The organism is Xanthomonas hortorum (genome assembly GCF_024339125.1).
In the GTDB taxonomy this organism is placed as follows: Bacteria; Pseudomonadota; Gammaproteobacteria; order Xanthomonadales; family Xanthomonadaceae; genus Xanthomonas; species Xanthomonas hortorum.
Genome location: NZ_CP101417.1, coordinates 1,839,172 through 1,896,842, shown reverse-complemented (window position 1 = coordinate 1,896,842; position 57,671 = coordinate 1,839,172). Strand labels below are relative to the sequence as shown.

The following is a 57,671-nucleotide window of genomic DNA, read 5'->3' as shown; positions in this document are numbered from 1 at the left end:
CCTGTTCGCCAGCAATACGACCACCCTGCACGCCGCCACCCAGCACCCAATACGTGGTGCCGTGCCCGTGATCGGTACCCTTGCTGCCGTTCTCGCGAAAGGTGCGGCCAAACTCGGAGAGCACCACCACCACGGTGTCCTTCCATGCCGGCCCCAAGGCATCGGCGTATGCCGCCAGCCCTTCGCCGAGATTACGCAGATTGTTCGCCAACCCACCTTCGACACTGCCCTGGTTGGCATGTGTATCCCAGCCGCCGACATCGACGAATCCCAGCCGGTACTGGTCGCGCATCAGGCTCGCCATGCGCCGGGTTTCGTCGGCGAAGGTGCGCGCACTGGCAGCGCCGCGGCCGGCCTGCTCCATCTCTTCGCGCAGCTGCGCGGTCACCTGCTGACGCAATGCCAGGCCCTCGCGCGCGGCTGCCGCAAGCGGCGTTGCGTCGTACATCTGCGACAGGATCTGCGCCTGCCGCGCATCCAGACCGCCTTTGCCGATCCCACGCAACGACACATTGGGCAAATCGCCGCCGCCTTGAAACGTCAGCGGTAACGAATCGGTAAACGCAATCGCCGGCACCCCGCTGAGCACGCCCGACAAGCGCGCCATGAAACCGGACCGATAATCGCGGCGCTGCCTGCCGGCCTGGCCGGATTCGATATCGTCCTGGGTTTCGAAGTGGCTGCGCGACAGATCGTCCGTGCCGGCAAACGGCACGAAGGCCAGCTGCTTGCGTTGCCACAGCGGCAACATCGCATCGCGCATCACCGGGTTGAGACCCCATTGCGCATCCAACGCAACGGCGCTCTTTGGATTGGCAGCATCCGGACGCGCAATAGCCAGGGTCGGCCGCGCCTGATAATAAAAATCGCTGGCGTGCGGTACCAGCAGATTATTGCTGTCGTAGCCGCCACGCAGAAACACCACCAGCATGCGCGCACTGTCGCGTGGCGCGGCAAACAGACGACCGGACCACGGCAGACTCGCGGCCGCTGCGGAGGCAAGCAGAAATTGACGTCGTTGCATGGTGCACTCCTGCGGCGATAACCGTTCGGCGATTGTTGAATCAGCAGTCGTTGAATCAGCGGCCGCTAGATCAGCGATAGTTGAAGTCCGGCGATGACAGCAAAAACCCATTCCACTCCGCCGGCGAACGCGCCTGGCCCAACGCCTCATGCGTGCCGCTGGAAAGCGACGGTGCAACCCAGCGATACGATGGACGCGTATCGATCTGCGTCAGCACAGGAATTGGCGTGTCGTTATCGCCATCGAAGCGAAACAGTTGCTTGGGTCCGCTGCCCAGGGAACGCGCTACCTCGAAGCGTCGCGCCAGTTGCCCGGAGCTGGTCCACGCCCGCGATTGCAGCGACCATCCATCGGGTGTGATGCGCCCGAACACCGGCTCGCCGAGTTGCTGCACCCAGCTCACCATCGGCGCGGCATTGACCACTCGTTGATCTTCGTACGCCAGCCGCATGGCCGAGACCACAAACCGATTCGGATCCTTGAACTTGCGCGGTTGCGCCTGCGCAAATTCCGGCGCGTCCAGCATGGCCTGCATCACCTTGGCGATATCGCCATCGCTGCGTTGAAAGGTCTTTGCCATGCGCGCGACCAGTGCAGCCGGTGGCTTGTCGCTGACGAAATACTCGGCCAGGCGCTGCGACACAAACTGCGCGCACGCCGGTTGCCGTACCAACAGCTGCACTGCACGTTCGATCTCATCCAGACCACCAGCGGCGATGCGCTGGCCCAGCAAGGTCTTGTCGCCGGGTTGATGGCGCGCAGGATTGAATTCGAACAGGCCCTTGCGCACGACCTGTGCCTGCCCCGTTGTTGCAGCGGTTGGTACTGGCGGCGCGCCTTCGGCCTTGATCGGCACCAGACCGGCGCCGGTCAGTATCAGCGCCAGTTGCTGCACATCCTGCTGGCTGTAGCCGCCATGCACGCCCAGCGTGTGCAACTCCATCAATTCGCGCGCGTAGTTTTCGTTGACCTTGCCTTTGGCATTCTTGGCGTTATCCAGATATTCCAGCATCGCCGGGCTTTCCAGCGTCGCCATCACCAGGTCGGCGAACTTGCCGGTGGCGTGCGGACGAATCGCGTTTTCCATGTAATCGGCCGCCATCCATTTCACGCGCCCCTTGTCGGCGTACACGCTGAAGTGATTGAGCCAGAACCACACCAACTGCTCACGCAGCTGCGCCGGCGCATACACCGCACGCAGCAATTGCGCCTGACGCGCCTGGGTCAGCATCTGACCGCCACGCGCCTGCCAGGTCTTGCGCAAGGCAGCCTTCTCATCGCCATCGGGCAGCGTTTGCAGACGGATCTTGTCGGCCTCGTATTGCGTCAGCAAGGTCACCAATGGCGTGTGCAGCGCATCGAACTGCTGCAGTTGTGCACGGATCGGCGCTGGCAATGCGGCATCGTCGCTGGCTTGCAATAGCAGTGCGCCGTAGCGCTTGGGGCCGAGCCGCTGCAGCTGCGCCGCGCTATCGGCATCCACGCCGTAGGTGGCACGCTGCAACCAGCGTGTCTGTGCTGGCGTCAATGGCGCTTCGGCGGCACTGCACGACAGCACGACGACGCAGCCCGCCAACAGCAACGGCACGCGCCATCTGCGCTGTCGAGGTGTCCGGACGGAAAGTGCAGTGACCCACCGTGCCTGTGCAACGCGCTCGAACATGCAGTTCTCCATCGCAACGGCCTGCAACCGGCCCAGTATGGTCAAGCCAACGCGTGAGGCGTTAAACGGTTGTCGGAGCGTGGCGCGACATTGGCCACGGGTTCATCCCGCAACGCATGCCGGTCACAGTCCCGGCGGCAAGGTCACATCGAAGCGGGCGCCGCCCAGTTCCTGCGAGCGCACCACCTGCAATTCGCCGCGGTAGGCCTTGATCAGGTCCTGCACGATCGACATGCCGATGCCGTGACCCTGCACGCGCTCATCGCCACGCACGCCACGTTGCAGAATCTTGGCCACATCCTCCGGCGCGATGCCGGGACCATCGTCTTCCACCGACAGGATCAATCCGGCGCGGCGGCTCCCGGTGGTGGGACCTGGCTGCGCAGTCAACAGCACGCGGCTGCGCGCCCACTTGAAGCCGTTTTCCAGCAGATTGCCAAGCAGCTCCTGCAGATCGCCCGGCTCACCATGGAAACGCGCTTCAGGCGAAATATCGAATTCGCACAGCACGCCTTTGACCGAATACACCTTCTCCAGACCGCGCACGATTTCTTCGGCGGTCGACTCGATCGGCAACGGCGCGGCAAACAGCTTGTGCCCGCTGGAAGCCGCACGTGCGAGTTGGTAAGACACCAGGTCGTTCATGCGCCGCAGCTGCACGTCCATTTCCTTGTGCAGATCGCGCTCGGACTGACCGCTGTCCAGTTGGGTGCGCAACACGGCAATCGGCGTCTTGAGGCTGTGTGCCAGATCGGCAAGCGTATTGCGCTGACGATCCAGGTTGTCGCGCTCGCTTTCGATAAAGGCGTTGATGCTTTCGGTCAGCGGCTCCAGTTCGCGCGGATGCTGCTCGCTCATGCGCTGGATTTCGCCGCGCTGCACCTTGGTCAACTCGTTGATGACCCGCCGCAGCGGTCGCAGGCTCCACTGCAGAATGAAGGCCTGCAGCACCAACAGCACCACGCCGGCACTACCGAGATAGAACCACACCGCACCACGGAACACGCGCAATTGCGCGCCCATCGAGCGCGCGTCTTCCATCACGTAGATGGTGTACGGAATCTCGCCGCCGTGTTCGCGTTCGACATAGCTCACGCCCAGGCCATACCGGTACAGCTCGCCCAGACTGCCGTCGATCTGAGTCATCTCCAGCGGGCCGATGAACTCTTCCTGGCGCGGCTCGAGCATGCGCCCGTGCGGAATGTTGGGGCCCTCGGCCGACATCGACGTCCAGCTCTCATCCGGGCGCACGACTTCGACATACAGCCCGCCGCCGGGCACGTCGAAACGCGGATCCGGCGGCTGGCCGCCGATATACAGCGAACCATCGCGGACGAAATCGATATTGGCGGCATACGCCGAGGCGTAGTTCTTCAGCCGCTCGCGCAGATTCTTTTCGGCAGTGTCGGCGAACGCCACATCCAGCGCATAGCCTGCCAGCGCCAGGAAGGCCACCAGACTGAGGCTGGCAGCCAACAGCTGGCGGGCCTGCAAGGAGCGCGGCCGCCAGCGTTTGTACCACTTGGAGCGCACCGACACCCTATCTTCCTGTTTGCCGACGCGCGGACTCAGCCTTCGGTACGCGGGATGGCGAAGCGGTAGCCACGACCACGCACGGTCTCGATCGGCTTGAGCTCACCGTCGGGATCGAGCTTCTTGCGCAGGCGACCGATAAACACTTCCAGCACGTTCGAATCGCGATCGAAATCCTGCTGATAGATGTGTTCGGTCAGATCGGCCTTGGAGACCAGTTCGCCGGCATGCATCATCAGGTACTCGAGCACCTTGTACTCGTAGCTGGTCAGGTCGACATTGGCGCCATTGACGCTCACCGTCTGCGCTGCCAGATCCAAAGCGACCGGGCCGCACTCCAGGGTCGGCTTGCTCCAGCCTGCCGCGCGCCGCAGCAACGCGTTGACGCGCGCCAGCAGCTCTTCGACATGGAACGGCTTCACCAGGTAATCGTCGGCGCCCTGCTTGAGGCCTTCGACCTTGTCCTGCCAGCTCGAACGCGCGGTCAGGATCAGCACCGGGAATTTCTTGCCCTCATCGCGCAACGCCTTGATCAGCTCCATGCCCGACATCTTGGGCAGGCCGAGGTCGATGATGCCGACGTCGAACGGCACTTCGCGGCCCATGTACAGACCTTCTTCGCCATCTTGTGCAGCGTCGACAGCAAAGCCTTCACGCTTCAGGCGCGCGGCAAGTGTCTCGCGCAGCGGAGCTTCGTCTTCGACCAAAAGGATACGCATGCACTCTCCCTAGTTACGTTGTCGGCGGGTGCCGGGGAATTTATAAGACTGAACGCAGAACTATCTACGTTTACTGGTTATCGTCGCGTGGTGGCGCATCTGGCGGCGCCGGGCGACGCGGCGGCGGGGGCTGCATCTGTTCCGATTCGTAAACGGTGTGCACGCGCCCGTCCAACATGTACTTGACCCGGTTGAGATTGCCACCGTCGAACGGCACACGTTCGGCGCTGAGGATCTGTCCACCGGTGGACCGCTGCACCTGCCGAATGGTGTCCGACAGCGTGCGCCCGTTGCCGCGGGCTGAGGGCGGTAACGCCTCACGGCCCGAATGCCCCATCGGATATCCCTGACACCATGCCGACGGCGCTGCCGTGGCGACCCAAAGGGCAACCAGAACAACATGGCTAGCGCGGCAGAACGGCTGGGTCACAAACGAATCCTAGCGGGTTGTTCAGGAACATTCAAAATTCGTGAAACCGGCCATGCGTCACAGCGTGGTCGAGCCCGAGAATAGACCCAAATTCTTGATTTTGGGGGGTGAATCCGATCTGAACTTTTTAGCTTCGTGTTAACGCGGTTCAGTGAAATGAACGCCGTTTGAGGCCAAAAGCCTTGCCTGCGCTCGCTCTCGCGGTTGTGGCTGCCGCGTTGTGAGCTAACAATTGTGGCCGTTCAAGAGCTGGTTCAGGCCATGCAAGTGCCGGACCACTCTCAGGCGACAACGCGCCAGGCGTGCGTGTCGGTGCGCTGCAATGCCTGCTCGACCAGGTCCCATCCGGCGCCGGGGCGGTGTGCGCCCTCGCTCAGCACCTGGCGGAATGCGCGTCCGCCGGGCTGCCCATGGAAGAGTCCCAGAACATGTCGGGTGATGTGCTTCAGCGCCAGCCCTTGCTCCAGCTGGGACTCTACATAGGGCTGCAGCGCGCGTAGCAATGCCTCGCGCGATTGTTCCGGGCGCTGATTCAGTGCCGCGTCCAGGCAATGCAGCACATAAGGGTCGTGGTAGGCCGCACGGCCGAGCATGACGCCGTCGGTGTGTTGCAGGTGTTCCAGCGCGGCGTCCACCGCAGCGATGCCACCGTTGATAACCACCGGCAGTTGGGGGCGCTCCTGCTTGAGGCGATAGGCCCAGTCGTAGCGCAGCGGCGGCACCTCGCGGTTTTCCTTGGGCGACAAGCCCTTGAGCCAGGCGTTGCGCGCATGCACCACCACCATGGCAGCGCCGGCCGCGACGACTTGATCGACAAAACTGGCGAACACCAGATAGTCGTCATCGTCGTCCACGCCCAGGCGGCACTTGATCGTGACCGGCAGCGTGGTTGCCGCGCACATGGCGCCAACGCACTCGACCACCAGCGCCGGCTCGCGCATCAGGCAGGCGCCAAAACGCCCGGCCTGCACGCGATCGGACGGGCAGCCGCAATTGAGATTGATTTCGTCATAGCCCCACTCCTGCGCAATCGCAGCCGCCTGCGCCAGCAGGGCCGGCTCGCTGCCGCCCAATTGCAGGGCGAGCGGATGTTCGACCGGATCGAAGCCGATCAGCCGCGTGCGATCTCCATGGATCACCGCGTTGGCGTGCACCATCTCGGTGTACAGCCGTGCGGAGGGCGCCAGCAGGCGATGGAAGACCCGGCAATGGCGGTCGGTCCAGTCCATCATCGGGGCGACGGACAGACGCAAGGAGGCGGCGTAACGATCGGCGGAAGCGGTCATCAACAAGTTGGCCGCCGTGAGCGGCCATCGGAATGCGGAGCAGGATCAACAGCTTACACGGGCACCGATGAATCTGCCGCAGCGCATGAGCCATGCCGAAGCTCTTGGCTGTCAGATCTTGCTGGAGGATCAGCTGTTCGCAGCGTCATGCGATCGACAGCGTATCGACAGGCAGAATTCGAGACGATGTGAGCGTTATGGATTGCGTTGGATGCGCGCTTCGGCACCCAGCATCACGGCCACATCTGCCGTCGGAGCGGAGAACGACATCGCGCTAGCGCTGTTTTTGTTCCAGCTCGCCAAATCCTAGCGCTGTCGAGCGGCATCGCTATTTGCTGGCATCGCGCCGTCTCAGCGGTGGCGTGGGCCAGTTTGGCCGGCTGAGTCTGGCAGTGGGTGTAGCGTTCGCCGAGCAGGATGCTGCCGTCCCTGGCGGCGTCCGCCCCTGTCGAGCGAACGCGCTACATCATTGCTTACAAGCGGGATTTCTTGCGTCCACTGCTGGCGTCAGCGCGATTGCGCGCGTCGCCTGGACGCGAGCAATGCTTACGGGTTGCGGAAACCGACGCGCTCTTCGGCAGTCAGCGGCTTGCCGAGTGCGTGGTAGGAGGCGACTAGCGTGATCAGGGCAGTGCCCAGCACGGTGTAGAAGCTCCACGAGGTGGCGAGGACATGCACCTGGCCAAACACCAGCGCCACGACGGCGGTGGCGGTGCACAGCACCATGGCGAGCAGGGACATCAGGAAAGGGATGGAAGGATCGAGCTTCATGGTCCGGGGGTTCCAAGGTGCGATAGCTTCAGCATCGGCGTTGCCAGCGCTTTCTTGAACTGTTTTCTGCGGTTTTTTCCAATGAATTTCAAGCAAGTCAGCGCGCGCTCAGATTTATGTCAAAGCCTTGGCGCACAAAGGTTTCAGCGTCAGAAAACTCCTGACGTACTGGCAGAAAAATCACCACCTCCGCCAGAGTTCCAACGCACGCGCGGCAGAAAACCGGCGGGGCGACACGGGGCGGATGGTGCCGCCAAAGGGCGGCTTCGGCAGCTGCGATTGATGCGCGGATCTTTAGCCGAACATCCGGCCCATGGCCGGGTGCAGGCAACCGACGTGACAGATGTGGGACGACCGCGCGGGGCTAGCTAGCAGGTTGCCGCTCACCGCGCTTGTCACGGCTCGTCGAGGTGCTGACTGGGGTAGGACCCGACCGGCAAGCAGGAAAGGCGCGCTCAGCGCGCCGGCGCGGTGGCGAACTCGCCGCGTTGCAGCTTGGTCACATCGTTGCCCTGCCCGTCCTTGAGGCTGAGGTCTGCGCCTTTGGCAGCCAGATCCTTGAGGACATCGGTGCGTTGAAACAGTGCCGCGTACATGGCCGCGGTCTGGCCGGCATTGTTGCGCTGGTCCGGGGCGCAATCGGCCTGCATTAACCGTTTGGCGATGCCCAGCTCGCCCTTGAAGATGGCGCCCATCAGCGCAGTGTTGCCGCGTTTGTCCTGCGCACATGGGTCGGCGCCGGCATTGAGCAACTGCTCCACCGCCGGGCGCTGGCCGTGATAGGCGGCCAGGATCAAGGCTGTGTAGCCCTTCTCGTCGCGAGTGTTGAGGTCGTAATGCGAGCGGATGAACTCGGCGAGCATGTCCTGCCGACCTTCGCGTGCCGCATCGAAAAAATACTCGCGCAACTGCAGCTTGATCTGCACCGGGTTGGTGGTCGCATTCGTGGTATTGGCAGGGACAGAAGCGGGTGAAGCAGCGTTGGCAACCGCAGACAAGGTGCCGAGCATCAGAAATAGCAGGGTGCGCATGTGGCTCTCCCGAAAACGAGGACGGCACCGCGGCACAGGCCGCGATGCCGTCGGGTGGATCAGTCCTGCAGGCTGGAGGCCAACTGCTTGACGCGGGCCAGGTCACCCTTGGCAACACGAGTCACGCCGGTGCCGTATTCGGGGTCGGCCTTGTACAGGAACGACAGCATCAGATGCTTGCTCTCGGTGTCGGTGGTGGCCAGCGACTCGCCAAAACTCTGCACCAGGTCGGCACGATCCTTCTTGCTGTAGGACCGATACAACTCGCCAGCCTGCTTGAAGTTCTGCTCGCGGGTGATCTTGGCCTGCTGGGTGGTGCCCGACAGCGGCAGCTCGCTGTAACGCGCAGCGGTGTCCTGCGGACGCGGCTCCAGGCGGCTCGGCTCGTAATTCACGCCGCTGGTGGTGTGCCCGGTGTTGGCTTCGCCATCCTGGTTGCCGTTATTGACGGCCACACGCGGGCGGTTGACCGGCAGGCTCAGGCCGTTGGTACCGATGCGATACAGCTGCGTGTCGGCGTAGGAGAAGATACGGCCCTGCAGCAGACGGTCTTCAGACGGCTCGATACCCGGCACAAGGTTGGCCGGCGCCATCGCCACCTGCTCGGTTTCCTGGAAGAAGTTGTCCACGTTCTTGTTCAACACCATCTGGCCGACCTTCTGCTCTGGCACATCCGGCCAGATCTTGGTGGCATCCAGCGGATCGAAATCGAACTTGGCCAGGTCTTCTGGCTTGAGCACCTGCACGTACAGGTCCCACTTCGGGAAGTCGCCCTTCTTGATCGCACCGACCAGATCGTTGGTCAGGTGGCTGTAGTCCTTGGACTGGACCGCGGCAACCTGCTTGGGATCGAGGTTCTTGATGCCTTGCAGCGTCTTCCAATGGAACTTGACGTAGTGCACTTCACCCTGCGCATTGACCAGCTTGTAGGCATGCACGCCGTTGCCGTCCATGAAGCGATAGCCAGCGGGCGTGCCTTCGTTGGAATACAGCAGCGTCAGCGTGCGCGTGCTTTCGGGCACGTGCGAGAAGAAATCGAAACGGCGCGAATCGTCATCCAGGTTGGTGCGCGGGTCCGGCTTGAACGCGTGGACCATGTCGGGGAACTTGATCGCATCGCGAATGAAGAAGGTGGGGAAGTTGTTGCCGACCAGATCCCAGTTGCCTTCGCTGGTATAGAACTTGGTGGCGAAGCCGTGCGGGTCGCGCAACGTTTCCGGCGAGTGGTTGCCGTGCACAACCGAGGAAAAGCGCACGAATACCGGGGTCTTTTCGCCGGCGCTGAACACCTTGGCCTTGGTCAGGCTGGACAGATCGGCAGTGGCGGTGAACTCGCCTTTGACGCCGGTGCCGCGGGCATGCACCACACGCTCGGGGATGCGCTCGCGATCGAAGCGCTGCAGCTTCTGGATCAGCTGCACGTCCTGCAGCAAGGCCGGGCCGGTCGGGCCGGCAGTCTGAGAATTCTGGTTGTCACCGACCTTGGCGCCATTGTCGCGGGTCAGAACGGATTGGGCGAAGACCGGCGGGGCGATCAGCGTCGGGGCTAGCAGGGCTAGCACCATGAGGGATCCAGGGCGCATGGCGTCAGCTCGTTTGAAGGAACTGAATCATGGCCAGCAGGCCGAAGTGTGAGAAGTCGTTAGTTATGATCGCAGCGATAGGCGAACATGATGATGACTGTGTAGCGTGATATGCATCGCATTACAAAGTGGCAGCACGTTGAAGATCATGCCGCTTGTGTCATGCATGCGCTGACGAAGCCTGATTTACAGCGGAGCACACGCTGGATTGGCGCCTGCAAAAAATACTGTGGTGCAAAAGCTTGGCAGACTTAGGAACCAGCGACAGCATGCGGTGCAAAGTACACACAGGATCCCATTTCATCGCCTAGTGGAAACCTAAGAACCAAGGCCTCGCAAGGCATTCGATCCAACCATGCACGCGCGACCCATTACGTTGATCAGAAGCCATCCCATTGCTACTTGGATATCGCTCATGGTTCAAGACCACCCGAACCGCTCTGTTCGTCCGGCAAGCCGATTTCTGCCCTTCTCTGCGCTAGTCGCGCAGGATCCTCCAGCTCGAACAGGCTGCCGTCCGCCTTGCGCTGGGTGCCATAGCGTTGCGGTTTGCCCGACATGATCAGATTGCGATCCACGAACAATGCCATGTCCGCAGTGCTGTAAGAACCGCCCGCCGCTGCAACCTCGATATTCTTCAGGAACTCATCGCGGAACTTGCGGTCAGTGGAGTGTTGCGCGACCAGAAAACCGGCATGCGCACCGTCTTCGCCGACCAAAGCGACATCGGGAAAGCCGAATTTCTCAATCAATGCAGATAGCGCAGCTTGGTTTTCCCGTTGCGACGCAACCAGACGCGTTGCCATTTCTTTCGCTGCGCCTTGATTGGCCTGCAGCTGTTGCACCGTGAAGGCACCGCGAATCTGCTGACGAATCTTCTGATCGGCATCGGCCAGTGCTAGCAATTGTTCGCGGTAGGCGGCATTCATAGATTGGTGGTCCGGCTGCGAACTATGGCCCGTTCCGGCAACGGCATGTCCCATTGTTGCCAGCTGCCACAGCAGCATTCCTAGCATCACAACTTTCATGAGCACGCAACCCCCGATTCTGGAAAGCTCTCGATCCCAACCTTGCCCTGAACAGCTTTTGACTGTTTTTCTAAGCGTAAAAATTCCTGATACCTGCTTGTTTTCCCGTAAACCAGGAACGAACAAAACTTGCCCGCGATGTCCATCCCAGGCGACTTGTCGTCCAGATAGAGAAACTGTCCACCCGGGTTGAGCTCAAGAAATACCGGCTCACCTCCAGCAATAGGGACGACAAAATCCGCGCAGAAGAAGTCGACACCCAACGCCGATCGAAGCACATCCAGCTTTTCCTGCAAGCCGGGATACAAAGACACCCACTCGTAGTGCATGGTCGTCTTATGCCTGACAGCGCGATAGTCGATCTCACCCACCAGGGAATGACGCATCTGCATGCAGAAGTACTCGCCCCCCATGCAGACCACCCGCAGGTCCCCTTGATGACTGACAACCTGCTGATATGTCGTCGGACACGCGCGCAGATCCGCATCCGCCAGCTGCTCTTGGGGAGAAATACGTGTCGCATAGGAGACGCTGTAGTTCTCACCATCTGCCCATGCACCGACATTGAACGGCTTGACGACGACACCGTCGGCATGTTTTTGACGAAAGGCATGAATATCGTCGGGACGGTGACTAATCAAGGTCTCCGGCACCAACAGACCACTGGCCAGTGCCGCGGCGAGTTGCAGCGGCTTCTGATCGGCGGCGAGTGCAACCAGAGGCGCATTGACCCAGCGCTTCACACCATGCCGGGCGGCAAGCAGGGCCACTGCTCCCAGATCGAACAGCAACCCTTCGGTCCTGATAAATTTTATGTCCTGATCGTGGACATGCGCAGGCGCCGATTTATTGAACAACAACCGGCGGCTCCACGCCGCATCGTAGACAATAGGAGCACCATCTCGAACAACACTCACTCCTTGCGGACCATACAGCAAGGACCTGTCGAGACCACACGGCCATTGTCCCGTATCCAACAGACTGACAGCATGTCCCGATGCGGCGATCATCGCGGAAATTGTGGACGCATGCGTGTCGCTGCGCGGAGCGACGATCAACACATTTCTGATATTTTCATCCATAGACGCAACACATTCCAAAGCGCGACAGGAGCATGGCGACATCTGCATGTCGCCATGCCGGGGGACGCTTAGCTGACGATAATGATCGTTTCGGTGTCGATGGCCTCGACAATGATGATGACTAACGTATCGCCAGCACCACCGCAGGACACAGCACTGACTTCTTCCTGAGTCATCTCACGTGCGAAGCGCTGAGCGACGGGACGCGAGTTTTCCATGAGTTCAAAGTTTTCCATTACTTACTCCTTGGCTGCTTCAGGGTAGTTCGCCGGCGAGATTGCCGACGTGCTTCTCGACACCATCACTGGCATCAAGTCTTTCGGCGCCATGACTGGCAGCCTGCTTGTCTCGCGAATCGGCGACAAGCGATATCCTGCGGTCGGCAGAGGCGATCGTTTCCTGCCGGTGCGCGATGATGATCCTGGTCATTTTCATCGCCTTGATATGCGCGTTGACCACCTGATCTCTGATGGAATCCAGATGGCTGGTGGCCTCGTCCAGCACAAGGATCTTCGGCTGCCGGTACAAAGCACGCGCCAGGATGACGCGCTGGCGTTGACCACCCGACAGGATCGAACCCATGTCGCCGACAAGAGATTCGTATCCCATTGGCATCCTGGCGATATCGTCATGGATTGCCGCCAGCTGCGCAGCGCTGGCGATCCGCTCGATATTCGAATCCGGATCGAAGAATGCGATGTTGTCAGCCAACGATCCGGCAAACAGCTGATCATCCTGCATGACTGCCGACACCATGGCCCTGTAGTTTTCCAGTCCGAATTTGCGGATATCGACTCCACCGACCTCGATGGTTCCTTCGGTCGGCTCGATCAGGCCCAGCAGCAACTTGGCGAAGGTGGACTTGCCACAGCCGCTGGGGCCCACGATGGCAACCGACTCACCCGCCTCGATGCGCAGATCGAGATTGCGTATGACCCATGGATCGTCGTCCGAATAGCGGAAACTCAGTCCCTTGACCCAAATCTCGGGAGCGGGCTCCGGGCCGCTGTAGCTGGAGATTTCATCCAGCTCCGGCGCAGTCGTGGCGATATCGGCGATCCGCTCGGCATGCAGACGCAGCATCTTGAGTTCGATGAACTTGTCGACCAAGCCCGCAGCCCTGCTGGTGAAAAGATCCGCGTATGCCAGGAAGGCAACGAGCATGCCGGCCGACAATGTTCCATTCAACGCCAAGTAACCGCCGATGGCGATGAGAAACACTCTCTGCGTCCCGAACAGCCCCTGATTGAGCGCATTGAATGCAAGACCAAAACGTTGTGTCTGCATTTCCAGACGCACGCTCTGTGCTGTGGCACTGAACAATCTGCCCTGGCGAAGCCCTTGCTTGTTGGCAAGCTTGATCGCCTGGATGCCCCGAACCGACTCCATCAGTTCGCTCTGCTGACGTGCCGCATATGCCAACTGATCACGGCTGATCACGAACTGCAGCCGGTAGCACGCCAGACGCAAGCCCAGATACAGGGCAAAAGCAACCAGCACCAGGCCTGTGAGTGGCGGGCTATAGGCCATCAGGATCACCACGGCCAGGCACCCCGTCAGCCCATTGAGCATCGCCTCCACAAAACTGCCGGTCAATGTGGTCTGAATGGATTTCAATGAAGAAAAGCGCGACAACACATCGCCCATATGCCGCTTCTCGAAGTACTCGAGCGGAAGCCGCATCAGATGGCCGAACAAGTTGGTGATCCATTGCGTATTCAATGACGCGCCAAGCCAACTGACGATCCAGCTCCGCGCGACTGTCAAGATGGTCTGGAAAACGACAGTAAGCAAGAAGGCAATGGTCAGTATCTTGAGCAGCTGCATATCCGCTGAGACCAACACGTGGTCGATAACCCACTGCATCTGGAAAGGCAAAAGCAGCGCAAGCACCTCGATCGCCAATGCCAAGCCGAAGATCTGCAGCAATCCGCGCCTAAGGCCAAAAATGCGCCCTGTCAGGGACCGCAAGGACACCCGCGGCGCCTCAACGGAAGGCCGGAAGTCTGCGCCGGGCTGCAATTCCAGCAAGACGCCAGTGAAATGTTTGCCGACCTCGGATATCGGTAACCGCAGCGTCCCTCGCGCAGGGTCGTGGAGTAGCGCAATACCTCGCGCGACGCGCTCCAGGACGACGAAGTGCGACATGTCCCAATGCAGGATGCATGGTTGTTTTAGGTCTTGCAGATAGTCAGGCTCGGCTCGCATTGCCCGGACATCCAGGCCCATGGCGCGACCGATCTGTACCAGCCGCTCGAGCCGCACGCCTCTTAGCGAGATATTGAACCGCCGCCGGACCTGAGCGAGATCGATTCTGTCGCCGTGGTATCCGGCGACCATGACCAGACAGGCAAGACCGCATTCGGCCGCCTCTGTCTGCATCACCGGGACGATCTGCGCGCGGCTCGACAATAACTGGTGGACGGATGCGGTGTCGATCATGCGCGTTTCCCGGCCGGATCATCCAAGAAACGCGCCGTCATTTCGTAGACGGGTTCAAACATCCATTCGATCAGTTTGCGCTTCTCCAGAAGTATGTCGGCATCCAGCACCATGCCCGGACGCAGCAGCTCCTTCCTTCCGTTGGCTACAATATGCTGCGTTTCCAGTTCAACGACGACACGATAGCGAGCCTCCTCTATCTGTTGCCCCAGCAGCGATGACAACTCTTTCGAAGTGACCGCGCTACGCGAGACCTCAACCACACGGCCTGCGTGGCGGCCGAACTTCTGATACGGAAACGCCTGATAGCGAAGAAGGACGCGATCACCACGCGTCACGAATCCAACTGCTTTGGACGGCACCCAGAGCTCGGCACGCAAGGTGATGTTCTTGGGCAACAAGGTGACGAGGGGCTGTTGCGCGCTGACCGGCTGTCCGGCGTGGACGAACAGGTTTCCAATGACTCCGTCGGCGGGAGCGCGCAAGACGACGGAACGGCGTGCCTCGCTTTCTGAAAGAGATTGAGCGACGTCGGCAATCTGCCTGGCAATTTCGTTGCGCTTTCCTTCCAAGGTCGCAGGATTTTGTTCCAGCTCCGATTGCAGTTGAGAGTGCTCCACGCGCAGGTCCAGTGCATGCTTTTGCAGCTCTTTGAGTTGACCTTGGTTCTGGATTGCGATGTCCTGCTGCTGCAGTAATTGCACCTTGGTCAATATTCCCTTTTCTGCGGCGCTTACCCACTGCTCATAGAGCCGCTGCGCACTGTCTGCGCGCTGGCGCTGCAACCGGATTTGTTCTGCGGTGTTGTCGACCTGCGCCTGCAGCAAGGTGATCCTTCGACGCAGGTCGCGCTGCTGGGCAGCGTACAGTTGATTCTGCGCCTGCATATCTGCATTCAGACGGGTGCGCTTTATCTCAAGCTGCGAGATGACCGATGCCTGTGTGTCCCCGAGCGATGTGCTGTCTTGTTCTCCCGAAATTTCCAGCACAGGGTCACCAGCCCGTACCGTGGCTCCCTCGACCACGAATGCCTTGGCGACCATACCAGCGCTGAGCGGCGTCAATGTCAACACGCCACGGTCCGGTACCAATGCGCCATTGACGGCTTCATGCCGTGTGAAACTCCCGAAGCACAGCAACGCAAGCACGGTAATAACAAGAAGCACCGCAATGACAAAACACGGCCAGCCGAACCTCGGCGCCTCAAGGCGCACCGGCGTCAGCCAGGCTTCTCGGCGTGCGCGCAACACTTCTTCCCTGAAGAAACTGCCCGGCATATGCACTTCCTGTTTCGCTAAGGGCTGCACCCACTTCCTTCAGGTCCAGTTAATCCAGAGAAACAGCCCCTGTCAAGCCCATTACATCTCAAAACGCTATGTCGCCTTCAGGGATCTCACGAAAGCAGAAAAAAGTAACTGCCTTGAACTAACCGATCACCCGCTTGAACGGCGGCAGCGCGTCGATAATGCGTTTGCCGTAGCGACGCGTCAGCAGGCGTGAATCAAGAATGATCACGCGGCCGTGGTCGTTGGAACTGCGGATCAAGCGGCCGGCAAATTGCGTGAGTGTGCGCAGCGCGTGCGGGATAGCGATCAGGTTGAAGGCGTTATGACCGCGGCTTTCCAGCCATTCGCTCAAGGTCGAGGTCTGCGGGTCGGTCGGCACCGCGAACGGCACCTGGGTGATGACCACGGTGGTGCAGGCGTCGCCTGGTAGATCCAACCCTTCGCCGAACGAGTTCAAGCCAAACAGCACCGAGCCCTCGCCGGCGGCAATGCGGCGCAGGTGTTCGGTGATCAGTTGCGACTTGTTGCCCTCGCCCTGCACCAGCACGCGGTTGCGCTGCGCCAGCGGCATCAGGTCGGCGACCTTTTCCATCTTCCAGCGCGAGGTGAACAGCACGATGCTGCCTTTGGAGGTCCAATCGAGTTCGCGCACCAGATAACGTGCCACTTCCTTCGGGTGGCCTTCGCGATCGTCTGGGGTGACCGGAAAATTGGGCACGATCAATTCGGCCTGGTTGGGCAGATCGAACGGCGAGGCCAGCGACGCCATTTCGGCGTGATCGGGCAGACCGTTGTCGATGGCGAAGGATTGAAAATCTCCGCCGCCGGTGAGCGTGGCCGAAGTCATCACCACCGAATCCACCTCGTTCCAGATCATCGTGCGCAGCATCTGCGCGGCCGACACCGGCGAGCAATGGCAGATCAGATCGCCATCGCGCGATAAGGTGATCCAACGCGCCATCGGCGGCTGGCCTTCCTTGTCTTCGCGTCGCCAACCGCTCCAGAGATTGTGTTGCTGCTCGGCCATTTCCAGCGCCATGCCGAGACTGCGCTGCAGGCGTTCGCGCGCCGAATCGTCCTGCTTGCCCTTGGCGATCGCACTGTGTGCGGCATGCACCCAGTTGAATAGCGCGCGGGTTTCTTCGCCGAGTTCTTCGATCGCTGGGCCCCACTGCGGCGGCAACTTGCCGTTGGCCGCGCGCCACAGCGGATCGCGCTCGCCGGGCTCGGGCTTCCACACGTGTTCGACTTCGGTGTGGAAGGCCTTGAGCAATTTGGAAACGCGCGCGGCGACCTCGACCGCTTCGTTGGGCAGCAGGTTGCCGAGCTTGTCCTTGTCCACGGCGCGGTACGCGGCGGCGATGAGGATCTGCAACCGGCCGGTACGCCTGGCCATTTCGTCCAATGGCAGATTGGCCGCACCCTGGTCGATCGCCACGCCGGCGATGTGATGGCCTTCGTCGAGTACCAGCAGCATGTCGGCGGGCGGGGCGATCAACGGCTGGCCGTTTTCGGCATCGCCCAGCGACAGCGACGACAGCAACAAGGCGTGGTTGGTGACCACGATCTGCGCCTCGCGCACATCGGTGCGCGCCTTGAGCACCGGGCACTGCGCGGCGTAGCTGCAGCGGCGGCCTGCACAACCGGAGGCAGGCGTGGTGATGCGCATGCGCAGCGGTACCGAGACCTGTTCGGGCGCGTCATCCAGGTCGCCGTTCCAGGTACGCGCGGCGTAGGCCTTGGCCAGACGTTTGGCCAGGTCGGCATCGACGGGACTGAGCGGGCGGTCGTAGAGCGCCTGCTCGTCTTCGAACATGGCGTTCTGGCTGGTGTCGCCTTCGAATTCAGCCGCATTCCGGGTGCACAGATAGCGCGTGCGGCCCTTGGCCAGTGCCACGGTCGCTTCCAGCCCGGTGGCCTTGAGGAAGGCCGGGATGTCGCGCTCCACCAGCTGCGATTGCAAGGCCACGGTGCCGGTGCTGATCACCAGCTTTTTCTTGGTGGCCAGGGCGATCGGCACGCCCGCAGTGAGGTAGCCCAGGCTCTTGCCGACGCCGGTGGGCGCCTCGGCAATGCCGATGCCACCGGAGGTGGCAAGTGCGCGCGAGACCAGGCCGATCATCTGGCTCTGCGCCCGCCGCGTGGCGAAGCCGGGCGTGTTGGCCTGCAGCTTGGCGTAAGCCTCGCGGATGCTGGCCTTGACCGGATCGGTCAGGCTGCGCTGGGGAGGGACGGGCGCCGACGGCGCGGCCGGTGGGGCGACTTCACTCATCGCGCTATTTTCGCACGGACCGGCGCAGCGGCTGCGACCGGCGTGCGGAACAACTGAACGCGGTTGTCTTTACCTAAGAGTGTCCATCAAAACTACTACGCAGTTTGTTAGCCACTCTAGGTACGTCGCGGCCAGGCGTAGCGCGCCCACACCACGCCGATCACCACCATCGCCAGGCCCATGACCAGCATGCCGGCGCCCACACCGGTCGGCCCGAAGCGTTCGTACAAGCTGCCGCCCCGGTTGACCGCCGCCAGGTTGTCTGGATACAGCAGCGTCCACATGCCTTGGCCACTGCTGACCAGGCCGACCACGGTCAGCCCCAGGGCCTTGATCGGAATCATGGCCGCTCGCTGGCTGCGGGCGGTGAGCGTTGCAGGCTGAGCGCCAGCGTCCACACCAGCACGCCGATGCCCACGGCCTGCACGGCCATCAGGACGAAGTGTGCGACACCGACCACCATGCTGATCTGGCGCACATTGCCTTGTTGCAGCAACAGCATCGGAATGGCCTGAAAGGCGACTTCGGCCAGCAAACAGCCCAGCAGCACCCACAGCGCGGCCAGCCCGGCGCGCCGCAGCGACCCGCGTTGGGCACGCCACAGCAGCACCAGCCCCAACAGCAAAGCGATCAACAGCGGCACGCGCGACAGCAGACTGGTGACCAGGGTCAGCAGGATGTCGGTGGTGGTCACGCTGCCCACCTCAGTCGGCGCTGATCAGGACGGCCTCGCGCGCGCGTAGCGCGGCGTAGACCGGGTTGGTGTCCGGGCGCACGCCGTGCCACAGCGCAAAACTCTCGGCAGCCTGTTCCACCAGCATGCCCAGGCCGTCGATGGCATAGCGGCATTGCGCCGCACGTGCCCAGGCCAGGAACGCGATGGCCGTTTCGCCATAGTTGAGATCGACCGCTGCGGTGAGGCTATTGACCAGACCCAGCGGCAGCGAGAACGCACCGGCATCGCGATCGCGCCCGGCGGCCGTGGCATTGACGATCAGCTCGAAATCGCCCAGATCGCGCAGATCTTCGATGTAGCGCGACATCACCCGCGCCGGTTCGCCCAATGCATCGCACAGCGCATCGGCGCGCTCGGGGGAGCGATTGACCACCACCATTTCGGTGATGCCAGCTTCCAGCAATGCCGGCGCCACGCCGCGTGCAGCGCCACCGGCGCCCAGCAGCAGCACGCGGCGACCACGCAGATCCAGCCCGTGGCGGTCGGTGAGATCGCGCACCAGGCCGGCGCCGTCGGTGTTGTCGCCCTGCCACTGGCTGTCGTTGCGCACCAGCGTGTTGACCGCGCCAGCCAGCCGCGCGCGGTCGCTCAGGCTGGCCGACAACGCACAGGCGGCCTCTTTCAGCGGCAGCGTGACGTTGGCGCCCTTGCCGCCTGCCTCGGCGAAGCGCTCCAGCGCGGCGGTGAACTCCTCCGGCGGCGCGTCGATGGCGGTGTAGTCCAGCGCGATGCCGGTCTGCTTCCCGAAGTCGGCATGGATGGCCGGCGACAGCGAATGGGCGACGGGGTGACCGAACACGGCATAACGGGATACGGGCATGAAACGTTCTCTGGTTGACTAGACTGTGCGCGACTTTAGGCAGGAACACCGCATGCAATACCGATGGACGCTGCTCGCGCTGGCGGCAAGTTTACTCTTCGTCCCGGCTGCGTCGGGGCTTGCCGAGTTCGGCATCGAAGGCATGGGCGTGGTCTCCACGCCGGCCAACGAAGCACACGCCACGTTGAGCCCGGACGGCCAGCGCATCGTCTGGGCCAGCGACCGCGCCGGGGGTGCCGGCGGCTGGGATCTGTGGCAGGCCCAACTGAGCGGCGGGCGTTGGCAGAACGCGCAGCCGCTGCCGATCAACAGCACGCATGACGAGACCTCGCCATTGTTCAGTGCCGATGGCCGCTGGCTGCTGTTCGCCTCCACCCGGCCCGGCGGTGCTGGCGGCGCCGACCTGTATCGCGCGCCGGTGGATGCGCAGGGCGGGATCGGTGCGGTGCAATCGCTGGGCGCAGCGATCAACAGCCGCGGCAACGAGCGCTCCCCGACCCTGTCGCTGGACGGCACGCGATTGCTGTTCGCCAGCGATGGGCACGGCGGTGCCGGCGGCATGGACGTGTTCGTGGCACGTTGGGACGGGCAGGCCTTCGTTGCACCGGTGCCGTTGAGCGACATCAACAGCGCTGCCGATGAGCTGGATGCGGCCTGGCTCGGCGATGGGCGCGGGCTGGTGTGGGCGCGCGGGCAGACAGATGGGCCCAGCCAGTTATTGCTGGCGACGTGCGAGAACGGGCATTACGGCGCGGGCCAGGCGTTGCCGCTGTCGTTCAACGGGCCGCAGGAACGCACTTTCGGGGCGGTGGTGGATGCGGCCAAGCCGGGCGAGTTGCTGGTGACGGGCAGCGCGCGTGCACCGCGCGCGGGGCAACTGGATATCTACCGGATGAAGGCGCCGGCGGTGGATGGGGATGCCAGTTGCCGTTGAGGGTGAGTGGATGCGCGAAATCAGACTGAGAGCGGCTGACAAAACTTACGTCACGCCGGTCCGTTGCAGGGTAGCTGAGCTGCGGCTTTGCCACGGATTTGCGGCAGTGTCCTTGCCGGCCTGGCATCGCTGGGCACACCGCAAGTAAGGAGTGTTTAGACAATGCAGATGGATCATTTGTAGAGCCAATGATCTTCGACTTGGCTGCAGGGTCCTTGCCCGCTCACCGTCGCGGGACACGCCGCAAGTACGTCCGTGTAGGCTCTTACGCGGCATCCATGCCGCGTAAGGTCCCGCGACGGTGGGCAGGCAAGGACCAGTCGAGATAGTCGGTACGCATGGTTGCAAGCAAGGCATGGTGTGTTGTTTGGATAACGCTGCGGCCGATTAACTTCGCAACGCAAAACACAACGCGATCAACAGGTAGGCCTTCATCAAACTACCGACCAACTCTCTGGTGCGGTGTCCTCACCGATTGCGGGACCGTGTGGCGGCATGGATGCCGCCACCGAGCCTACACGGACGTACTTGCGGCGTGTCCCGCGAGCGGTGAGGGCATCGCGCCCTCGACTCACTAGCTTCTGACTGTATTAAATAAAATTCGGCTAGGGCTGCGATGCAGTGGTCATGACCGCGCTCAATACACATCGCGCCGATAACGCCCCGCTGCGGTCAACGACTCCAATCGCGTCTCGCCCAGGATCTCGCGCAGTGCAGCATCGACTTCGCGCGCCATGCTGTCCAGGCTGCCGCAGACGTACATCACCGCACCGCGATCGATCCAGTGGCGTAGTGCATCGCCGGCTTCGCGCAGTTGATGCTGCACATAGCGCTTGTGCGCCTGGTCGCGCGAGAACACCCAATCCAGTTGCTGCAGATGACCACTGCGCTGCCAGGCCTGCAGTTCGTCGGCAAACAGCCGGTCGTGCGCGGCATGACGTTCGCCGAACAGCAACCAATGCCCGTGCACCCCGGCCAGTTCGGCTTCACGCAACAAGCCGCGCAAGCCGGCGATGCCGGTGCCGTTACCGATCAACACCATCGGCGCGTGTTCGACACGATGAAAACCGGGATTGGTGCGCAGACGCGCACGCACTGGCGCGCCCACAGGCGCATGGCAGATCAACCAACCCGAGCCCAGACCGGGACTGCCATCGGCGCAGGTGGTCAGGCGCACGACGGCAGTCGCGCTGCCATCGGCCGGCACGCTGGCCAGTGAGTAATCGCGGGTGGGTAGCCAGGCGCAGGCATCCAGCCATGTTTGTGGATCGGGCGTGGAGGCCGGCGGCGTTGCTGGCGGTTCCGGCAACACGCGCTCGGTAGCGGCTTGCTGCAGCGGCAGCAGCTGCGCGTGCACATGCACCAGCGCGTCGAGCTGCAGCCCCCACGCAGCCAGACAGGTGCGTACCTGCACGTCGGCATGCGCGGGCTGCACTTCGAGGATGTCGCCAGCCTGCCAGTGCGCATCGGCCGGCGGATGCAGATCGATGCGCCAGATCGGCGCGCCTTCGCTGCCCGGGTTGAGGTGGGTGCGCGATGACAGTGTCCAGTGCATCAGCGTCGGGCGCGTCAATGGGACGGCGGCAACCGGTGCGCCGGCGATCTGCCCCAATTGCGCATGCCACTGCGCCAGGGCCTGCGGATCGGCGTTGTCCATTTCCACTGCGGGGAACAACGGCTGCGCGCCCTGCGTGTTCAACCACTGCTCGATGCGCCGCGAAAACCCGCAGAACTGCGCGTATTGCCGGTCGCCCAGCGCAAGCACCGCATACGCCAGCTGCGGCAACGCCAGCCGCTGACGCAGCAACTCACGCTCGAAGCCGCGCGCCGCGTCCGGCGGCTCGCCGTCGCCGAAGGTACTGACCACAAACAACGCATGCCGGGTGCCTTGCAGGTGCTGCGCGTCCAGCTGCGCCAGCGAGCGCACCTGCACCGGCAGACCGGCGGCCTGCAAATGCCCGGCCGCCTGCCAGGCAAGGCGCTCGGCGAATCCGCTCTGACTGGCGAATCCGATCAACCACGGCTCGGCCTGCGAGGCCGCCGGTGCACTGTGCAATACAACGCGCGCGGCGCGCAGTTCGCGCTTCTTGCGGCGGCGGTCCAGGTACAGCATCCAGCCGGTGACGAAGAACACCGACATGCCGACACTGGCCAGCATCACCACGATGCGGCCCGGCAGACCGAAGAAACTGCCCGAATGCAGCGGGAACATGCTGACCAGCAACTGCTGCCCGTACGGCAGCAATGCGTAGTCCTGGCGTTTGAGCAGCGTGCCGCTGGCCGGATCGATTTCCAGATTGTCGTAAGCACGATCGTGGTCGGGATTGTCGGGCAGGAATCGCGCGCTCAGCGGTTGCCCGACACGAGGAGGAATACGCAGATCCAGCGCAGAAATACGCGTGGCCGGAATGGAATCCAGAGTGCGCTGCACGGCTGCGAAATCCACCGTCGCCGGCCGATGATCGCGCCCGTCGCCGCGCATCGCCGGCTCGGTGCCGAGCAAGGCCACCATGCCATCGCGATACCAGGTGTAGGACCAGGTCAGCCCGGTCAGCGCAACCAGCAGATACACCAACAGACACCAGGTGCCGAACACCGCGTGCAGGCTCCACAGAAAACTGCGCCCCTGCCGCCGCCATTCCACCGCCCACCAGGTGCGCAGACTCCACCAACGTCGCGGCCAACGCAGATACAGGCCCGATGCGCAGAAGAACAGCAGGATCAAGGTGCTTGCACCGGTCACTGCCTGGCCGCGCTTGCCGGCAGTCAGATGGCGATGCAGATCTTCGATAAATGCAAACGCACCACTCAACCGCGGAGCGGCGACCTGTTCGCCGGTATACGGATCGAAATACACCCGCCCGCCCCCTTTGCCGGCCAGGCGTGCGGTGGACGGACGCGCGCCGGTGGGGTCGATCAGCATGCGCGTGACCGCCTGCTGCTGGTCCAGATCGAGCTTGCGCAGCAATGCATCGATCGGCAACGGTCGCTCACCTGCCGCATGCCGCTCGGCCAACTGCGCGATGGCCGGATTGGCCAACCGCACGATCTCGTTTTCGAAGGACATCAACGCGCCGGTCAACCCCATCACCGACAGCACCAGCCCGGCGGTGATGCCGAGCAACCAGTGCAGTTGGAACAGAACGGTCTTGAGCACGCGCGAGCAGCCTGGAGCAGTAGGCTCGCCATTGTAGATGAGAATCGTTATCGCAGTTTGGCGCGCGGCTGGCGGTGCCACGGCATTCGAATGCCGGCACGCCACGCTTGATTACTGCTCGATCACCACCGTCATCCGCGTGCGTGCTGGCTGCACGGGAATCAGCCCTCGCGCAACCAACGCGCCACTTGCGGCGCGAAATAGGTCAGCACGCCATCGGCGCCGGCGCGCTTGAAGGCCATCAACGCTTCCAGCACGCAGCGGCGCTCGTCCAGCCAGCCATTGGCGGCGGCGGCCTTGAGCATCGCGTACTCGCCGCTGACCTGATACGCGAAGGTCGGCACACGGAACTCTTCTTTGACCCGCCGCACCACATCCAGATACGGCATGCCCGGCTTGACCATCACCATGTCCGCGCCTTCTTCCAGATCCAGCGCGATCTCGCGCATCGCCTCGTCGCTGTTGGCAGGGTCCATCTGATAGGTGGTCTTGTCGGCCTTGCCCAGATTGCCGGCGCTGCCCACCGCATCGCGGAACGGGCCGTAGAACGCCGAGGCGTACTTGGCCGAATACGCCATGATGCGCACGTTGAGATGGTCCTGCGCATCGAGCGCGCGGCGGATCGCACCGATGCGCCCGTCCATCATGTCCGACGGCGAAATGATGTCCACACCCGCTTCGGCATGCGACAGCGATTGCCTGACCAGTGCCTCGACGGTGATCTCGTTGAGCACATAGCCCTTGTGATCGATAATGCCGTCCTGGCCGTGCGTGGTGTACGGATCCAGCGCCACGTCGGTCATGATGCCCAGCTCGGGGAAACGCGCTTTCAGCGCACGCACCGCACGCTGCGCCAGGCCGTCCGGGTTCCAGGCTTCGGCCGCGTCCAGGCTCTTGCCGGCCGGGTCGATCACCGGGAACAGATCGATCACCGGGATGCCCAGTTCCAGCGCGTTTTCCGCCTCGTGCAGCAATTCGTCCAGCGACAGGCGCTCCACGCCCGGCATCGAGGCGATCGGCGCGCGGCCGGATAACTCGTGCACGAACACCGGCCAGATCAAATCGTCGGTGGTCAGCGTGTTTTCGCGCATCAACCGACGCGAAAACGCGTCATGGCGCATGCGGCGGGGACGGTAGTGAGGATGGGCCATCGTGGGCTCCTGTCAGCAGCCGGCAAGTTTACGCCCGCCATCTGTCGCTGGACGTGCTGCGACGCTGTGTCGCAGCACTGCAACGGGTCAGATCACCCCACCGCCCAGGCCCAGGCGGATCACCCCGACCACGATCACCACGGCATTGAGCAGCAAGCCGGTCTTGGCACGCCCGCGGTTGCCGGCCGAGGTAAACAGCAGCGCGATCGCCGCGATCAGCGCGCCCACCGCCGCAAACGGAATCAGGAACCAGTTGCCCCAACCCAACAGGGGGATAAAGGCCAGAACCATCCACAGCAGCGCCACAATGCCCCACAGCAGGCTGATCAATCCCACGTGTCACCTCGTCATTCATAGAAGGCCTGAGCTTAGCGCCGCGCCCGCCGAGACGCAGTGGGCAGGTGGTCACCCTGACCAATGGCGGCTTGGCGGCAGCCTCACATGGGCATGGCTAGGGTGCGGCAAAGTCCGGCGCGATTCAGTCCGGGCGCCGGATCATCGCTGTCACTGTCGTTCAACAGGGGGCTTCACCATGAACAAGCATGTCGTCATCGCCGCTGGGCTCGCCATGCTCCTGGCCGGCTGCGCCAGCAGCTCCAAGGTCATGCTGGGCCAGGCGCGTGCGCCGATCGACCCGGCGCAGGTCCAGGTGTACTCCAACGCCCCGGTCGGCTCGGTGGAGATTGCCCAGCTCGAATCCACCAGCGCGGCCGGCTTCGGCACCCAGGGCCAGACCGATGCCGCCGTCATGCGGCTCAAGCGCGAAGCCGCCAAGCTCGGCGCCAACGGCGTGGTCATTGTGGGCGTAGGCTCGGAACGCTCCGGCGGCGGCCTGTCGGTGGGCGGCGGCAGCTACGGCGGCCGCGTCGGCGGCGGGCTGGGGATCGGGATCCCGACTACGCAGAAACGCGCGGCTGGTATGGCGATCTGGGTGCCTGCGGGTGCAGCAGATGCAACGCGGTCACAGGGGCAGGGGCAGGGGCAGTAATAGACACGTCTCCATCGTCGAAATATCTTGATCGTGGAGAGGCACTAATTCAGCCATCCACGATGGAGCTTGTTGTTAGCAGGACTAGCACTAACGCATTGTCAAGTGCAATGTTGTGCCGCGCCCATGCCTGATGAAACCCCAAACCGGATACAGTATTCTTACTGAACAAAGCGGTTTGCATCAGTCACGCGCTAGGTTACAGACAAATCGATGCGCTAAGACGCCCAAGAGCGCGCATTGCGATTCATCGTTTTCTATCGAACGCCTTACTGACCTCCTCAACATAAGGATTAGTGATGAAGAACTTGATATGGATATTGGCGTTATTTTTTATTGGACAGGCTGAAGTTCAAGCCAAGGGCACTTACCAACCCCTCGTATGCCGCGACAACGATCCTTTTGTGTTCTGTACGCAAGGCTGCAAAGATAACGATAAAAATTGGCTACCTATCGATCCCATCAGCGGGTCGTGGGTAGCGGCTCCTGGCTATTGCCTTGTACCGAGCCTGTCGCCCTGCTGCGCGGGCCCGGTCTGTCTTCAGGCATGGACACCGACAGCGATTGCCGCTCTCGCCCAATACCAGTCCATTTGCCCAGATGCTAGTAAGCAAGGTAAGTGGACAGGCCAAAAGCGGCCTGAAAACGTTCCGTTCAACCATTAAGCTCCTCAACCGCGTTTACTGCCGAGGGTGTCGACAATGCACGTCGGATCTACCTTTGCTGCACTGAAGATCTGCCAGGCGTTGTATCAGGCCTACTTCTACTAGTTAGAGAGCAGATCACGATTGTTCAATTTCGAATTGAGCTGCATCGAGTGGATGCAGCTTCCAGAATAACCACGTCGGATCATCGCCCTGGCGCGCTGCGGAAGCCGCGCCCTTAGCCTAGCATTTGAACGGCCGGCAAATCCCAGTCAACCAGCGCTCCTACAATGACTTCCGCTGCGCCGGAACAAACTGCGTTTCCACTGCCTTGGCCAGCTGATCCGGCGGCAGCAGGCCTTGGTCGAGCAGGAAGTTGTTGAAGGCCAGGCGGTCGAACTTCTTGCCTAGTGCCAATTCGGTGCGCATACGCAGCTCGAGGATGCGGGTGTAGCCGTAGAAGTAGCTGCCGGCCTGGCCGGGGGCGCGGACGGTGTAGCGGTCCAGTTCCTGGCGGGTCATGGCGGGCGAGAGGCCGACATCGTCTTCGAGCACCTGGCGGGCGCGTTCGCGGTCGATCAGGCCGAGGTTGAGCATCGGGTCGAGCATGGCGCGGGCAGCGCGCAGCAGGCGGAACTGCAGGGCGATCAGCTGGCCGTCGAGCGGTTCGTACGGGACCATTTCGGCTTCGGCATACAGCGCCCAGCCTTCGACGTTGACCGAGTTGAACGCGAACATGCTGCGCGCCAGCGAGACGCCGCGTTCGACCATGGCGGTGAACTGCAGTTCGTGGCCGGGGCGGCCCTCGTGCGCGCTGAGCGTCCAGGCGGCCGAGCCGAAGTTGAAGTCGTCGTACTGCTCCTTCTTGGCGCCATCGGCGGTCGGGTTGCCCAGCGGCAGCACGAACTGGCCCTGCTGGCCGGTGTTGCCGATCAGCGGTGCGGGCAGGAAGTGCGGTGCCGGTTGTGCGGCGCTTTCGGCGGCGCTGCCCAGGCGCATCTGCATGGGGCGCTTGGGCACATCGACGATGCGCTGCTGACGGATGATCGGGTCGATCTGGTCGATCACGCCGCGGTAGTGGGTTTCCAGCTGGTCATCGGCGATGGTGTTGCCCTTGAGCGCGCGGATCACCTGCACGTAATCGCTGCCCTGCACGCCCTTGGCCTTGGCCACCAGCGGGGCGAGCTGTTGCATGACCGAGCGGGTTTCCATGAATTCCAGCTGCGCGCGCTGGATCAACTGCTGCGGGGCGATATCGATGCCCACCTGCTTGAGCTGGAACGCGTACAGCGGCTCGGGCAGGCGGGTGTCCTTGCGCGTCTTGGGAAGCACCGTGGTGCGGGTCCAGTTGGCGTAGTCCTTCAACTGGGTGGACATCGCCTTGAGCGCTTCGTCGGCGCCGGCGATCTTGTACTTGGCGAACAACTCGCCGATGCCGGCGACGTAGGTGTCCACGTTCGCCAGTGCCTGCTCCACTTCGCGTTCGGTTGGCTGCAACAAGGCCTTATTGCCGAGCTGTTCTTCGTAACGCTGGCGGGCCAGCGTGGTGGTGGGCGTGCTGCCCGGCACCAGGCCGACGTAACGCTTGAGCCGGTCCAGCGCCTTTGCGCGGCGCTCGGGCACGGTCTGGTCGGACAACAACCCGTTGAGGCCACTGAAGACCAGCTGCGGCGCATCGTTCCACGGCAACAGGTAGCGCTCGTTGAGTTCGCTGCCCTCGATGTTCTGTTCGGCCGCGCCGATCATGATCTGCAGATCCTGACGCACGTTGGCATCGCGCTCGGTCGCCAGCTTGGCCTGCAACGCGGCGCGCGCCTTGCTCATCGCATCGCGATAGCGCGCTGCATTGCCTGGGCCCAGGTCGATGACCTGGTCGTCGTAGCCGGGCACACCGAAGAAGCTGGCGTATTCGGGCTGAAACGGGGCCTGCGCAGTGAGCAGGATCTGTGCGTAGCCGTTGCTGGTCTGTACCCAGGCCGGCGTCGGGCGTTGGGCCGGCGCGGCCTTGGTCGTCTGGCTCTGGGCCGGGGCTTGGGACACCGGCAACGCGGTGCCCAGAACGAGCGCGACAGCAACGACAAGTGGTTTCATGGAAAGGCATCTGCAAGGAGAAGTAGCGCGACCCTACCCATCTGCGGCGGTGGCGGCAATGCGTCTTAGGTCATGGCTGGCAAGGCGGCGGTTGCGCAGCGGGCAACAGACTGATCGGATCGGCCTGTGCGCTGGCGAATGTCAACGTCTGGTACGTCCAGCGGCCGTGCCTGCGTGTGGCGTCCACTTGCACACTGCCCTGCCCGCGCGGCCCGTGCAGGCCAACACTGAAATGCGCTTCCCCTAGTGGACCGACGTAGCTGACGCTGCCGTCGGGCAGAAAAGCCTCGTCGATCGGCGTGCCCAGCGCTTGCATCACCCGTGTATCGGAGCGCGCGATGTGCAGCGCACCGCTGTACACATCGCTGGACTTCACCGCCCCGGTGATCACGTAGACCAGCGCGCCGACCACCAGCGCCAACACCACAAACAGCGCCAGCCCGATGCCGGGCACGATCCATTTCCAGTGGCGGCTCCAGAACTCGGGTGCTCGCACGCCGCGTTGCGGTGACCCTGGAATCGGTGGCGGGAGTGACATGGCAGGTCCTTTGCAGTGCGGTGAGCAACGGTTGAGGGGGGCAGCTGGCCGCAACCACGCGTGCCTGTCAGTTGCACAAGAATGCCGACCCAGCACCGCTGGCGGAAGAACGGCAGACGTTGCGCCGACGCGGTGGCGCTTGTGTGTGATGGCCGCAGGTGTAGCGCACCGCATCGATCACGATGAACACCAAGGCCTCAGTGAGCTGCGACAACCGCGCAGCCAGCCGATGTCTGGATTAGGGCATCAAGCAACGCTGGATAAAGGCCTCTGCGGTCTTGTAACGATGCAACGCTGTAGCGCCTGACAGGCCGTGCTTGGCGCCGGGATAGGTCATCAGTTCGAAGGCGGTTCCGCGCTGCTGGATGTCGCTCATCAGCGCGGTGGAATTGGTGAACAGCACGTTGTCGTCGGCCATGCCGTGGATCAGCAGCAGCTTGGCGCGCAGGCCGTCCAGATGAGTAGCGATGCGTGCGTCGCGGTAGCCGTCGACATTGCCGGCCGGCAGGTCCATGTAACGCTCGGTGTAATGCGTGTCGTACAGCCCCCAATCGGTGACCGGTGCGCCGGCCACGCCGCAGGCATACGCATCGCTGTGTTTGGCGAGCAGCATCAAGGTCATGTAGCCGCCGTTGGACCAGCCTTGCACGCCGATGCGTGTGGGATCGACCCAGCGCTGCGCCTTGAGCCAGGCCACACCCTGCAGTTGGTCGTCCACTTCGACAGTGCCCTGCTTGCCGTACAGCGCGCCGCCAAAGTCGCGGCCGCGCCGCGGGGTGCCGCGGTTGTCCAGCGAGAACACCACATAGCCGCGCTGGGCCAGGTATTGATCGAACAGCGCATCGCCACGGCTCGGCCAGGCATCGAGCACGGTTTGCGCGGCGGGGCCGCCATACACGTACACCATCACCGGATAGCGCTTGGCCGGGTCGAAGTTGTCCGGCTTGATCAGGCGATACTGCAGCGGAGTCTTGCCATCGGCAGCGGTGAGCGTGCCGAATTCCACCGGGCGCTGCGCGTCGCGGTACTTGGCGTAAGGGTGCTGCGGATCGGCCAGATCGTTCTTGAGCAGCGTGGCAATTTTTTCGCCATTGGCGCGGAACAGCTCGATCTGCGGCGGCGTGCTGGTGTTGGACCAGCTATCGACATAGACGCTGGCATTGCTGGCGAAACTGGCTACATGCGTGCCGTTGGTTTTTGAACGTTTTTCGATCGCACCGCCGGCCAGCGGCACGGCGTAGATGTGGGTCTGGGTCGGCGATTCCTTGCTTGCGGAAAAGTACACCGTGCCGGCGTGCTCATCGACGGCAAGCAGTGCATCGACCACCCAGGCGCCGGAAGTCAGCGGAGTCAGCGTGCGGCCATCCTCGGAGGCAACGTAGAGATGCTCGTAACCGCTGCGCTCGGAGTTCCAGACAAAGCGGCCGTCCTTGAGAAAACGCAGGTCGTTGTTGAGCGGCACCCAGGTTGGCGAGGTCTCGGTGATGAGCACGCGCTGTTTGCCGCTGGCCAGCGTGGTTTCGATCAACTCGAGGGTTTTCTGATCGCGCGATTGGCGTTGGAAGGTCAGCCGTTGCGCATCGCGCCAGTCCACGCGGGCGAGATAGATATCGGGGTTGTTGCCCAGATCGATCCAGCGTGGCGTCGCACTGGCACGCGGTGCGATGACGCCCAGTTGCACAACCACATTCGGCTGACCGGCCTGCGGATAGCGCTGTTCGATCACCTCGGTGTGGTCGGCATAGACTTCCGGGCGTTTCTGCACCGGCACGCCGGATTCGTCGATACGCGCGAAAGCAATCGCCGAATCGTCCGGCGCCCACCAATAGCCGGTGTGGCGATCCATTTCTTCGTCGGCGACGAACTCGGCCACGCCATTGCCGATGGTCTCGCTGCCATCGCGAGTGAGCTGCAGCTGTTTGCCGCTGGCCAGATCGATCACCCACAGATTGCGTTCACGCACGAAGCTGACAAAGCCGCCTTTGGGCGAGAGCTTGGCGTCGGTGGCGAAGCCTTCGCCGTGGGTGAGTTTGCGCACCGCCGCCGCGCCGGTCTTGCGCAGGTCGTACAAATACAACTCGCCGCCGAGCGGGAACAGCAGCGCGTGCGCGTCCGGCGCCCATTGGTAATCGACGATGCCGGCGAAGGCGGCGATGCGTTGGCGTTCGCGGCGGGCCTTTTCGACATCGCTCAAGACTTCGGTGCCGGGCAAGACGACCTTGGAATCGACCAGCAGGCGGGTCTGGCCGCTGGCGATGTCGTACTCCCACAGATCCAGCTGATTGCGGTCATTGTCCTTACCGCGCAGGAAGGTCACGCGCGAACCATCGGGGGCGACCTTGGGTTTCATCAGCGTCGGGCCGGACAGCGGCAACGGGCCGGTGATGGCGTCGAGGGTGAGTTTTTCGGCGTGGGCGGTGGTGATCGTGCTGAGCATGAGGACAAGGGCGGCGAACAGGGAACGCATCGAAGATCCTGTCTGAAGACTGCGCACAGGATGCGGGGGTACTACGGATTTGAGAAGCGCGGCGATCCTGGCGTTGGCCGCTCAGGCGTGTGCGCGTTGGGATGGATGGTGCCGGGGGTGTGCATGCATCGCGAGCTGTCTGGGGGCGGTGGGGAATGACGCGTCGCTACGCGTGGCGAGGGAGCGCAATTGGGGGTTCGCTGTCAGTCTCCGGCGACGCCGTACCCTCACCCCAACCCCCGCTCCGCGCCCCAGCCCGCGCTTGCGGCGCGGGCGCACCAACGCACGCGCGCCAGTGGCGCGCAAGCCGTGCCTTGGCGCCCCGGGGGAGAGGGGCTCGAGACGCCCCTTTGATGTGTCGCGTGCGGTTGATGCGCGTGTACTGTTGCGCAACCGCTCCTACGACGTTGCTTCAGCGCTTGCCGAACAGGTGCTTGCGCTCTTCCTCGCCCAGCGGCTTGCCGGCGTTTGGGTTGACCTGGTCCTTGAGCGCATAGGCGCGCTGCGTGGCCGGACGCGCGGCGATGGCGTCGTGCCAGCGCTTGAGATGCGGGAAGGCGGCGTAGTCCGGCTTGAGGTCGCCATAGACCTCGATCCAGGGGTAGCTGGCCATGTCGGCGATACCGTACTCGGGGCCGGCCAGGAACGCGTACTCGGCCAGGCGCTTGTCGAGCACGCCGTGCAATCTGCGCACTTCGGCGTTGTAGCGCTCGATCGCGTAGGGAATCTTTTCCGGCGCATAGACGTTGAAGTGGCCCATCTGGCCGCTCATCGGCCCCAGCCCGCCCATCTGCCAGAACAGCCATTCCAGTGCGGCGATGCGGCCGCGGGCATCGCGCGGCAGGAAGCGGCTGGTTTTTTCGGCCAGGTACAACAGGATCGCGCCGGATTCGAACACGCTTTGCGCGGGGCCGCCATCGGCCGGTGCGTGGTCGACGATCGCCGGCATCTTGTTGTTGGGCGAGATCTGCAGGAAGGCCGGTTCGAACTGTTCGCCCTTGCCGATGTTGACCGGCTTGAGCGTGTAGTCCAGCCCGGCTTCTTCCAGGAACAAGGTGACCTTGTGGCCGTTGGGGGTGGGCCAGTAGTACAGGTCGATCATCGGGTGCTCCAGTTCGGAAGGGGTTTGCACGCAGCGGCGGGCCGTGGCGTTCGATGGTACGACCAAGCCCGCTACCAGCGCGTGCGCTCGCCGTGGCCCCGAGTGGAACGATGTGTGACGCGATTGGGTCGCGACCGATGCTGCAGTGCAAATTGACTTCGTTAAGCCTGCGCTAACAAATGCGTGATCGTTTCATCGACCTTTTGCCAGTCCTGACTTGGGGCCGGCTTTTTTTCGCTTGGGGAAGAAATCATCGTGAGAGAGCTCCGCACCCTGCCGCGCACACGGCGCTTGACGTCTGCCTTGGTGTTCGCATTGTCGACGCCGCTGGCCGCGCAGACCGCGCCGGCGCCGCAGTCGGCCTCGACCGTCCCCGGCTCCAGCCAGGCCGACCCCGCCACGCTTGATACCGTGCAGGTCAGCGGTATTCGCGGCAGCCTCACTTCGTCGATGAACGTCAAGCGCGATGCGCAAGGCATCGTCGACGGCATCGTGGCCGAGGACATCGGCAAGTTCCCCGATACCAACCTGGCCGAGTCGCTGCAGCGCATCAGCGGCGTGTCGATCGACCGCTCGCTGGGCGAAGGTTCGCGCGTGACCGTGCGTGGCGTCGGCCCGGACTTCAACCTGGTGCTGTTGAACGGCCGGCAGATGCCGGGCGCCAGCATCGAAGAATCCAACGCCTCCAACTCGCGCGCGTTCGATTTCGCCAACCTGGCGTCCGAGTCGATCTCCGGCATCGAGGTGTTCAAGACCAGCCGCGCCAGCACGCCCACCGGCGGCATCGGTGCCACCATCAACATCAAGACCGCCCGGCCGCTGGACAACCCGGGCATGCATGCCAACGTGGGTCTGAAGGGCGTGCACGATGCGTCCAACGAGAACCTGCCCGGCCGCCTGTAGGGCGATGCGCTGACGCCGGAAATCTCCGGCATCTTCAGCAACACCTCGGCCGATGGACGCTTTGGCGTGTCGCTGAGCGGTAGCTACCAGGAACGCGACTTCGGCTACAGCCAGGTCGGCGTGCCCAACGGCTGGCGTTCGTTCCGCGGCGATTCCACCGCCTACGGCACCATCCCGCAGCCGGGTGCGCCGGGCTCGGAGAACATCGTCAACCGCCCCGGCCCGAACGACATCTACTCGGTGCCGCAGAACCTCAACTACCGCGTGGTCGGGGTTGAGCGCCAGCGCACCAACGGGCAGCTGGTACTGCAGTACAAGCCGCTGGACAACATCACCACCACGCTGGATTACACGTACTCGGAAAACAAGATCCAGCAGCAGCGCAACGAGATGTCGGTGTGGTTCAACTACGGCCCCTCCGCCAGCGCCTGGACCAACGGTCCGGTGGCCGGTCCGATCACCTACTCGGAATTCGTCAACCCGGCCACCAGCGATCTGGCCACCGCCGGCTCCAACGCGGCCACGCGCAACCAGAACAAGTCGCTGGGCTTCAACGTGGATTGGGCGGTGACCGATCAGTTCAAGCTCAACTTCGACATCCACCGCTCCACCGCCGAAGCCGGTGCGGACAGCCCGTACGGCTCGAGCAATTCGCTGGGCGTCTCGGGCTTTTACCGCGGCACCTCGGTGGTGGATTTCAGCAAGGATTTCCCGGTGTTGCAGCAGCAGTTGGGTTTCGGCCTGAACGGGCTGGATCCGTCGCGCACCTTGGTCACCGGCTCGGCGTTCCGCAACAGCTACATGAAGTCGGAGATCGATCAGGCCCAGGTCAACGGCGACTTCACCTTCGAAAATTATTCGCAGTTGAAGTTCGGTATCGGCAGCACCGAGGTCAAGAACCGCTCGGCGTTTTCCAACGTGCAGCGCGATACCTGGGGCGGCAACGGCACCGCGGCCGATTATCCGGACGATCTGTGGATTCCGAGTTCGTTCGCGCAGTATTTCGATGCGATCGATGGCAGCGGCAATCCGGCGCAGTTCAACCAGCTGTTCCTGTTCGACTTCGAGCGCGCCCGTCAGGCCGCCGCGCAAGCGGCGGGCGATGACGCGCTGTACCGCATCTCGCCGGTGTTCACCACCGACCGCCGCGTGACCGAAAAATCCAAGAACGCCTACCTGCAGTGGAACAACAGCTGGGACGATCTGCGCGTGCCGATCAGCCTGGCCGCCGGTGTGCGTTACGAAGAAACCAAGGTGGACGCGCAGGCGCTGGTGCCGGTGGCCGTCGGCATCGACTGGGTCGCCAACAACGAGTTGCCGATCCGCCTGGCCGATTCGGCGTTCGCCAGCGGCAGCGGCAAGTACGAATACTGGCTGCCCAGCCTGGACCTGAGCTTCAAGCTCACCGAGGACCTGGTGCTGCGCGGCAGCTACGGCGAAACCATCGGCCGGCCCGGCTGGGGCGATATCCAGGGCGGGCAGACGCTCAACCAGATCGCGCGCCTGGAAGGCGGCACCGGCCAGGAAGGCAACCCCGGCCTGAAGCCGCTGCTCTCGCACAACATCGATTTCTCGCTGGAGTGGTACTACAGCGATGCCAGCTACGCCTCGGTGGGCTTCTTCCGCAAGAACATCGACAACTACATCGGCGTGACCACGCGCAACGACACCTCGCTGGGGTTGAACACCCCGGTGGGCGGTGCGTACTGGAACGAAGCGCTGGGCAACGGCTGCGCCTCGGCCGACCTGACCTGTATCCGCAACTACATCTTCCGCAACCGCGGCGGCGCGCCCGGCGTGGTGCGCGGAGCCGACGATGCCAACGGCAATGCCACCGGCGTGATCAGCGGGCAGCCCGGCGACCCGGTGGCCAACTTCGCCATCACCGCGCCGGCCAACCAGCGCTCGGCCTCGCTGGATGGCTGGGAGTTCAACCTGCAGCACATGTTCGGCGACAGCGGCTTCGGCGTGTCGGCCAACTACACCATGGTCGACTCCGGGCTGACCTACAACAACGCAGTGATCGGCGAGCAGTTCGCGCTGGAAGGCCTGAGCGATTCGGCCAACGTGGTCGGCTTCTACGACCGCGACAAGTGGCAGGTGCGTGCGGCCTACAACTGGCGCGACGAATTCCTGGCCGCACGTTTCGACGGCAGCGGCCAGCCCAACCCGGTCTATACCGAAGCCTACGGCCAGCTGGATCTGAGCGTCGGGTATCAATGGACCGAGAACCTGTCGTTGAGCCTGGAGGCGATCAACCTCACCGACGAGGTGCAGCGCCAGCATGGCCGTCACCCGAACCAGATCGTCTATGCCACCCAGACCGGACCGCGCTACATGTTGGGCGTGCGCTACAAGTTCTGGTGAGGCCGCGCTTTGCTCATGCAGTGATGCGCTTTTAAGCGCTCCCGGCAGCGAGTCTGCCGGAGCGTCTAGCACGACGCTCTCTTTGCGTTTCCCGGATGTGTTGCATCCGGGACTTGCCACGCCGAAGCAACTGTCCAAGCATGGGCCACGCGCCCCGCGTGATGTGTCACTTTCCCCCATGACCAATGCCGTGTTGTTGAACAATCTCGATCACCGCGATCTGCGCGTGATCACCACGCACGGCGCCGCCTTCGGCGATGACGTGATGTCGGCTGCGACGTTTCCGCAGGAATTTCGCCAGCTGCAAGCGCAGTACCCGATCGTGTTCCATCGCAATGGCGAGCGCAGTTTTCAGCCGCTGGCGTTGCTGGGCCTGCGCCTGGGCGAAAACCTGTTTCTGGACGGTGCACGCTGGGATGCGCCGTACGTGCCGCTGGCGATTCAGCGCCAACCATTCCTGATCGGCGAGCAAGCGGACGGACCGATGGTGCACGTGGATCTGGACAGCCCGCGCATCAGCCGCACCGACGGCGAGCTGCTGTTTCGCGAACACGGCGGCACCAGCGAGTTTCTCGACCGCATCAGCCAGGTGTTGCGCACCTTGCATGATGGCCTGGCGGCGAGCGAGGCCTTCGTCGCACGCTTGCTCAGCTACGATCTGCTGGAACCGTTCGTGTTCGAGGCCACGCTGGAAAACGGCCTGGAATGCCGCCTGGCAGGGCTCTACGCCGTGCACGAAGAACGCCTGCGCGCGCTCGACGATGCGGCGTTGCTCGAGTTGCACCGACACGGCGATCTGGAACCGCTGTACATGGCGGTGGCCTCGATCGCGCAGTTCCGCCATCTGCTCGACCGCATGCAGCGCCGCCATGCTGGCTGAGCCGCGCGCCATCGAAGAATTGCACGGACTGGACCCGCAACAGCTGGACCCAGCCGTGCTGCGCTCGACAACGCCGTTGGTATTGCGCGGGCTGGTCCGCGACTGGCCGCTGGCGCAGGCCGGCGCCACCTCTGCGCACGCTGCGGCCGCGTACCTGCGCGGTTTCGATCGCGGCGAGGCGGTGGTGGCGCAGGTCGGTCCGCCGGAAATCGGTGGGCGCTTCTTCTACAACGGGGACATGAGCGGCTTCAACTTCCGCCCCGAGCGCGTGCCGCTAAGTGTGGTGCTGGAGACCTTGCTGCGCGATCTGCATAAGCCGCAGCCACCGGCGATCTACGTCGGCTCCACCACGCTGGACACTTACCTGCCCGGCCTGCGCTCGCACAACCCGATCGCCCTGCCGCAGAGCGAACCACTGGCCAGCATCTGGATCGGCAACCGCACCCGCATTGCCGCCCATCAGGACCTGCCCGACAACCTGGCCTGCGTGGTCGCCGGGCGCCGCCGCTTCACCCTGTTTCCGCCCACGCAACTGGCCAATCTCTACATCGGCCCGCTCGATCTCACCCCGGCCGGGCAGCCGGTCAGCCTGGTGGATATCGCCGCGCCGGATCTGCAGCGTTTTCCACGCTATGCGCAGGCGCTGGAACACGCATTGGTGGCCGAGTTGGGACCGGGCGATGCGTTGTTCATTCCCAGCATGTGGTGGCATCACATCGAAGCGCTGGAGTCCTTCAACGTGCTGGTGAATTTCTGGTGGCGGCAGAGCCCGGCCTATATGGATTCGCCGATGAACGCGCTGATGCTGGCGCTGCTCACCATCCGCGACCTGCCAGCAGAGCAACGCGCGATCTGGCAGGACGTATTCGAGCATTACGTGTTCGATGCCGACACGCGCACCGCTGCGCATGTACCGGAGGCGGCGCGCGGCGTGCTGGCGCCGATGGACGAGACCCGTGCCCGCAGCTTGCGCGCACGCTTGCTGCAACGCCTGAATCGCTGAGGATTTCATCATGTCCGACACCCACGCTTCCGACCCACGACAGCGCCCGGTGCGGCGCGTCGTCATCGCCGGTGGCGGCACTGCCGGCTGGATGGCCGCTGCGGCCTTGTCGAAAGTGCTGGGCAAGCAACTGCAGATCACCGTGGTGGAATCGGACGAGATCGGCACGGTAGGCGTGGGCGAAGCCACCATCCCCAGCCTGGTCACCTTCCACCGCCTGCTGGAGATCGACGAGGCCGCGTTCATGGCCGCCACGCAGGCCACCATCAAGCTCGGCATCGGCTTCGAGCATTGGCGCGATGTCGACCGGCACTACATCCACTCGTTCGGCCATACCGGCACCGATCACTGGAGCGCGGGCTTCCAGCATTTCTGGCTGAAAGGCCGGCAGCGCGGCGTGGCGCGCGACTTCGGCGACTACTGTCTTGAGCTGCGCGCCGCGCAGGAAGGCCGCTTTGCGCACCTGCCCAACGGCGGCATGAATTACGCCTATCACCTGGATGCCGGTCTGTACGCGCGATTCCTGCGCCGCTTCAGCGAAGGCTTCGGCGTACAACGTATCGAAGGGCGCATCGGTCACGTGGAGACCGACGCCCATAGCGGCTATCTCACTGCGCTGACGCTGAAAAACGGCACGCGGGTGGAAGGCGATCTGTTTCTGGATTGCACCGGCTTTGCCGGCCTGTTGATCGGCAAGACGCTGGGCGTGGGCGCGGACGATTGGTCGCACTGGTTATTTGCCGACAGCGCGCTGGCAGTGCAGACAGAATCGGTTGGTGCTCCGGTGCCCTACACCCGCTCGCGCGCCGATCTGGCCGGCTGGATGTGGCGCATTCCGCTGCAGCACCGGGTGGGCAACGGCATCGTGTATTCCAGCCGCTACATGGACCAGGACAGCGCTGCGCAGGTCTTGCAGCGCAATCTCACTGGCCGCGCGCTCACCGAGCCGCGCGCACTGCGTTTCACCCCGAACCAGCGGCATCGGGTGTGGGAAAAGAACTGCGTGGCGCTGGGCCTGGCCAGCGGGTTTCTGGAGCCGTTGGAATCGACCAACATCCATCTGATCCAGCGCGGCATCATCCGTTTGATGCAGACCTTTCCGCAGGTCATCAACGATAGCGATATCGCCGAATACAACCGCCAGGCGGCCGAAGAAATCACCCATATCCGCGATTTCGTGATCCTGCACTACCACGTCACCGACCGTCGCGACACGCCGTTCTGGCGCGATTGCGCGGCGATGGAGATCCCCGACACGCTGCGGCATCGGGTGGAGCTGTTCCGCCAGAGCGGGCGGGTGTTCCATCAGGCCAACGAACTGTTTGCCGAGAACTCGTGGGTGCAGGTGATGCTGGGCCAGGGCATTACGCCGAAGCAGCACCACCCGGTGGCCGACCTGATGGGCGATGCCGAACTCAATCATTTTCTCGAGAACATCCGCACGCGGGTCGATGCGGCATTGGTACGGCTGCCCGCGCATGCGGACTTTCTGCGGCGCTACTGCCCCGCTCCGCCATTGCCCGAGCCGGCTACGCGGCTGCCTGCCACTCCGGTGCTCGCCACCCCGGCGGCATGACATTGCGCCCGACCTCGGCGCACCCCTTGGCTTAGACCGCCCCAGCAATGCTAGATTGCCGCTTTGCCGTCCATTGCGGGAACAGTGGCCGGCGCTCGCCGCAGCAACGTTATCTATCTCACTCGGGGTAAGGGGGACGCATGTTGGATCTGACACAGGGCCGTATGGCACGCCGGATCGCGCCAGTCATTTTGCTGGTTGGCCTGGCCGCTTGCTCCAAGCAGGAAGACAAGGCCGCCACCACCGCGCCGGCCACCGGCGCCACGCCTGCGGCACCGGCCGCCGCGCCCACGCCAGCCACTGCGGTATCGCCGCAGGTGCAGTCGATGGCCGCCGACCAGCTGCGCGCATCGGCCACCAAGGCGCTGCAGGACAACCGCATGTACGCCCCGGCCGGCGACAACGCGGTGGAGTACTACCTGGCACTGCGCGAGAAGCAGCCGCAGGACGCCACCGTCAACAGCGCGCTGACCGATCTGATGCCGTACACGCTGATCGCCGCCGAACAGGGCATCAGCCGCGAAGAATTCCCCGAAGCGCAGCGCCTGATCGCGCTGATCGAAAAGGTCGACCCCAAGGCACCGGCACTGCCGCGCCTGAAGACCGGCCTGGAAGCGGGCATGAAGACCGCCGCCAACCGCTCCGAGCAGGATGCAGAACAGGCCAAGAAGCTGGTCGAAGACAAGGCCAAGCAAGCGGCCGAGCAGAAGCGCCTGGCCGAGCAGCAGACCCGCGAGGCGGCCGCTGCGCAGCAGATCGCCGCGCAACAGGAAGCTGCGCGTCAGCAGACCGCCGAAGCAGAGCGCCAGGCCGCGGCGCGCCGTCAGGCCGAGACGCCGGCACCGACCCCGGCCGCCACGCGCCCGGCACCGGCTGCTGCGCCCGCCGCCGCTGCACCGAGCGCGCAGTCGCTGCGCCCGATCAGCACCCCGGCACCGCGCTATCCACCTGAAGCGCTGCGCGCCGGCACCTCCGGCGAAGTGCTGGTGGAACTGACCGTCGGCACCGACGGCTCGATCACCGCCTCGCGCGTGCTGCGCGCCAATCCGCCGCGCGTGTTCGACCGCGAAGCCCTCAACGCGGTCAAGCGCTGGCGCTTCGAACCGGTGGCCGCACCGGTGACGACGCGGCGCACGCTGTCGTTTAACCCGGGTGGTTGAGTGGGGCGTTGGGCGATCGAGTAGTTCTGCATGCGGCTGAGTGAGTCCGTTGGTTGCTTGATTGCTTGGTCGTTGATTGGTTGATTGGTTGGTTGTTGGCTCATGGCCCATGGCCCATGGCCCATGGCCCATGGCTGCCGATGATCGATGCACTGCACTCCCGGCGAATGTCGGGCACCAAACAAAAAGCCCGCAGCGATGCGGGCTTTTTGTTTACTGGTCATCCGTACCCTCATCCGCCCTTCGGGCACCTTCTCCCGATGGGAGAAGGGATTGCGAGCCCCTCTCCTGCGGGAGAGGGGTTGGGGTGAGGGTACGGCGGCGAAGTGAACATCACGAACTTGATAGACAACAGCCACATTGCACACAAATATCAACAATCGTAGCTGCGCATTCGCACCAGCAACCCGTACCCTCATCCGGCGCTGCGCGCCACCTTCTCCCGGTGGGAGAAGGAACATCACCCGGAAATCGCCAACCGCTCCTGGTGATACCGCCGCACCGCCGCGTACCACAACACCGCCGCTACACCGAAGCCAGCCAGCAGATACACCGCCCAGGTCTGCGCATTGATCTGCTCATGGCGTATCACTTTCAACAGCATCTGGTTCTGCGCCAGAAACGGCACCGCGAAGTGCCATAACTGCGTCTTCAGCGGATACGCCATCAACGCATAGCCCGGCAACATCGGCAGCAGCAGTAGCCAGGTCATGTGCGCCTGCGCTTCCTTCATGCTCTTGGCGGCAGCGGCTAGATAGGTCAGCAGCGAGGTACCGACGAACAACATCGGGACCAGGATGAAGAGCATCTGCAACATAGGCACGAACCCGACATTGAGCTGGCGCCCCAGGTTCGAGGTGGACAACTGCGCACTCAGCTTGAACGCCAGCAGCGTGAGCAACAACGACACCATGCCGATCACGCAGGCGGCGGCGATCTTGCCGCTGACAATCGCGCTACGTGGCGCCGGTGTGGCCAGCAACGGCTCCAGCGACTGGCGTTCGCGCTCGCCGGCGGTGGCATCCAGAATCAGCGAGGCGCCGCCCAGAAACGAGGTGATCACCAGCAGCACCGGCAGCAGCATCGCCATCATTTGCCCGCGCTTGGCGTCGGCGGTGGCCAGGTCCTGGGCTGCGATTTCCAGCGGCCTGCCCACCTGCGCATCGATGCCGCGCGCCAGCAAGCGCAGTGCACCAACCTGTTGACTGTAGGCGCTGAGCGCGGCCTGCAGCCGCATGGCCGGCACGTCGGCCTCGCGCCGCGTGCTGTCCTTGATGACCTCCACCAAGGCCGGGCGGCCGGCACGCCAGTCCTCGGCGTAGCTGTCACTGATGCGCAGCGCCACATCCACCTCCTGGGTGCGGATCGCAGCAGTCAGATCGGCCGGCGCGGCGACCGCGTTGAGTCCTTGCGCGGCCAGAAAACGCACCAGATTGGGCGCGTTCTCGCGACCGAGCGTGGGGATCTCCAGCGGCTTGTCGATCTGCGTGCGCACACGGCTTTCGCTCAGTGCGCCCATGCCCAGGATCAGGATCGGGTACAGCAATGGCGACAGCAGCAAGGCCAATGCCAGCGTGCGGCGATCGCGGCCGATATCGCGCAATTCCTTGCGCAGTACCGTCCACAGGGTGGACAACAACGATGTGGTGCTCATGCGTGCAGTCCCTCGTCCGAGCCGATCGCCTTGACGAAGGCGTCTTCCAGATTGTCTTCACCGGTGCTGGCGCGCAGTTCGTCGGCGCTGCCGCAGGCCACCACCGTGCCCTTGGCGACGATGACGATGCGATCGCACAGCGCCGCCACCTCCTGCATGATGTGGCTGGAAAAAATCACGCAGCGCCCCTCTGCACGCAACTGCTGCAGAAAGCCGCGCATCGCGCGCGTGGTCATCACGTCCAGGCCGTTGGTGGGCTCGTCGAGAATCACGTTGCGCGGGTCGTGCACCAGCGCGCGCGCAATCGCGGTCTTGGTGCGCTGGCCCTGGCTGAAGCCTTCGGTCTGACGATCGAGAATGTCGTCCATGTCCAACGCGGCCGACAGCAGGCGCGTGCGCTCGGCAATCAGCGTGCGCGACATGCCGTGCAACTCACCGAAGTAAGCGATGTTTTCGCGCGCGGTCAGCCGCTTGTAGACGCCACGCGCATCCGGCAACACGCCAAGTGCGCGGCGCACCGTGACCGGATCGCGGGCGGCGTCCACGCCATCCACGGTCACGCTGCCCTGATCGGGCGACATCAGCGTGTAGAGCATGCGCAAGGTGGTGGTCTTTCCGGCGCCGTTGGGCCCGAGCAGGCCGGTGATCTGGCCATCGGCGGCGCTGAAACTCACCCCATCGACGGCTTTCACCAGCCCGGTCTTGGTCTTGAACGATTTGTGCAGGTTGTCGACGACGATCATGCGAGCGCCTCCGTGGCGTGGTCGGTGCGGCTCATGGTTCCCATCCGTTGAACGAGGTAAACGCGGGCACGTTGTTGAGATCGGCAACGCAGCGCGCATCCAGCGCACCGGCATTGGCGGTTTCGATGAACTGCGCCATCAGCTTGGGGATGCACCCCAGTGCCATGACGCTGTGTCCCTGCCCGGGCGCAACCAGATGCCGCCCATTGGGCAGTCCCTTGAGCACGGTGTCGGCGTAGCGTGGCGGCGTGACCGGATCCAGCTGACCGGACAACAACAAGGCCGGCACCTGCGAACGCAGCGGCGCGGTGAAATCGGCGGCACGCTTGCCGCTGGGCCACACCGGGCATGCGGCAAAGACGCTGCGCGGGACATCCTCGCCCAGCAGCAATGCCTGGTGCGCGGGCGCCGGACGATAACGGTCGGCATCTTCGGCGCACACCACCGACCATTGCATGGGCTGGTTGATCTGCATGTCCATGTGCGACAACGCCATCAACGGCGCGTAGCGACCTGCAGCGGCTTCATCCAGCACCAGCGGCAGCAGGGCAGCGCTTTGCGGTGCATAGGAGAAGGTAAAGGCCAGACCGATCACCGCGTCAGCGGTCACCCGATCGCGCTTGATGACGTTGGTGCGCAGATCGCGGTACTCCACTTCCGGCGATTCGGTCTTCAAGCGGTCCATGACGGTACGCAGTTGCGTGCGCACATCGGTGGGAAAGCGCGCGCGACAGGCCGCGATGGCACGGCATTGCTCGGACTGCAGGATCAAAGCGTCTTCAAACGTGCGTGCGAACTCACCGCTGATCACCAGATCGCTGGGCGCAACGCCATCGAGCACGATGGCGCGCGTTTGTGCGGGATAGCGTTTGGCATAGTGCTGCGCCACGCGCGTTCCATAAGACACACCGATCAGGTCGATGCGTGACGCACCCAGGGCGGCTCTGACGGCATCCAGATCGCCGATGGCTTCGGCGGTGGTGTAGTAACGCGGGTCGGTATGGCGTTGCAAGCCTTCGGCACATTGCTGCGCATAGGCCTTCAATTCTTCCGGACTGGACGCCATGCCGGCCTGCAACGGCTTGCCATCGGCTGTCTCGCACCGCATGGGGTGAGATCCCCCGGTGCCGCGTTGATCGACCAGAAAAATGTCGCGATTTTTGCGTACCTCGCGTAACGCAGCCGCTGCGATGGCGGCAGCCTCGGTCGCCGATTGCCCCGGCCCACCGGCGATGAAGAACACCGGATCGGGCTTGTTGCCTGCGCCGGCATCGCTTTCCAGCCAGGCGATCTTCAAGTCGATCCTGCGCCCTGTCGGTGCGGCCGGATTCTCCGGCACGCGCAGGCTTGCGCACTGCGCTTCGATATTGCCTGCCGCGCTGCCGGAACTCAGCGTGCACGGGACGAATTGCAGCGTGCCGTAGCGATTGGCTGCGGCCGTGCCGGTCTGCGTGGTTGCTGCACGTGGCTGCGCGCCGCCGGGTGCAGTTGCGCCAGCCTTGGTTGCAGCAGGCGCATCTTTCGCAGGTGTGTTTTCAGCAGGTTTATTTGCAGGCTGACATCCGGCAGCCAGCATCGCAATCAGCAATGCCGCTGCCACTGTGGGTTGTTTCACCATGTTCACCATCTCTCCTGGTATCCCCTATTCCCTGACGCCGCAGCCGGTCGGGTGTGACCGCTGCGACTACTGCCCGTCTTCAAACAGAAACACGTGCTCGATCGATTCCCCGAACAAACGCGCGATGCGAAACGCCAACGGCAAACTGGGATCGTACTTACCGGTCTCCAGCGCATTGATGGTCTGCCGCGATACGCCCAGCCGCTCGCCCAGCTCGCCTTGCGACCAACCGCTGGCCTCGCGCAGTTCGCGTACGCGGCTGTTCATTGAAAGCGACGTGCGTTGATGCTTTTGGTGATGCCGTAAATTCCGCACAACAGCGGAAACACCCACAGCATCGCCACCGTTGCGGGGATGTCGATCAGCTCGGCGGCCTGCAGAAACCCACCGGTCATGTACGCGCCGCTGACCAGGCCGGCGGCAATGGCGATCGACTCCAGTTCGATCCGTCGCTGCATCTCGTCCGAGTCGCGCACGTAGCGCGCCACCGCGCGGATCACCAACGCCACCAACACTGCGGGCAACAACGCGATCAGCACGCGCGCCCAGTTCGGGTCCACGTGGGCCAGCAGGTATTTCCAGACCAGCATCACCACCACGTACAACATCATCGGCACGCCGAATTCGCGCTGATAACGCCGCGCCAATGCGGGGCGCGTGCTGTCGCGCATGCTGCCGCGCGACAGCCAAAACAGCAGCGCCAGCAACAGGCACGACACGCCCGCACCTGCACACAACCCGGAAAGGTAAGCGCTCAGTGGCAGCAGCCGCCAATGACCAAGCGCACCCACTGCGAGCAAGCCCAACCCCAGGCAGAGCGCGACCAGCGCGTTGCGGTTGTAGCTGGTCATGAGCTGCGCCTCTTCTGCACTGTTGCGCTCGATAACGGGCCAACGCTCTCCATCTCGGCACTGCCGCGCATCAACCGCTGCGCCGGCCAGCCCTGTGTGCAGTCCGATTGCCTATGCTGCTGATGCATCCCTTTCGCCTGTCAAGTGAACTTGACAGGCACGATGCGCTTGACGCGGCTAGCTGTCAAGCACCCTTTACACATCCGGTGACGCGCGGGCTACCGTGATCGCCGACTCGACGATGGCGAGAAGAGATGCATCCACATCCCGTCCGTAGCGCTGCACCGGAGCTGGGTTACGCTCCCTGATCGAATACTGGTGGGAGCGATGATGCGTCTGAAGATCTTGTTGGCAATCGCATTGAGTGGCTGCATGGCGACCTCGGCAGTGGCGCAGGAGATCGCACCTGCGCCGCGCACGATCCAGGTGGATCTGGCCACCGCCAGCGGGCCGGTCGACCGTTTCTACGCTCTGTCGATTGGCTCGGACTTTCCCGGCACCTTGATCCGCAGCGACACCCAGGCACACCTGGTTCCGGCTGTGCAGGAGTTGGGGTTTCGCTACATCCGCTTCCACGATGTCTTCCATGACGTGCTCGGCACGGTGAAAGACGTCGACGGAAAACTCGTCTACGACTGGACCAAGCTGGATCAGCTTTACGACGCGCTGCTGGCCAAGCGCATTCGTCCGTTCGTGGAATTGGGCTTTACCCCGAGCGCGATGAAAACCTCCGAGCAGACGCTCTTCTACTGGAAGGGCAACACCTCGCATCCGGATCCGGCCAAGTGGACGCAGCTGATCGATGCCTACGTGCGCCACATCCGCGCGCGCTATGGCGCCGACGAAGTGCGGCAGTGGTATTTCGAGGTGTGGAACGAGCCCAACCTCAAGGATTTCTGGGAAAACGCCGACCAGCAGGCCTACTTCGCTCTGTACGCGAACACCGCACGCACGATCAAGGCGATCGACCCGCAATTGCGGGTCGGTGGTCCGTCCACGGCCGGTGCGGCATGGGTGCCGGAACTGTTGGCCTATGTGGCACAAAACAAACTGCCGATCGATTTCGTCAGCACGCACACCTACGGCGTGGATGGCGGATTTCTCGATGAAGACGGCAAGCAGGACACCAAGCTGTCTGCATCGCCGGATGCCATTGTTGGCGATGTGCGAAGGGTGCGCGCGCAGATCCAGGCCTCGCCGTTCCCGGATCTGCCGCTGTATTTCACCGAGTGGAGCAGCAGCTACACGCCGCGCGATTTCGTCCACGACAGTTACATCAGCGCGCCCTACATCCTGACCAAGCTTAAACAGGTGCAAGGCCTGGTGCAGGGCATGAGCTACTGGACCTATACCGATCTGTTCGAAGAACCCGGCCCGCCGCCCACGCCCTTCCACGGTGGCTTCGGGCTGATGAATCGCGAGGGCATCCGCAAGCCGGCCTGGTTTGCCTACAAGTACTTGAACGCACTCAAGGGCCGCGACATTCCGCTGCGCGATGCGCACGCGTTTGCGGCGGTGGATGGCAAACGCATCGCGGCGTTGGCCTGGGATTGGCAGCAGCCGGTGCAGGCGGTGAGCAATACCCCGTTCTATACCAGGCAGGTGCCCAGCACCGACAGCGCGCCACTAGTATTCCGGCTGACGCAGGTGCCGGCCGGCACGTATCAGCTGCAGGTGCGCAAGACCGGCTACCGGCGCAACGACCCGCTGTCGCTGTACATCGACATGGGCATGCCCAAGGACCTGGCGCCGCGTCAGCTGGCGCAGTTGCAGCAGGCCACGCGCGATACGCCCGAACAGGACCGCCGCGTGCGCGTCGGCGCCGATGGCGTGGTGGAGATCCGCGTCCCGATGCGCAGCAACGATGTGGTGCTGATGACGTTGGAACCGTCTCCGCGCTGAGGACCGGCAACCACTGCTGCGCTCACCGCCTGGCGATGAGCGCAGCAGTGTTGGTGAGCGTTCTTACTTCAGATAGGTTTTGAGAATGGCGGTGATGTCTTCTACCGCCAGCTCGCGGTCGCCCAGTGCATCCGGTGCCGCCACATGATGCTTGAGGTGTTCGCTGAGCAACTCGACCATCAACCCCTGCGCCGCGCCGCGGAACGCCGCCACCTGCGTCAACAACGCAGTGCAGTCCACGTCCTGCGCCAGGGCTTTTTCCAGCCCCTCCACTTGTCCACGGATCCTGCGCACGCGAGCGAGCAGTTTGGACTTGTCCTGATTCAGATGTGCCATTGCCATATACCCCCTGGGGGTATCTGAGATACCATAGGGGGGGTATCGTAGCCAGAGCATCTTCCGATGTCGATCACGCACGCCGCGCCGCACTGCGCGCAGTCGCACACCTTTGCCAGCACCAACCCGCTGGCCGAACACAGCACCCGCAAGGCCGTCATCCTGACCGTGGTCATGATGGTGGTGGAAATCGTCGGCGGCTGGACGCTCAACTCCATGGCCTTGCTCGCCGATGGCTGGCATATGAGCTCGCACGCGCTCGCCCTGGGTCTGGCGCTGTTCGCCTACCGCTTCGCGCGGCGCAACGCCAACGATGTGCGTTTCACCTTCGGCACCTGGAAGGTCGAAGTGCTGGGTGGCTACACCAGTGCGATTCTGCTATTGGGCGTTGCCGGCCTGATGGCGTTCCAATCGGTGGAACGGCTGTTTTCGCCCAAACCCATCCAGTATCAGGAAGCCACGGTCATTGCGGTCATCGGCCTGCTGGTCAACCTGATCTGCGCGTGGTGGTTACGCGATTCGCATAGCCATGCGCATGACCACGGCCATCACCATGGGCATGGGCACGGCCATGAGCACGCGCATGACGGGCATGGGCATGGGCACCACGATGGTCACGCCGATCTCAATCTGAGAGCGGCGTATCTGCACGTGGTCGCCGATGCCGCGACCTCGGTCTTGGCGATTGTCGCGCTGGTCGCCGGCATGCATTGGGGCGTGACCTGGATGGACCCGATCATGGGCATCGTCGGCGCGGTGCTGGTCACCGTGTGGGCCTGGGGGCTGCTGCGCAGTACCGGCCGCGTGCTGCTGGATGCGGAGATGGATGCCCCGGTGGTGGAAGAAGTGAAGCAGGTCATCGCCGAGCTGCCGCATGCGATCGACATCGGCGACCTGCATGTCTGGCGCGTCGGCAGTGATCGTTATGCCTGCGTGGTCAGCCTGATCACCGCGGCAGATATCGATGCGAAGCTGGTTCGCGAGGCGCTGCAGATTCACGAAGAACTGGTGCATATCACCGTCGAGTTGCAGCGCCCGCCAGCGACGCTCGCAGCGGCCTAGCGGTCAGCATCGCGCCCCTTCGGCGCGATGCCTGGCATGCGGTTCTTAGCGTGGAAGCCGGTGATGCATCAGGACAGGGCCGTCTGTTTGCTCTTGCGCAGGCTGAGCATCAATCGCCTTGCTCCCAGCACCACCCCGGTCAGCGAGAACGCCAGCCCGAGCAGCAGCGGCCCGAGTTGCACGATGCGCCGGACGACAGGATGCGATTGCAGCCACGGAAAATTGGTCGTATGGATGGCCAGATACACCCACGCATAGGTGCGGCGACTTGCATCCAGCGCCAACAGCGGCACTCCGCTGGCAGGGTCGAAGTACAGCGCGGTGCGCGCGGGCGATGCCACTGTCAGTCGCACCGCATCGGCGGCAATTCCGTCGCCCTGGCGGTACAGCGCCTCGGCACTGTCTGGCGCCGCCGTGCTGTGATCGAGCGTCCAGGCACGCGCTGCCGCATGCCGGATCAATTCAGGCGATAGCCGGGTGCCGGTGATGCGACCGGGCATCCCTTCGCTCACCAAGCTACCGGCAGGGCCGCGTGCCACCGCAACAGGACGGCCGTCGACCGCAGTGAAGTCGATCTGGGTGGCGCCCGATAGACACCGCAGTGCACCTGCATCCACGCCTGCCAGCGCCGCACGTAATGGCGCACCGGAATAGCGCGCGACCTGGCCTGGATCCGGAATGCCTCTGGAAAACAGCCTGCCATGATCCATCGACAGCCAGCCGCTGAAGATCCAGCCCAGCACAAACACCGCGCCGATCAGGCCCAACCCGTGATGCCAGCGAAGCCAGCCGCGAAAACCCGACCACGCCGGCTTGGGGCTGCGCGCGCGTTGCCAGGTGCGATACACGCCCAGCACCGTGCCGGCACTCGCACTGCACAGCGCCGCCAGCGCCAGCCACCACACAGTCTGGTCCCAGACAGCGAAACTGCGCCGCAGCTGAGTGAAATACAGCCAATGCGGAATCGACCCGACCCAGTTCCACGCACGTTCTGTGGAAGACGTGCGCTGCACCACTTCACCGGTCCGCGCCGACACATACAGCACCGTCCCCAGGTCGTCCTGCAGCGCAGCGCGATAAAACGGCCGCCATGGATCGAACTTCTGATGCACGCTCCATTGATCGTATTCCAGCGGGCCATCCAGTCGCTGCACGGTGGCATGACCGAACCCAGCGGCAATCGCGCTGGCCGCCTCTGCACGCAATAACCCACGCGCTTGTCCATCGATGCCATCGACTGCCGTTGTCGCAGTCGCAGTGCTGACGACATAACCGGGACGCCCGCCGATGGACACCAGCCGCAACGCCGTCGCATCGCGCACGCTGCGCAAGGCCTGCGCCGGCGTAACCGTCAGCCTGGACAAGTCGATGCGCTCGGCAGCGCTCCAGCGTTGTTGCGGACTCAACGAGGGAAACGGCACAAAGGCCAGCACCAGACCGCTGGCGAACCACACCGCAAACATCAGGCAGAACGCCACACCGGTCCAGCGATGCAACCAGACGAGCCAGAACATCTTCGGCCGGCGCCGCGCTGGCCGATCAGAAGCGTGCATGCAGGCTCAGCTCCACCGTCCTGGGCAACCCCAGGATGACCTGGCCCGGGTAAAACACATCGGCCCATTGCACGTAATCTTTGTTGAACAGATTATCCGCATGCAATGACAACGAGACCGCAGAATTCAGGTCGTAGGTCGCGTACGCATTGGTCAAGGTGTACGACTCCAGCCGCAGCGTGTTGGCGAGATTTCCATAGCGCGTTCCGACATGCCGCACCGAGACGCCCAACTCCAACGGCAAGCCGGCCACGTTTCTCACGCTGGTCCAGGCATTGAACAGCGACTTGGGCACGTTGGTGGGACGATTGCCGGAGGCATCCAGACCGGTGTTGCTGTCGATGAACTGCGCGTACTCGGCGTCGACGTAGGCGTAATTGGCACTGGCACTCCACTGCGATGCCAGCTGTGCATCGACGCTGAGTTCGAACCCGCGCGAGGTTTGCTGCCCGATATTGCTGAGCGCATCCTGCGCGGTCAGCGCCAGGATGTTGTTGCGCTTGATGTCGTAAACCGCCAGCGTGCCGCTCAGCCGTTGATCGAGCGTGGCGGCCTTGAGGCCCAGCTCCACTTGCCGGGATTTGCTCAACGCAAAATCCTGCCCCGCATTGACGATGAAGATATTGGAGCCGGCCGGGTCGGTCGCCGTGGTGTACGACGCGTACGGCGTAATGCTCGGAGTGAGCGCATAGACCAGACCGATGCGTCCATTGGCGGGGCGATAGGTTCTGGAGAAACTCGACGCCGCCTGAAACTCCCCATCCGGGCCGAAGTTCTTGCGATCCAGATCGAGGTATTCGTAGCGCCCACCGAGCACCAGCTTGGCCTTGTCGGTGACGTCCAATGCGTCTTCGAAAAACAGCGCCGCGTTTGTCCAGGTGGTCGGGCTGCGCCGACGCACGCGCTCACCGAACGTGCCGCTTGGGTCTCGCGTCGCCAACGCGACGCTGTCGCCATCGGGAAAGCCACGGTTTCTGACGAAATCCAGGCGGCTGTAATCGACGCCGACGACAAGGCGATTTTTCAGGCCTGCGATGCTGTGATCGATGGTGGCGCTGGTCTGATTTCCCCATAGCGTTTGATCGTGATACACGAAGAACCGGTCACGATCGATCGCGCCCGTCTGCGCGTTGTAGGTGTAACTTTCCGAGTTCAGCCAGCGACGATCGGCATGAAAGTAATACGCCATGTTCTGCAAGGTGACGGCGTCGGAAAGTTTCCACTTCAAGTAGACCTGCGGCCACACCTGACGGGAGTCGATGCTTGCATCGGCCACGTTGTAGTTGTTGCGGCGGGTGGCGCCATCGACGACATCGCCGTTGGGCGCGCGCAGGATGCCGTTGAGGGGATCGCGCGCAACAGTCGCCGGCACCAGCGGTGTGCCGAAATAGGTCGAAGGCTGGTCCTTTGCATAATCCAGCGAGAACTGCGCACTGATGTCTTCGCGCGGGTGCCACAGCAAAGACACGGTGGCGTTGAGCGCGCTGGAGTCGGCGCCATGCACATAGCCATCGGACGACACCCGGCTGATATCGGCGCGATAGGCCCAGTCGTCGTTGAGCCCTCCCCCGGCGCCGAGACCCCAGACCCGGCCGCCATAGCTCGATGCCCCGGCCAGCAGCTCGTACGTGCCGGCACCGAAGGTGGGCGCCTTATTGGTCACGTTCACTGCACCACCCACCGCGCCCTGGCCGTAAATCACCGAAGCCGGCCCTTTCAGCACTTCGACAGATTGCAGATTGAAGGTGTTCTGCGGCCGGTTAGTCATGTTCGACGGCCCCAGATACAGGCCGTTGTGCAGGATGGTGATCTGGCCGTCGGTGAAGCCGCGCATCGAAAAGGTCGCCGGGTTTCCCGGCGAGCCGCCGGTACTGACGCCCGGCAGGCTCTCGGCGGCCTTCTCCACGCTGCGCAACCCGCGCGCGTCGATCGCGGCGGCGTTGATCGCATCCAGCGTGCCTGGCGTGTCGCGCGCCGACAGATTGAGCCGGCTGCCGGTCGGGGTGAATTGTTCCAGCGAGCGCAGACGCCCACTCACCACCACCTGGTCCAACGTGGTCGCTTCGGTGGCTTGCACCGTCCCGGCCTGCTGCGCGCGTGCGGTTCCCATGCAGCCAAGTGCTGCGGTGATCGACAAGGACAGCAGCGTTGCTGGCATGCACGTCATGTGCGTTCTCCAGGAGGACCGAAGGTGTCGCGCACGGGGGGGATTACTCACCAATCACTCTCCAGAGGTGTATGAGCCAGGCAACGGCTGAGCTCGCATGACAGGGACAGGCGTCATGTTGCGCAGCAGCAGGCGATGGGTGACAGTGGCGTAAACGCCATCTATCGTTCATTTCATGCCAACTTCGAAAAAACGCGTGCGTCGCGATGCGTTGCCGCCCTTGGTGGTGGTGGTCGCCTACGACCAACTTGGCTTGTTCGAATTCGGGATCACCACTGAGATCTTTGGATTGCCACGCCCGGAAGTGGGCCCGGGCTGGTATCGGTTCGCTATTGCCGCGGCCGAACCCGGCCCCCTGCGTGCGCTGGGCGGACTACGCATCGAAGTGGATGGCGGGCTCGATCTGCTCGATACCGCCCACACCATCATCATTCCCAGTTGGAGAGATACCAGTTCGTCGGCACCGGCCGCGCTGATCAAGGCGCTGCAGCGTGCGCATAAACGCAGCGCACGCATCGTCTCGATCTGTGCCGGCGCCTTTGTGCTTGCCCAGGCGGGTCTGTTGCAGGGGCGCAGAGCCACCACGCATTGGCGCAATGCCGAGATGCTGGCCAGCGGCTACCCGCAGATCACCGTGGAGCCGGGCGTGCTGTACGTGGACGAGGGCGACATCCTCACCTCCGCCGGCAGTGCCGCAGGCATCGATCTCTGCCTGCATATCGTGCGGGCCGACTTTGGCCCGGCGATCGCCAACCAGGTTGCCAAGCGCCTGGTGATGCCGGTCCACCGTGATGGCGGCCAAGCCCAGTTCATCGACCGGCCGGTGCCGCCGGTCCATGAAAGTACCCGGCTTGGGCCGTTGCTGGAGCGTATCAATCAGGACCTCACCGCCAACCACAGCGTGGAGTCCCTGGCCGCTGCTGCGGGCATGAGCCGCAGGACATTCCTAAGGCGCTTTCAAGCGACCACCGGCATGTCGCCGGGCAAATGGGTCGTCAACGAACGGCTCAACCGTGCGCGCGAGATGCTGGAAACCTCGGGCGCCGACATCGAAGAGATTGCAACGCGCTGTGGCTTCGGCTCGGCCGAAACGCTCAGGCACCACTTCCGGCGCACGCTGGCGCTATCGCCAACGCAGTATCGGCGTGTATTCGGCGGGCACCGCGATGCTGTCGACGGGATTTGAGCATGCTGGACTTGGAGTCGCTAATAAAACTCTCGAACGCTATATCACTGGCGACAAAGTGTTAACCGCACTCGCCTTCGTTGAATACTGGAGCAATGTCGGCCACGCACACCGACCATCTCCACTGGCCCTTGCAGCCAAGCTGCAGATCAGCCAGCTGTGCACACTTGACAGTTTGTTAGCCACTCTGAGGCGAACCACGCGTGATGAGCGGCGCCGAGCAAGACAGCTCGGCACCTGCCCGATGACCTCAGACTTTTGCCGGCGCCGGGCTGACGTATTTCTCGCGGCGGATCTGCGCGTTCGGCAGGCCGGCTGCCTTCAAGGCTTCAATGCAGCTGTCCACCATGTCCGGATTGCCGCACAGGTAGGCAATATCGCCTTCGGCACTGGGCGCGAACTCCGCCAGCTGCTGCTGCACGTAGCCATGCCGCACATCGGCGTGCGGCTGCTCGGGCAGCTCGCGCGAGAAGCACGGCACGTAGCGGAACTGCGGGTGCGCATCGGCAAACGCACGGAAGTCATCGCCGTATAGCAATTCGGAAGGCGTGCGCGCGCCCTGCAGCAGCACCACCTGCACGCCACGGCTGGCGATCGCCTCGGCCAGCAACGGCAGCATCGAGCGGTACGGGGTGACCCCGGTACCGGTGGCGATCAGCACATAGCGCCGGTTGTGGTCGCCCGGCGGCAGGCAGAAACGGCCATAGGGACCGCTGGCCTGCAACTGGTCGCCGATCTGCAGGCCTTCGAACAGCGCAGTGGCCGAGCCGCCGGGCACGAAGCTCACCGCGATATCCACCGCCTCGCCCGGCCCGAACGCGTGGTCGTGGATGGTCGCCAGCGAATAGCTTCGCTTGGTCGGCGTGCCATCGGCGCCGCTGAAATGGATCTGGATGAACTGCCCGGGCTGGAAATCCAGCGGCTGCCCGTCGTCACGCAGGAACTGGCAGTGGGCCACGGTGGGCGCAATCATGCGCCGGTCGACAAGCTTGAGGGGGAATTGAACGGGCACGAACGTATTTAGGACAGTCTGTGATCGGGGCTTGCCCCCGCGGGCTTCTATAATAACGGCCTGCAACTCGCTGCGCCGTCACGCTGACGCGAAGGAACATCTTGAATTCCCCATCTCCGATCACCGCACCCGCGCTGCGTGTGTGCGATCTGCGCAAGACCTACGACAACGGCACCCAGGCGCTCAAAGGCGTTTCGCTGGACGTGGCGCCAGGCGATTTCTTCGCCCTGCTCGGCCCTAACGGCGCCGGCAAATCCACCCTGATCGGCATCATCAGCTCGCTGGTGAATCTGTCCGCCGGCCAGGTGGAAGTGTTCGGCACCGATCTGGTCGGCCATCGCAGCGATGCGATGCGGCTGATCGGTCTGGTGCCGCAGGAGGTCAACTTCAATCTGTTCGAAAAACCCTTCGACATCCTGGTCAACTACGCCGGTTTCTACGGCATGCCGCGTGCCGAGGCCGAGCGGCTGGCCGAAGCGGAGCTGCGCCGCTCGCACCTGTGGGAAAAGGCCCAGGTGATGAGCCGCACGCTGTCCGGCGGCATGAAGCGCCGGCTGATGATCGCCCGCGCCATGATGACCCAGCCGCGGCTGCTGATCCTGGACGAGCCCACCGCCGGCGTGGACATCGAAATCCGCCGCGACATGTGGCGCGTGCTCAAAGAAATCAACGCCGCCGGCACCACCATCATCCTGACCACGCATTACCTGGAAGAAGCCGAGCACCTGTGCCGCAACCTGGCCATCATCAATCATGGCCAGATCGTCACCCAGGGCCCGATGCGCGAGCTGCTGGCCAAGCTCGATGTGGAAGGCTTTTTGTTCGATATCGACGGTGACCTGCCGGCCGAATTGCCGGTGATCGAAGGCACCACGCTCACCGCCATCGACGGCCACACGCTGGACCTGGACATGCCGCGCGCGATGGACCTCAACCGCGTGTTCGCCACGCTCGGCAGTGCCGGCATCCGGGTGCGCTCGATGCGCACCAAGAGCAATCGGCTGGAAGAGCTGTTCGTGCGCTTGACCGGTGATGCGCCGGCGCCAGACGCCGCCGCACCCGCGACGCCCATTCCCAACGGCACACCGCCAACGCAGCCGCGCAGCGGAGGCCAGCCATGAACGAGATCCGCACCGTGACCGAACCCACCAACGCACGCCGCAACTGGATTGCGCTGGGCACCATCGTGCGCCGCGAAGTGCAGCGCATCCTGCGCATCTGGGGCCAGACCCTGGTGCCGCCGGCCATCACCATGACGCTGTACTTCCTGATCTTCGGCGGGCTGATCGGCTCGCGCGTGGGCGACATGGGCGGCTACAGCTACATGCAGTTCATCGTGCCGGGCCTGGTGATGATGAGCGTGATCCAGAACAGCTACGGCAACATCTCATCGAGCTTCTTCGGCGCCAAGTTCGGCCGGCATGTGGAAGAGCTGCTGGTCAGCCCGATGCCCAACTGGGTGATCCTGTGGGGCTACGTCTCCGGCGCGGTGCTGCGCGGGGTCATGGTCGGCGCGCTGGTGCTGATCATCGCGATGTTCTTCACCCCCGTACGCATCCCGCATCCGCTGGTGACGCTGAGCACGGTGGTGCTGGGCGCGATCATCTTTTCGCTGGCCGGCTTCGTCAACGCGGTGTACGCCAAGAAGTTCGACGACGTGGCGATCGTGCCCACCTTCATCCTGACCCCGCTGACCTATCTGGGCGGCGTGTTCTATTCGGTGAAGCTGCTGCCACCGTGGGCCGAAGCGGCCACCCACGCCAACCCGATCTTCTACATGGTCAACGCCTTCCGCTACGGCCTGCTCGGCAGCTCCGACGTGCCGATCTGGGTGGCTTACGCGCTGATGCTGGGCTTTGTCGCGGTCCTCAGCGCACTGGCGCTGTGGTTGCTCAGGCGGGGCGTTGGTTTACGCAGCTGATGGTGCAGTTCAGCGACTACATCGTATTCGTCGATGAAAGCGGCGACCACGGGATGGCGAACATCGATCCGGCCTTCCCCTTGTTCGTGCTGTCTTGCTGCCTGATCAGCAAACGCGATTACATGGCTGCGGTGGTACCGGCGATTCAACGGATCAAGTTTGCGACGTTCGGCCACGATGCCGTGGTGCTGCATGAACGTGAGATCCGCCGGGATATCGGGCCGTTTTCGGTATTGCGCGATCGCGAAAGGAAACAGGCGTTTATCGATGTACTGACAGATGCATTGGCCTCCGCGCCGATGACGATTTTTGCCGCCGTCATCGACAAACGCCGCCTTCAGGATCGCCAGCGCGGGGAAAATCCGTATGAAATCTCGATGCGTTTCTGCCTGGAGCGGATGTACTACAAGCTCAGCAAGCAGGGCCAGGTTGCGCAACGCGGCGCACCATTGACCACGCACGTGCTGTGCGAGGCGCGTGGACATAACGAGGATCAGGACCTGGAATTGGCATTTCGCCGGATCTGTGGCGGCGACAATTTTTCTGGTGTCGAAATGCCGTTCGATCCGGTGATCTGCGACAAGAAAAGCAATGCGATCGAGTTGCAGCTGGCCGATCTGGTCGCGCGTCCGATCGGGATGCGGCAGTTGCGTCCCGACCAACCCAATCGTGCGTGGGACGTCATCGAGCAGAAGCTGGACAAGGATGCCACTGGCCGTTATCTCGGCTACGGATTGAAATGCTTCCCGTAAAAACAAAAGGCCCCGGCGATTCCGCCAGAGCCTGATGCCGACCGAGAATCCCCGATCCGGTTGCGACTTTAACACCTTGCCCAACACGCTCCAACCATCAAGCTGAACGGAGATTCTGATGCATATCCTCATCCTCGGCGCCGGTGGCACCGGCGGTTATTTCGGCGGACGTCTGGCGCAGGCCGGGGTCGATGTCACCTTCCTGGTGCGCGATGCGCGTGCGGCGCAGTTGCAGGCCGATGGCCTG

The 57,671-nt window shown here is 63.4% G+C and carries 48 protein-coding genes and 1 pseudogene (2 of these 49 only partly in view); 15 read left to right on the top strand and 34 right to left on the bottom strand.

Annotated elements, in window-relative coordinates; all coding sequences use genetic code 11:
• The 18 genes from NMB96_RS07885 to aroE form a co-directional block, all read right to left on the bottom strand.
• On the bottom strand, positions 1 to 1,024 hold the 5' portion of the coding sequence (locus NMB96_RS07885; protein ID WP_183086919.1) for a DUF1501 domain-containing protein. It extends 164 nt beyond the left edge of the window; the window shows 1,024 of its 1,188 coding nt (coding positions 1-1,024); its start codon is at positions 1,022 to 1,024; its stop codon lies off the left edge, out of view.
• A 70-nt stretch (positions 1,025 to 1,094) separates the two neighbouring features.
• The gene (locus tag NMB96_RS07880) at positions 1,095 to 2,687 is read right to left on the bottom strand and encodes a DUF1800 domain-containing protein (RefSeq protein WP_043889525.1); all 1,593 of its coding nucleotides are present in this window, start codon (positions 2,685 to 2,687) and stop codon (positions 1,095 to 1,097) included.
• Between the two features lie 123 nt (positions 2,688 to 2,810).
• Positions 2,811 to 4,181, bottom strand: coding sequence for an ATP-binding protein (locus NMB96_RS07875; RefSeq protein WP_255086945.1), 1,371 nt, complete (start codon positions 4,179 to 4,181; stop codon positions 2,811 to 2,813).
• A 74-nt stretch (positions 4,182 to 4,255) separates the two neighbouring features.
• A complete protein-coding gene (locus NMB96_RS07870; RefSeq protein ID WP_002808458.1) occupies positions 4,256 to 4,939 on the bottom strand; it encodes a response regulator transcription factor in 684 nt (227 codons plus the stop codon).
• A gap of 70 nt (positions 4,940 to 5,009) precedes the next feature.
• A complete protein-coding gene (locus NMB96_RS07865) occupies positions 5,010 to 5,276 on the bottom strand; it encodes a hypothetical protein (RefSeq protein WP_006452098.1) in 267 nt (88 codons plus the stop codon).
• Between the two features lie 374 nt (positions 5,277 to 5,650).
• The gene (gene dusA, locus NMB96_RS07860) at positions 5,651 to 6,655 is read right to left on the bottom strand and encodes a tRNA dihydrouridine(20/20a) synthase DusA (RefSeq protein WP_183086920.1); all 1,005 of its coding nucleotides are present in this window, start codon (positions 6,653 to 6,655) and stop codon (positions 5,651 to 5,653) included.
• A gap of 546 nt (positions 6,656 to 7,201) precedes the next feature.
• Positions 7,202 to 7,426, bottom strand: a complete 225-nt coding sequence (locus NMB96_RS07855; RefSeq protein WP_006452100.1) for a hypothetical protein — start codon at positions 7,424 to 7,426, stop codon at positions 7,202 to 7,204.
• 455 nt (positions 7,427 to 7,881) lie between these two features.
• Positions 7,882 to 8,457 carry an ankyrin repeat domain-containing protein gene (locus NMB96_RS07850; RefSeq protein WP_023905557.1) on the bottom strand — a complete coding sequence of 192 codons (576 nt, stop codon included), beginning with the start codon at positions 8,455 to 8,457 and terminating at the stop codon, positions 7,882 to 7,884.
• A gap of 59 nt (positions 8,458 to 8,516) precedes the next feature.
• Entirely contained in the window at positions 8,517 to 10,022 is a 1,506-nt protein-coding gene (gene katB / locus NMB96_RS07845; protein ID WP_183086921.1) for a catalase KatB, read from the bottom strand.
• Positions 10,023 to 10,453: 431 nt separating this feature from the next.
• The gene (locus NMB96_RS07840) at positions 10,454 to 11,068 is read right to left on the bottom strand and encodes a DUF6624 domain-containing protein (protein WP_043889529.1); all 615 of its coding nucleotides are present in this window, start codon (positions 11,066 to 11,068) and stop codon (positions 10,454 to 10,456) included.
• Positions 11,065 to 12,198: an ATP-grasp domain-containing protein gene (locus NMB96_RS07835; RefSeq protein WP_043889530.1), complete on the bottom strand. Its 1,134-nt coding sequence runs from the start codon at positions 12,196 to 12,198 to the stop codon at positions 11,065 to 11,067. The genes NMB96_RS07840 and NMB96_RS07835 overlap by 4 nt, the downstream gene beginning before the upstream one ends.
• Before the next feature lie 20 nt (positions 12,199 to 12,218).
• Positions 12,219 to 12,386, bottom strand: coding sequence for a hypothetical protein (locus NMB96_RS07830; RefSeq protein WP_023905561.1), 168 nt, complete (start codon positions 12,384 to 12,386; stop codon positions 12,219 to 12,221).
• Between the two features lie 19 nt (positions 12,387 to 12,405).
• Positions 12,406 to 14,592 (bottom strand): peptidase domain-containing ABC transporter, encoded by a 2,187-nt coding sequence (locus tag NMB96_RS07825; RefSeq protein ID WP_023905562.1) that lies wholly within the window; start codon positions 14,590 to 14,592, stop codon positions 12,406 to 12,408.
• Positions 14,589 to 15,869 (bottom strand): beta-barrel domain-containing protein, encoded by a 1,281-nt coding sequence (locus tag NMB96_RS07820; RefSeq protein WP_023905563.1) that lies wholly within the window; start codon positions 15,867 to 15,869, stop codon positions 14,589 to 14,591. Before NMB96_RS07820 ends, NMB96_RS07825 begins: the two co-directional genes overlap by 4 nt.
• Before the next feature lie 148 nt (positions 15,870 to 16,017).
• Positions 16,018 to 18,150, bottom strand: coding sequence for an ATP-dependent DNA helicase DinG (gene dinG, locus NMB96_RS07815; protein WP_255086622.1), 2,133 nt, complete (start codon positions 18,148 to 18,150; stop codon positions 16,018 to 16,020).
• A 116-nt stretch (positions 18,151 to 18,266) separates the two neighbouring features.
• Complete coding sequence (locus NMB96_RS07810; protein ID WP_023905565.1) at positions 18,267 to 18,494, bottom strand: hypothetical protein; 228 nt, start codon at positions 18,492 to 18,494, stop codon at positions 18,267 to 18,269.
• A complete protein-coding gene (locus tag NMB96_RS07805; protein ID WP_255086621.1) occupies positions 18,491 to 18,853 on the bottom strand; it encodes a hypothetical protein in 363 nt (120 codons plus the stop codon). Before NMB96_RS07805 ends, NMB96_RS07810 begins: the two co-directional genes overlap by 4 nt.
• A 1-nt stretch (position 18,854) precedes the next feature.
• Positions 18,855 to 19,706 (bottom strand): shikimate dehydrogenase, encoded by an 852-nt coding sequence (aroE, locus tag NMB96_RS07800; RefSeq protein ID WP_255086620.1) that lies wholly within the window; start codon positions 19,704 to 19,706, stop codon positions 18,855 to 18,857.
• A gap of 52 nt (positions 19,707 to 19,758) precedes the next feature.
• On the opposite strand from aroE, the gene NMB96_RS07795 reads away from it, so the two are divergent.
• Entirely contained in the window at positions 19,759 to 20,640 is an 882-nt protein-coding gene (locus tag NMB96_RS07795) for a TolB family protein (protein WP_255086619.1), read from the top strand.
• Between the two features lie 637 nt (positions 20,641 to 21,277).
• Here the strand turns inward: NMB96_RS07795 and NMB96_RS07790 are convergent.
• From NMB96_RS07790 to NMB96_RS07780, 3 genes are all read right to left on the bottom strand, one after another.
• Positions 21,278 to 23,797 carry a PepSY domain-containing protein gene (locus tag NMB96_RS07790; protein ID WP_255086618.1) on the bottom strand — a complete coding sequence of 840 codons (2,520 nt, stop codon included), beginning with the start codon at positions 23,795 to 23,797 and terminating at the stop codon, positions 21,278 to 21,280.
• A gap of 161 nt (positions 23,798 to 23,958) precedes the next feature.
• Positions 23,959 to 24,948, bottom strand: a complete 990-nt coding sequence (hemB, locus tag NMB96_RS07785) for a porphobilinogen synthase (RefSeq protein ID WP_255086617.1) — start codon at positions 24,946 to 24,948, stop codon at positions 23,959 to 23,961.
• An 87-nt stretch (positions 24,949 to 25,035) separates the two neighbouring features.
• Entirely contained in the window at positions 25,036 to 25,278 is a 243-nt protein-coding gene (locus NMB96_RS07780; protein ID WP_176339772.1) for a hypothetical protein, read from the bottom strand.
• 202 nt (positions 25,279 to 25,480) lie between these two features.
• On the opposite strand from NMB96_RS07780, the gene NMB96_RS07775 reads away from it, so the two are divergent.
• Entirely contained in the window at positions 25,481 to 25,936 is a 456-nt protein-coding gene (locus tag NMB96_RS07775; protein ID WP_255086616.1) for a hypothetical protein, read from the top strand.
• Between the two features lie 299 nt (positions 25,937 to 26,235).
• Positions 26,236 to 26,601: a hypothetical protein gene (locus tag NMB96_RS07770; RefSeq protein ID WP_233380604.1), complete on the top strand. Its 366-nt coding sequence runs from the start codon at positions 26,236 to 26,238 to the stop codon at positions 26,599 to 26,601.
• Between the two features lie 264 nt (positions 26,602 to 26,865).
• Here the strand turns inward: NMB96_RS07770 and NMB96_RS07765 are convergent, their stop codons facing one another.
• From NMB96_RS07765 to NMB96_RS07750, 4 genes are all read right to left on the bottom strand, one after another.
• A complete protein-coding gene (locus tag NMB96_RS07765) occupies positions 26,866 to 28,671 on the bottom strand; it encodes a DUF885 domain-containing protein (protein ID WP_255086615.1) in 1,806 nt (601 codons plus the stop codon).
• Between the two features lie 70 nt (positions 28,672 to 28,741).
• Positions 28,742 to 29,209, bottom strand: coding sequence for a cytochrome c oxidase assembly factor Coa1 family protein (locus NMB96_RS07760; protein WP_023905574.1), 468 nt, complete (start codon positions 29,207 to 29,209; stop codon positions 28,742 to 28,744).
• Between the two features lie 238 nt (positions 29,210 to 29,447).
• On the bottom strand, positions 29,448 to 31,676 hold the full coding sequence (locus NMB96_RS07755) for a S9 family peptidase (RefSeq protein WP_255086614.1): 2,229 nt from the start codon (positions 31,674 to 31,676) through the stop codon (positions 29,448 to 29,450).
• Positions 31,677 to 32,088: 412 nt separating this feature from the next.
• Positions 32,089 to 32,778: a glutathione binding-like protein gene (locus NMB96_RS07750; protein WP_023905577.1), complete on the bottom strand. Its 690-nt coding sequence runs from the start codon at positions 32,776 to 32,778 to the stop codon at positions 32,089 to 32,091.
• A gap of 255 nt (positions 32,779 to 33,033) precedes the next feature.
• On the opposite strand from NMB96_RS07750, the pseudogene NMB96_RS07745 reads away from it, so the two are divergent.
• From NMB96_RS07745 to NMB96_RS07725, 5 genes and pseudogenes are all read left to right on the top strand, one after another.
• A pseudogene (locus tag NMB96_RS07745) lies at positions 33,034 to 36,048 on the top strand (TonB-dependent receptor).
• Between the two features lie 178 nt (positions 36,049 to 36,226).
• Positions 36,227 to 36,928, top strand: coding sequence for a SapC family protein (locus NMB96_RS07740; RefSeq protein WP_043889534.1), 702 nt, complete (start codon positions 36,227 to 36,229; stop codon positions 36,926 to 36,928).
• Positions 36,918 to 37,931 (top strand): cupin-like domain-containing protein, encoded by a 1,014-nt coding sequence (locus NMB96_RS07735; protein WP_023905582.1) that lies wholly within the window; start codon positions 36,918 to 36,920, stop codon positions 37,929 to 37,931. Before NMB96_RS07740 ends, NMB96_RS07735 begins: the two co-directional genes overlap by 11 nt.
• Positions 37,932 to 37,941: 10 nt before the next feature.
• A complete protein-coding gene (locus tag NMB96_RS07730; RefSeq protein WP_023905583.1) occupies positions 37,942 to 39,507 on the top strand; it encodes a tryptophan halogenase family protein in 1,566 nt (521 codons plus the stop codon).
• A 140-nt stretch (positions 39,508 to 39,647) separates the two neighbouring features.
• Entirely contained in the window at positions 39,648 to 40,667 is a 1,020-nt protein-coding gene (locus tag NMB96_RS07725) for an energy transducer TonB (RefSeq protein WP_023905584.1), read from the top strand.
• A gap of 460 nt (positions 40,668 to 41,127) precedes the next feature.
• On the opposite strand, the gene NMB96_RS07720 is transcribed toward NMB96_RS07725, so the two are convergent.
• Genes NMB96_RS07720 through NMB96_RS07700 form a run of 5 tightly spaced genes read right to left on the bottom strand, consistent with a single transcriptional unit; the run spans position 41,128 to position 45,533 of the window.
• Entirely contained in the window at positions 41,128 to 42,321 is a 1,194-nt protein-coding gene (locus NMB96_RS07720; protein ID WP_115039339.1) for an ABC transporter permease, read from the bottom strand.
• A complete protein-coding gene (locus NMB96_RS07715; RefSeq protein ID WP_043889536.1) occupies positions 42,318 to 43,064 on the bottom strand; it encodes an ABC transporter ATP-binding protein in 747 nt (248 codons plus the stop codon). The genes NMB96_RS07720 and NMB96_RS07715 overlap by 4 nt, the downstream gene beginning before the upstream one ends.
• A 31-nt stretch (positions 43,065 to 43,095) precedes the next feature.
• Positions 43,096 to 44,688, bottom strand: a complete 1,593-nt coding sequence (locus NMB96_RS07710) for an alpha/beta hydrolase (RefSeq protein WP_043889918.1) — start codon at positions 44,686 to 44,688, stop codon at positions 43,096 to 43,098.
• Positions 44,689 to 44,748: 60 nt separating this feature from the next.
• A complete protein-coding gene (locus tag NMB96_RS07705) occupies positions 44,749 to 44,949 on the bottom strand; it encodes a helix-turn-helix transcriptional regulator (RefSeq protein ID WP_006449488.1) in 201 nt (66 codons plus the stop codon).
• Complete coding sequence (locus NMB96_RS07700) at positions 44,946 to 45,533, bottom strand: hypothetical protein (protein ID WP_023905588.1); 588 nt, start codon at positions 45,531 to 45,533, stop codon at positions 44,946 to 44,948. Before NMB96_RS07700 ends, NMB96_RS07705 begins: the two co-directional genes overlap by 4 nt.
• A gap of 330 nt (positions 45,534 to 45,863) precedes the next feature.
• Here NMB96_RS07700 and NMB96_RS07695 point away from each other — a divergent pair, with 330 nt between their 5' ends.
• Positions 45,864 to 47,435, top strand: a complete 1,572-nt coding sequence (locus NMB96_RS07695) for a GH39 family glycosyl hydrolase (protein WP_023905589.1) — start codon at positions 45,864 to 45,866, stop codon at positions 47,433 to 47,435.
• A gap of 63 nt (positions 47,436 to 47,498) precedes the next feature.
• Here NMB96_RS07695 and NMB96_RS07690 read toward each other — a convergent pair whose 3' ends face one another.
• Complete coding sequence (locus NMB96_RS07690) at positions 47,499 to 47,771, bottom strand: metal/formaldehyde-sensitive transcriptional repressor (protein WP_104551897.1); 273 nt, start codon at positions 47,769 to 47,771, stop codon at positions 47,499 to 47,501.
• Between the two features lie 66 nt (positions 47,772 to 47,837).
• Between NMB96_RS07690 and dmeF the strand changes: the two genes are divergently transcribed.
• Complete coding sequence (gene dmeF / locus NMB96_RS07685) at positions 47,838 to 48,833, top strand: CDF family Co(II)/Ni(II) efflux transporter DmeF (RefSeq protein ID WP_023905590.1); 996 nt, start codon at positions 47,838 to 47,840, stop codon at positions 48,831 to 48,833.
• A gap of 68 nt (positions 48,834 to 48,901) precedes the next feature.
• Here the strand turns inward: dmeF and NMB96_RS07680 are convergent, their stop codons facing one another.
• Complete coding sequence (locus NMB96_RS07680) at positions 48,902 to 50,386, bottom strand: PepSY domain-containing protein (RefSeq protein WP_255086613.1); 1,485 nt, start codon at positions 50,384 to 50,386, stop codon at positions 48,902 to 48,904.
• The gene (locus NMB96_RS07675) at positions 50,373 to 52,553 is read right to left on the bottom strand and encodes a TonB-dependent receptor (protein ID WP_255086612.1); all 2,181 of its coding nucleotides are present in this window, start codon (positions 52,551 to 52,553) and stop codon (positions 50,373 to 50,375) included. The genes NMB96_RS07680 and NMB96_RS07675 overlap by 14 nt, the downstream gene beginning before the upstream one ends.
• Positions 52,554 to 52,728: 175 nt before the next feature.
• Between NMB96_RS07675 and ftrA the strand changes: the two genes are divergently transcribed.
• Positions 52,729 to 53,739, top strand: a complete 1,011-nt coding sequence (gene ftrA / locus NMB96_RS07670) for a transcriptional regulator FtrA (RefSeq protein WP_255086611.1) — start codon at positions 52,729 to 52,731, stop codon at positions 53,737 to 53,739.
• Between the two features lie 250 nt (positions 53,740 to 53,989).
• Here ftrA and NMB96_RS07665 read toward each other — a convergent pair whose 3' ends face one another.
• Positions 53,990 to 54,817 carry a ferredoxin--NADP reductase gene (locus NMB96_RS07665; RefSeq protein ID WP_023905595.1) on the bottom strand — a complete coding sequence of 276 codons (828 nt, stop codon included), beginning with the start codon at positions 54,815 to 54,817 and terminating at the stop codon, positions 53,990 to 53,992.
• 35 nt (positions 54,818 to 54,852) lie between these two features.
• Here NMB96_RS07665 and NMB96_RS07660 point away from each other — a divergent pair, with 35 nt between their 5' ends.
• The 4 genes from NMB96_RS07660 to panE all read left to right on the top strand — a co-directional run.
• Positions 54,853 to 55,872: an ABC transporter ATP-binding protein gene (locus tag NMB96_RS07660; protein ID WP_023905596.1), complete on the top strand. Its 1,020-nt coding sequence runs from the start codon at positions 54,853 to 54,855 to the stop codon at positions 55,870 to 55,872.
• Positions 55,869 to 56,672, top strand: a complete 804-nt coding sequence (locus NMB96_RS07655) for an ABC transporter permease (RefSeq protein WP_023905597.1) — start codon at positions 55,869 to 55,871, stop codon at positions 56,670 to 56,672. The genes NMB96_RS07660 and NMB96_RS07655 overlap by 4 nt, the downstream gene beginning before the upstream one ends.
• Positions 56,672 to 57,424 carry a DUF3800 domain-containing protein gene (locus NMB96_RS07650; protein WP_023905598.1) on the top strand — a complete coding sequence of 251 codons (753 nt, stop codon included), beginning with the start codon at positions 56,672 to 56,674 and terminating at the stop codon, positions 57,422 to 57,424. Before NMB96_RS07655 ends, NMB96_RS07650 begins: the two co-directional genes overlap by 1 nt.
• A 118-nt stretch (positions 57,425 to 57,542) precedes the next feature.
• Positions 57,543 to 57,671: the 5' end (the start) of a 2-dehydropantoate 2-reductase gene (gene panE, locus NMB96_RS07645; RefSeq protein ID WP_023905599.1), read on the top strand. Its footprint extends 810 nt past the window's final position; 129 of the gene's 939 nt are visible here — the first part of the coding sequence; the start codon lies at positions 57,543 to 57,545; its stop codon lies beyond the right edge, outside the window.

Excerpts from the sequence above, each read along its gene's own strand:
- NMB96_RS07880 (WP_043889525.1), bottom strand. The coding sequence starts at position 2,687 with ATGTTCGAGCGCGTTGCACAGGCACGGTGGGTCACTGCACTTTCCGTC.
- NMB96_RS07870 (WP_002808458.1), bottom strand. The coding sequence starts at position 4,939 with ATGCGTATCCTTTTGGTCGAAGACGAAGCTCCGCTGCGCGAGACACTT.
- NMB96_RS07865 (WP_006452098.1), bottom strand. The coding sequence starts at position 5,276 with ATGGGGCATTCGGGCCGTGAGGCGTTACCGCCCTCAGCCCGCGGCAAC.
- dusA (WP_183086920.1), bottom strand. The coding sequence starts at position 6,655 with ATGACCGCTTCCGCCGATCGTTACGCCGCCTCCTTGCGTCTGTCCGTC.
- NMB96_RS07855 (WP_006452100.1), bottom strand. The coding sequence starts at position 7,426 with ATGAAGCTCGATCCTTCCATCCCTTTCCTGATGTCCCTGCTCGCCATG.
- NMB96_RS07850 (WP_023905557.1), bottom strand. The coding sequence starts at position 8,457 with ATGCGCACCCTGCTATTTCTGATGCTCGGCACCTTGTCTGCGGTTGCC.
- katB (WP_183086921.1), bottom strand. The coding sequence starts at position 10,022 with ATGGTGCTAGCCCTGCTAGCCCCGACGCTGATCGCCCCGCCGGTCTTC.
- NMB96_RS07840 (WP_043889529.1), bottom strand. The coding sequence starts at position 11,068 with ATGAAAGTTGTGATGCTAGGAATGCTGCTGTGGCAGCTGGCAACAATG.
- NMB96_RS07835 (WP_043889530.1), bottom strand. The coding sequence starts at position 12,198 with ATGCAGATGTCGCCATGCTCCTGTCGCGCTTTGGAATGTGTTGCGTCT.
- NMB96_RS07830 (WP_023905561.1), bottom strand. The coding sequence starts at position 12,386 with ATGGAAAACTTTGAACTCATGGAAAACTCGCGTCCCGTCGCTCAGCGC.
- NMB96_RS07825 (WP_023905562.1), bottom strand. The coding sequence starts at position 14,592 with ATGATCGACACCGCATCCGTCCACCAGTTATTGTCGAGCCGCGCGCAG.
- NMB96_RS07820 (WP_023905563.1), bottom strand. The coding sequence starts at position 15,869 with ATGCCGGGCAGTTTCTTCAGGGAAGAAGTGTTGCGCGCACGCCGAGAA.
- dinG (WP_255086622.1), bottom strand. The coding sequence starts at position 18,150 with ATGAGTGAAGTCGCCCCACCGGCCGCGCCGTCGGCGCCCGTCCCTCCC.
- NMB96_RS07810 (WP_023905565.1), bottom strand. The coding sequence starts at position 18,494 with ATGATTCCGATCAAGGCCCTGGGGCTGACCGTGGTCGGCCTGGTCAGC.
- aroE (WP_255086620.1), bottom strand. The coding sequence starts at position 19,706 with ATGCCCGTATCCCGTTATGCCGTGTTCGGTCACCCCGTCGCCCATTCG.
- NMB96_RS07795 (WP_255086619.1), top strand. The coding sequence starts at position 19,759 with ATGCAATACCGATGGACGCTGCTCGCGCTGGCGGCAAGTTTACTCTTC.
- hemB (WP_255086617.1), bottom strand. The coding sequence starts at position 24,948 with ATGGCCCATCCTCACTACCGTCCCCGCCGCATGCGCCATGACGCGTTT.
- NMB96_RS07775 (WP_255086616.1), top strand. The coding sequence starts at position 25,481 with ATGAACAAGCATGTCGTCATCGCCGCTGGGCTCGCCATGCTCCTGGCC.
- NMB96_RS07770 (WP_233380604.1), top strand. The coding sequence starts at position 26,236 with ATGAAGAACTTGATATGGATATTGGCGTTATTTTTTATTGGACAGGCT.
- NMB96_RS07765 (WP_255086615.1), bottom strand. The coding sequence starts at position 28,671 with ATGAAACCACTTGTCGTTGCTGTCGCGCTCGTTCTGGGCACCGCGTTG.
- NMB96_RS07760 (WP_023905574.1), bottom strand. The coding sequence starts at position 29,209 with ATGTCACTCCCGCCACCGATTCCAGGGTCACCGCAACGCGGCGTGCGA.
- NMB96_RS07755 (WP_255086614.1), bottom strand. The coding sequence starts at position 31,676 with ATGCGTTCCCTGTTCGCCGCCCTTGTCCTCATGCTCAGCACGATCACC.
- NMB96_RS07750 (WP_023905577.1), bottom strand. The coding sequence starts at position 32,778 with ATGATCGACCTGTACTACTGGCCCACCCCCAACGGCCACAAGGTCACC.
- NMB96_RS07740 (WP_043889534.1), top strand. The coding sequence starts at position 36,227 with ATGACCAATGCCGTGTTGTTGAACAATCTCGATCACCGCGATCTGCGC.
- NMB96_RS07735 (WP_023905582.1), top strand. The coding sequence starts at position 36,918 with ATGCTGGCTGAGCCGCGCGCCATCGAAGAATTGCACGGACTGGACCCG.
- NMB96_RS07730 (WP_023905583.1), top strand. The coding sequence starts at position 37,942 with ATGTCCGACACCCACGCTTCCGACCCACGACAGCGCCCGGTGCGGCGC.
- NMB96_RS07725 (WP_023905584.1), top strand. The coding sequence starts at position 39,648 with ATGTTGGATCTGACACAGGGCCGTATGGCACGCCGGATCGCGCCAGTC.
- NMB96_RS07720 (WP_115039339.1), bottom strand. The coding sequence starts at position 42,321 with ATGAGCACCACATCGTTGTTGTCCACCCTGTGGACGGTACTGCGCAAG.
- NMB96_RS07715 (WP_043889536.1), bottom strand. The coding sequence starts at position 43,064 with ATGATCGTCGTCGACAACCTGCACAAATCGTTCAAGACCAAGACCGGG.
- NMB96_RS07705 (WP_006449488.1), bottom strand. The coding sequence starts at position 44,949 with ATGAACAGCCGCGTACGCGAACTGCGCGAGGCCAGCGGTTGGTCGCAA.
- NMB96_RS07700 (WP_023905588.1), bottom strand. The coding sequence starts at position 45,533 with ATGACCAGCTACAACCGCAACGCGCTGGTCGCGCTCTGCCTGGGGTTG.
- NMB96_RS07695 (WP_023905589.1), top strand. The coding sequence starts at position 45,864 with ATGCGTCTGAAGATCTTGTTGGCAATCGCATTGAGTGGCTGCATGGCG.
- NMB96_RS07690 (WP_104551897.1), bottom strand. The coding sequence starts at position 47,771 with ATGGCACATCTGAATCAGGACAAGTCCAAACTGCTCGCTCGCGTGCGC.
- dmeF (WP_023905590.1), top strand. The coding sequence starts at position 47,838 with ATGTCGATCACGCACGCCGCGCCGCACTGCGCGCAGTCGCACACCTTT.
- NMB96_RS07680 (WP_255086613.1), bottom strand. The coding sequence starts at position 50,386 with ATGCACGCTTCTGATCGGCCAGCGCGGCGCCGGCCGAAGATGTTCTGG.
- NMB96_RS07675 (WP_255086612.1), bottom strand. The coding sequence starts at position 52,553 with ATGACGTGCATGCCAGCAACGCTGCTGTCCTTGTCGATCACCGCAGCA.
- ftrA (WP_255086611.1), top strand. The coding sequence starts at position 52,729 with ATGCCAACTTCGAAAAAACGCGTGCGTCGCGATGCGTTGCCGCCCTTG.
- NMB96_RS07655 (WP_023905597.1), top strand. The coding sequence starts at position 55,869 with ATGAACGAGATCCGCACCGTGACCGAACCCACCAACGCACGCCGCAAC.
- NMB96_RS07650 (WP_023905598.1), top strand. The coding sequence starts at position 56,672 with ATGGTGCAGTTCAGCGACTACATCGTATTCGTCGATGAAAGCGGCGAC.